This window comes from Phaeobacter gallaeciensis, from assembly GCF_001678945.1.
Taxonomy (GTDB): domain Bacteria; phylum Pseudomonadota; class Alphaproteobacteria; order Rhodobacterales; family Rhodobacteraceae; genus Phycobacter; species Phycobacter gallaeciensis_A.
Map to the genome: position 1 here is coordinate 56591 of NZ_CP015124.1, position 56590 is coordinate 113180.

The following is a 56590-nucleotide window of genomic DNA, read 5'->3' on the forward strand; positions in this document are numbered from 1 at the left end:
TGCGGATTCTGCAGCATCGCGGAGCGCGCTAGTCCAACCGATGGTCTGGTTCAGCGAGAACAGCCGCGAGTTCGCCTCGTCCGGCGGGTGCGCTGCGGGTGTCACCGTGCCAAGGTCCGTCACCTGATGGCCCAGATCGGTCAAGGCCTTGGACAATCCGACGGTACGGTAGGCATCGGGTCCCATCAGGCAGCCGGCGCGACGTTTTCCACTGTCTACCGGCGCGCCGATCAGAATGCAGTTCTGTGTGCTCACGGGGGAAGGATCTCCATCACGATTGTGTCGAGCCTTCAAAGGAACTCCAATTCGGGGTGGATTGAAGTCAATATTTTGACCATAATGCGCAGCAAGTTCACGTAATGGAGGTAGGTTTGGACAAAACGGATGAACGGCTGATCGCGGCACTGCGCCACAATGCACGGGCGTCCCTGTCCGACCTGGCGCTGGAGCTGAACCTGTCACGCACTACGGTGCGGGCGCGCATCGAACGGCTCCAGGCGCGGGGTGACATCCTGGGATTTACGGTGGTCCTGAAGGAGGACGTTCTCCGGGATCCTGTGCGCGGCTTGATGATGATCGGGATCGAGGGACGCGGTGCCAGCCGGATCACGCGGCAACTGCACGGGCTACCGGAAGTGCGGGCGATTCACACCACAAACGGCCGCTGGGACCTGATCGTGGAACTCGGCACGGAAACGCTGGAGACGCTCGATTCTGCGCTTGCGAAGATCCGTAACTTTGATGGGGTGTCGACCAGCGAAACCAATCTGTTGCTGGCCACCAAGAAAGAGACCTGAGCGGGGCAGGGCGGGGGCGCCACCCGTTGCCGTTTCGTCCTGCTCAGCGACGCTGCCGCGCGGCCGCAATCCAGATCAGCATCAGCCCGGCAGAAATCACCGCGTTCCAGCCCGCCATCGACAGGCCAAACATCTCCCACGGGATTTCATCGCAGCGTACCATCGGCGCGGCCATGATCTGCTCCATCAACTGATCAGGTGTCAGCCCGGTAATCGATCCCGAGGTGCAGGCGCTCGGTCCTTCCCACCAGCCCTGTTCGACACCGGCGTGATAGGCCCCGATGGTTGAGGTCGCCAGCGCTGCCAACGCGCCGAGGTAGGGGAAGAATGCACCCGGGATCAGGATTGCCAGCGCCCCGATGCCAACGGCGGCGGCATGCGGATAACGCTGCCAGTAGCACATTTTGCACGGCGGCATTTCACCGATGTACTGAAAGCCAAAGGCCCCCAGCAAAAGGGCAGCGGATCCGCCTGCTGCAATCAGGATCAGGAAGGTTCTGAACGTCATAGGTATCTCACCACAAGAAAGCCGCCGAAAAGAAGCACGACAAAGGCCGTGAAAACAAGACCGAGCCGCCGCTCGATAAAGGCGCGTACCGGCGCGCCGAACAGGCGCAGCAGCGCCGCAACCGCGAAAAACCGCAGCGATCGCGCGAGGATAGAGGTTGCAACGAAGGTCACCAGCGGCATGCCGGTCCAGCCGGACATGATGGTGATCACCTTGAACGGGAATGGCGTGATGCCCGCGCCCAGAACCGCCCAGAAGCCAAAGTCGTTGAACCGGGTGTTAAAGGCCTCCATGGCATCCGCCTTACCCATCATCTCAAGGATGGGCTGACCGATGCCTTCGTAGAAGAAGGCACCGATGGCATAGCCCAGAAGCCCGCCCAGAACCGAAGAGACCAGCGCCACCAGGGCAATCAACCAGGCCCGCGAGGGGCGCGCCAGAATCATCGGGATCATCAGCACATCTGGCGGGATCGGAAAGACCGAACTTTCGGCAAAAGAAACGATGGCCAGCCACCACAGCGCCCGCGGATGATCCGCCAGCGCCATCGTGCGATCATATAGCCTGCGTAACATTGACCATCCGCCCTTAACCCCAGTGGCGCCGAGGTTGCACGCAGGCGCGGCAAGGTCAACATGCGGGTGGGGACTGAGAGGCGTTTGCACAGAATTATGCCATGTGGCAGCGTTTGGCTCTGGACCTCATCTGCCGCCTTGGGTAACAACAGCCCCGAGGCCCAAGTGGCGGAATGGTAGACGCAGGGGATTCAAAATCCCCCGCCTTAACGGGCGTGCCGGTTCGAGTCCGGCCTTGGGTACCAGCCTCAACCCCATCTAAATTCATGAATTCACAAGTGTTGCCACATCGGGGCCATCCGGTGCTTTCGATATTATGACGTGGCCTCAAGAGCTTGACGTCTGTTCTTGCTTCACACTTCACGGGTCGGAAATGAAATGAGGCGCCCGGTTGGGGCGCCTCTGGTCTCATTGATAGGATGGTCCGTAGATCACCCAAGCAGCTCTTTTGCCTTTGCAACGGTGGCCTCTGCGGTGATACCGAATTTCTCGAAAAGCTCATCTGCCGGTGCGGAGGCTCCGAAGCGGTCCATGCCCACGAATGCGGCTTTCTTCTCCTGGCCACGCTCGCCCAACAGCCAGCGGTCCCAGCCACCGGCGCGCACGGCGGCCTCGATACCAACACGCACGGGGCCTGCGGGCAGGACCTTGCGGCGGTAGGCTTCGTCTTGCTGAGCGAAGAGCTCCATGCAGGGCATGGAGACGACGCGGGTGCCGATACCTTCGGCTTCCAGCTTGGCCTTGGCTTCCATCGCCAGCGAAACCTCAGAACCGGTGGCGATCAGGATCACCTGACGCTTGCCTTCAGCCTCGGACAGGACATAGGCGCCCTTTTCGGTGAGGTTGCTCAGCTTGTGCTCGGTGCGCACGGTGGGCAGGTTCTGACGAGTCAGCACCATGACCGAGGGCGTTTCCTTGGCGGTAACCGCGATTTCCCATGCTTCTGCAGCCTCCACCGTATCGGCGGGGCGGAACACATAGGTGTTCGGGGTTGCGCGGCAGATCGCCAGATGTTCGACCGGCTGGTGGGTCGGGCCATCTTCGCCAACACCGATGGAATCATGGGTCATGACAAAGACGGTCGGGGTCTTCATCAGCGCCGCCAGACGCATCGACGGACGCGCGTAATCGGTGAAGCAGAAGAAGGTGCCGCCATAGGGGCGCATACCGCCGTGCAGGGTCATGCCGTTCATCGCAGCGGCCATGCCGTGCTCACGGATGCCCCAATAGACGTAGCGGCCCTTGCGGTTGTCGGTGTCAAAGACACCGAGGTCGCCGGTCTTGGTGTTGTTGGAGCCGGTGAGGTCGGCCGAGCCGCCCACGGTTTCCGGCATCAAGGGGTTGATCACCGCCAGCGCCATTTCGCTGGATTTGCGGGTGGCGACCTTAGGCTGCTCTTCGCTGATCTGCTTTTTCAGGGCCTTGATGGCGGCAGAGAGCTTTTTCGGCGCTTCCAGTGCGTAGGCGCGGTTGAACCGCTCCTGTTTCTGCTTGGACAGCTCGGCAAAGCGCGCCTCCCAGGCCGCGCGGTCAGCTGCGCCACGGGTGCCGATGGCTTCCCACTGGGCTTTGACGTCGGCGGGGACCTCAAAGGCGCCGAGCGGTGCGCCATAGGCTTCTTTGGCGGCTTTCAGCTGCTCGGCATCGGTCAGCGCGCCGTGACCCTTGGAGGTGTCCTGCGCGGCGTGGCCAAGGGCGATATGCGTCTTGCAGGCGATCATCGAGGGTTTCTGCGCCTTCTTCGCGGCGGTGATGGCCGCGTCGATGGCTTCGGGATCGTGACCATCGATTTCCTGCACGTGCCAGCCGGAGGCCTTGAAGCGCTGGATCTGGTTGGTGCGGTCAGAGAGTTCAACCGAGCCGTCGATGGTGATGTTGTTGTTGTCCCACAGCACGATCAGCTTGCCCAGTTTCTGACGACCGGCAATGCCGATGGCCTCCTGGCTGATGCCCTCCATCAGGCAGCCGTCGCCTGCGATTACATAGGTGTTGTGATCGACGACCTTCTTGCCGTAATGGGCGCGCTGCATTTCTTCGGCCATGGCAAAGCCGACGGCGTTGGCGATGCCCTGACCCAGCGGACCAGTGGTGGTTTCCACCGCATCGATCAGGAAGTTTTCCGGATGGCCCGCGGTCAGCGCGCCCATCTGACGGAAGTTCTTGATCTGATCCAGCGTTACCTGCTCATCGCCCATGAGATAGAGAAGCGAATAGATCAGCATGGAGCCGTGGCCTGCCGACAGGATGAACCGGTCACGGTCGGCCCATTTTGGGGCCTTTACGTCGAATTTTAAGTGCTTTTCAAACAGGACGGTGGCCACATCGGCCATGCCGATCGGCATGCCGGAGTGGCCGGAGTTTGCGGCAGCGACGGCATCAAGGGTCAGGGCGCGAATGGCGGCGGCCTTGTTCCAATGCTCGGGATTTGCGGTGCGCAGGGCTGTCAGATCCACTGAACTGTTCCTTTAGGTTGGCAGGCTGATGAGCCGCTGAATACCAGTGATGGGGCAAAGATCAAGCGTTGGCAGGCGTTTCTGTGTTTCGAACGCGAAGGACCGCTTGCAAGTGCTTGAAAGCAAAGAGGCGGTGTTTTACTCCTGCAAGGGTTAAGCTGCGCGTATGATCGGCAGGCATGTGCGATTCGCACAGCAGTGCAAAGCAGAGGTGCAAACCGGCACGGCAGGAGGCAGCGCGAAGATCGCGCCAGCGAGATGGACGGGTGAGGGACAGGCATGAAGCAGATTGAAGACTTGCAGGGCCGGATCCTGGCCGCAATGGACCGGATCGGGACGGGTGTCGGCGCACTTGAACAAGCGCGCAGCTCAGCCGAGGCCAAGGCCGTTGCGGCGGCCGATACCAGCGCGCTGGAACAGGCGCTGGACGAAGAACGGGTCGCCAATGCCCAGTTGACCGAACGGGTCAAGGTCCTGCGCGGGCGGTTGAAAGAGCTGGAAGAGCAGGCACCGGCGGCGTCTACGGCAGATGCCTCGGGTGATATCGCTGCAATGCAGGCCGAGCTTGAGCTTTTGCGGAATGAGGCTGCAAATGCCCCGCAGGCCGAAGCCTTGAAACAGGAAGTGGCGCGGCTGAAGGCGCAAATGGAAGGCGCAGCCAATTCGGCGGCCACCGAGAAAGAAAGCCTTGAGGACCGGATTGAACAGCTCGAGGCCGCCAATGCGGAACTCACGGCTCAGCTGGCTGAAGCCGGATCCGTTCAGGAAACGTCCGCTTCCGAAACTGCGCATGGTGAAAACGGCGGCACTGACGAGGAGGTGCTGCAGCGACTGGACACGGAATTGCAGCAATTGCGCCTGGCCAACGAACAGCTCCGTACATCTAACGCTGCCCTGCGCGAAGCCAATGCCGAAGGGCTGGGCGATGCCGGGCTGATCAATGCGGCGATGGCAGCAGAGATCGACGGTCTGCGCGCGGCGCAGGCGAGTGACAAGGCGCAGGTGAACGCGGTTCTGGCCCGGCTTGAACCGCTGCTGGCGGCAGCGCCCAACCTGCCCGAAGGAGAGGAAATTTGATGCCCGAAGTGACCATTCATATTGGCGGCCGCGGTTTCGAGGTCTCCTGCCAGGAAGGCGAGGAGAGTTATCTGCATTCTGCGGCCAAGATGCTGGATGATGAGGCGCAGGTGCTGTCGGACCAGATTGGCCGTATGCCCGAAGCGCGCATGCTGCTGATGGCGGGGCTGATGCTGGCGGACAAGACCGCAGCGGTCGAGGACCGGATCAAAGAGGTCGAGGCGGTCCTGGCTGAGCGCGAGGCGGAACTGGCCGCGCTGAAGGCACAGCCCGCGCCGGAGCCGGAGCGGATTGAAGTGCCTGTTGTGCCCCCTCAGGTGGCTGAAACCCTGGCCGAACTGGCCGCCCGCGCCGAAGCCATGGCGCAGGAGATCGAAGAAAAAGCCTCTGCCGCGCAATAGGCGGCGGGGCGCTGCGCTGACGGGGTCGATCGGTTTTCGATGTCGCTCGCCGAATGTCCGAATCCGAAACGCAAAAAAGGCCTGTCACGCGTGCTGCGGACAGGCCTTTTTCATGTTGTCTGGTCGTGCGGCTTAACCGTTGGCTTCGCGGATCTTATCCGCCGCGGCCTTGTCAAAGCTGACGCCGTTCTCTTCGAACATGCCGTCGAGTTCACCGGAGAGGGTCATTTCGGTGATGATGTCGCAGCCGCCGACGAATTCGCCTTTGACATAAAGCTGTGGAATGGTCGGCCAGTCCGAGTAATCCTTGATCCCGGCGCGGATCTCTTCGTCGGCCAGCACGTTGACGTCGGTGTAGTCAACGCCGATGTAGTTCAGAACACCGGCCACGCGGGAAGAGAAGCCGCACTGCGGCATGTCCTTGGTGCCTTTCATGTAAAGCACCACGTCGTTGGATTTGACGGTTTCGTCGATGCGGGTTTTTGCGTCGCTCATGTTGCGTTTCCTTCTGGCGGATGTGCCGTTGTCCTGCTGCCCGAGATATAGGGAATAATGTGGAGAATTCCAATCCGGGCCGGGGAACGGATGTGTGAGGCTCTGCGCGCTCAGCTCTTGTCTTTGGGAACAAAAAGGCGGGCATATTCCTGCGGGTCCTTGGGGACCTTCCAGGTCCTGACAGACCCGCCGCCCATGCCGGACTGATAGTCCGAGCGCAGCGTGTGATAGTCCGGGTCGCTGTCGTCTTCTTCCGTTGGTGCGCGTCGTTGACCGATGACGGCAACAACTGCCGTCATCACAATAACGCCGACCACCAGAAAGGACATGAACAGCGACATGTGTGCTACTCGGGCGCTTTGGTGGTCAGGGCGAGGGCGTGCAACTCACCATTGGCGCCGTCCATTTTGCCTTTGAGGGCCGCGTAAACGGCGCGCTGCTGCTGCACACGGTTCTTGCCGCGAAAGCTTTCATCGACGACCATCGCGGACATATGCACGCCGTCGGTGCCACCGACCTGGATTTGGGCATCGGGAAAGGATGCGCGCAGAAGCTCTTCGATTTCATGGGCCTGCATGGGCATTGCGTGGGATCCTCGTGGTTCTGTTCGCTAAAAATGTAGGCCTGACGGAGAGGCAGTTCAAGCAGGGAGATGCTCCCGCCGCGCAAGACCTGATTGAAAATCAGACCGTGCGAGTTGGGCCCGGCAGCGCGCGATGCACGCTGCCGGGCCCAAGGCCGTAAAGGGGGGCTTGCCATAGGCAAGGGCACCTGCGGGCGCGGGAGGGCGCCCGTTTGTGTTTGATATCAGGCGACGGCCTCGGCAAAGCTGCTGCGGAAAATCTGCGACAGCTCTTCCAGCGGCGCTTCGCTGCCACCGATTTTTACCGTGTCACCGGTGAAACGGCCCACGGTGGTGACGCTGACACCGGCCTGACCGGCTGCCAGCATCAGACCTTCGGCTTGATCAAAGTTGCAGGCGACCAGATAACGGGCCTGATCTTCGCCAAACAGGGTCGGGGTGTCACCGGCATCGATCTGGACGCCAACGCCAGCGCCCTCGGCCAGTTCAAAGGCCGCCAGCGCCAGACCGCCATCCGCCAGATCGGTGCAGGCCTTGATCAGCTCGCGGTTGGCCCGGATGAATTCGCCGTTACGCTTTTCCGCTTCCAGATCCACCGTCGGCGCATCCCCGTCCTCGCGGTTGAAGACTTCCGCCAGAAGGGCCGACTGGCCCAGGTGGCCAGTGGTTTCACCGATCAGCAGGGCGATATGGCCTTCGCGCACTTCACCGGTGATCGCCTCTTCGCCCTCGGCGATCAGACCCACGGCACCGATGGTTGGGGTGGGCAAGATTCCCTGTCCGTCGGTCTCGTTATAAAGCGAGACGTTGCCCGAAACGATCGGCATGTTGAGCGCAGCAACAGCTTCGCCGATGCCTTTGATGGCGCCGACGAATTGGCCCATGATCTCGGGCTTTTCCGGGTTGCCGAAGTTGAGGTTGTCAGTCGTCGCCAGAGGCAGGGCGCCCACGGCAGAGAGGTTTCGGTAAGCCTCGGCTACCGCCTGTTTGCCACCCTCAAAGGGGTTCGCTTTGACGTAGCGCGGCGTCACATCGCTGGTAAAGGCCAACTGTTTGCCGGTGCCATGCACCCGGACGATGCCGGAGCCCCCGCCGGGGCGGCGGGCGGTGTCGCCCATCACGGTGGTGTCGTACTGTTCATAGACCCACTGTTTTCCGGCGTAGTTCGGTGAGGCGATCAGCGCCTTCAGGCCGTCGATCGGATCGATAGTGGGCACATCCGCATCAGTCAGCGGTTCTGCGGTGGGCGTTTCGACCCAGGGCCGGTCGTATTCCGGCGCAGAGGACGCCAGTTTCGACAGCGGTAGGTCGGCCATCACCACGTTGTTGTGCTGGATCAGGAAACGGTCCTCGGCGATTGTTTCGCCGACGATGGCAAAATCGAGGTCCCATTTTTCGAACACTGCCTTGGCTTCGGCCTCTTTCTCGGGCTTCAGCACCATCAGCATCCGCTCCTGGGATTCCGACAGCATCATTTCATAGGCGGTCATGCCTTCTTCGCGTTGGGGGACGTCTTCGAGGTTCAGCTTGATGCCAAGCTCACCCTTGTCGCCCATTTCCACCGCCGAACAAGTGAGACCAGCTGCGCCCATGTCCTGGATCGAGATCACCGCGCCGGTCTGCATCAGCTCCAGCGTCGCTTCCATAAGGCGTTTTTCGGTGAAGGGGTCGCCAACCTGAACGGTGGGGCGTTTTTCCTCGATGGTGTCGTCGAATTCGGCCGAGGCCATGGTGGCGCCGCCGACGCCGTCACGTCCGGTCTTGGCGCCCAGATACACCACCGGCATGCCGACACCGGATGCGGCGGAGTAGAAGATGCTGTCGGTCTTTGCGAGACCCGCCGCGAATGCATTCACTAGGCAGTTGCCGTTGTAGGCAGAGTGGAAGCGGACCTCGCCGCCTGCGCAGGGCACACCGAAACAGTTGCCGTAGCCGCCGATGCCTTCGACCACACCGTTGACCAGCTGCCGGGTCTTGGGGTGGGACGGCTCACCAAAGGACAGCGAGTTCATCGAGGCGATTGGCCGCGCGCCCATGGTAAAGACGTCCCGCAGGATGCCGCCAACCCCGGTTGCCGCACCCTGATAGGGTTCGATGTAAGAGGGATGGTTGTGGCTTTCCATCTTGAAGACCACCGCATCGCCATCGCCGATATCGACGATACCGGCATTTTCACCCGGGCCGCAGATGACCTGGGGCCCCTCGGTGGGCAGGGTGCGGAGCCATTTCTTGGACGACTTGTAAGAGCAGTGCTCGTTCCACATCGCCGAGAAGATGCCCAGCTCGGTAAAGGTGGGTTCCCGTCCGATGATTTCGAGGATCAGTTGATATTCCTCGGAGTTCAGTCCGTGGTTTTCAATCAGTTCGGGCGTGATTGCTGGTTCCTGCATCCGTGTCGTATCCCCAGTGGCTGCGGTTGCGCGCCTTTTAGGGCAAGGAAGCGCACGGGGGAAGGGCAAAGCGTATGTATCATCGAAGGCAGGGCGTTTCGTCGCTGTGAGAAGGTCAGGCTTGGGGGGGGGGGGGGGCATGCTCGAATTGCCTGAAAAATGTGCAGACCGTCATTGGGGGCCGGAAAATGCCGTCATTATCCGTGCATGTGAGAAAACTGGGCAATGATCACCGGCGAAAGGGTTGCAGGCGCCGGTGTGGATGCGAGACGTTGAATGTGTCAGGCGCTTCCGAGTGGCGTGAGACCTGATCGAAAGCCTCAGGAGCTGACCAAATGGCCAAAAAAAAGGCCGAGCACTAAGCTCGGCCGAAGTCCAACAGGGAGGTATGAAGTGCGCCTTGGCGCCGTCTTCATGAGGGTCATTTAGGGATAGAGCTTCTCTGCTTCAAGAATTTTCCGTCTCAAATTGCGTCATTTCTGGTATGCATGTTATGCATAGCTTAACGCCTGCTGACCTAAGGTCAGAGTTTCCCCATCTCTTTCATATGTTTGCGGTGCGCCATGATCTCGGTTTGCACGAAATCGCGGAAAGCTGACACCCGCTGCGAGTGACGCAATTCTTCCGGATAGGCCAGGTAGACAGGCACACCACTGGTGTCCTCGTGCGGCAATACCTGTACCAGATCGGGGAAATCTTCGGTGACATAGTCAGGCAGGATGCCGATTCCCAGATCGTGCAGCACGCCCTGCAGGACCCCGAAGTAGTTGTTGACCGACAGCATCGAGCCGGGACCGTGGGTGATCAGTTTCTGGACCAGCACAGCTGCAGAACCCACCTGAGCCGAATTCTGGTTCTGGCAGATCAGACGGTGGTTCTTGATATCTTCGGCGGTCTGCGGCGTGCCGTTGCGGTCCAGATATGCGCGAGACGCATAAAGTCGCATCTGAACCGTCATCAGTCGCTTGCGCACCAGGTCCGCCTGGCTCGGCTCTTTCATCCGGATCGCAACGTCGGCTTCGCGCATGGGCAAGTCTAGAACCCGCTCTTCCAGCATCAGGTCGATTTTCAGATTGGGATATTGTTCAAAGAGCTTCGTCAGCCTGGGTGCCAGCCACAGTGTGCCAAAGCCGAATGTCGTGGTGACGCGCAATTCGCCGAACACTTCGTCCTCGCTGTCGCGGATCCGGGCCGAAGCCGCTTCGAGCCGTTTGGACATGGATTTGGTCGCGTCGAACAGCAGCTCGCCCTGTTCGGTCAGGATCAGCCCGCGCGCGTGACGGTGAAATAACGTCGCGTTCAGGCTTTCCTCAAGCGCACGAATCTGGCGGCTGACCGCGGATTGCGACAGGTTAAGCTTGTCCCCGGCGTGGGTCAGGCTGCCGACATCTGCCACGGCGTGAAAAATTCTAAGCTTGTCCCAGTCCATATCCGTTACTTTCGTTGTGCCCATATCAGCCTATATGAAACCTGACACTTGGATCAATTTCCGAATGCAGAAGCGCGCTTCCGGAGGGGGATATTGACAACAGTGGGTATACAGGTCAGTATTTGTGACCTAATATCGATGGAAATTATTGCAAGCCAGTTGTGGTTGGGAGGACCGGATGAGCACGCAAAAGATCTCGTTGAATGACAAATATGATCTGAGCAAATCGCCTGTCATGCTGAACGGCACGCAGGCGCTTGTGCGCCTGATGCTGATGCAGAAGGCGCGGGACACGGCTGCCGGTCTCAACACTGCTGGGCTTGTTACCGGCTATCGCGGATCGCCGCTTGGCGCTGTCGACATGCAGATGAGCCGGGCCGAAAAGCAGCTGAAAGAGGCCGATGTCACCTTTCAGTACGGTTTGAACGAGGATCTGGCCGTCACCGCCCTATGGGGTGCGCAACAGGCCGAAATCCGTGGTGAAGGCAAATTCGACGGCGTATTCGGTCTTTGGTATGGCAAGGGGCCGGGCGTTGATCGCGCCGGCGATGCCTTCCGCCACGCCAATATGGCCGGCAGCTCCAAGAACGGCGGTGTGCTGGTGGCGATGGGCGACGACCACACCGGCGAAAGCTCCACCGTGCTGCACCAGTCCGAATGGGCGCTGATGGATGCCTACCTCCCGATCCTCAGCCCCGCTGGTGTGCAAGAAATCCTGGATTTCGGGCTTTATGGCTACGCGCTCAGCCGGTTTTCCGGTCTCTGGGTCGGCCTCAAGACGATGAAGGACACCATCGAGGTGACCTCGGTCGTGGATGCAAGCCCGGACCGGGTGAAACTGGTTACCCCCGATTTCGCCATGCCGCAGGATGGGTTGAATATCCGCCTGGTGGATGACCGCTTCCAGCAGGAAGACCGGATCATCGACCAGAAACGCTTTGCTGCCGAGGCATTCAGCCACGCCAACAAGATGGACAAACGTATCTGGGGCAAACCCGGTGCCAAGATCGGTTTCGTGGCCGCGGGCAAGAACTGGCTGGATCTGGTCCACGCCATGTCTCTGTTGAATATCGACGAGGCCATGGCCGAACGTCTGGGCATCACCACATACAAGGTCGGTCAGGTCTGGCCGCTGGACATGAAGGGCTTCCACGATTGGGCCGAAGGTCTGGATCTGATCGTCGTGGTCGAGGAGAAGCGCAAGCTGATCGAGGTGCAGATCAAGGAGGCGATCTTTGACGACCGCCGTGGTCGCCGGGTCTACGGCTGGCACAAGGGCGGCGGCGCGGGCTCCATGCACGGGCCGGAACTCTTCCCGACGCGCTATGCGCTTGATCCTATCATGATCGCCGAGAAGCTGGGCGAGATTCTGATCGAAGAGGGCCGCGACACCGAGGCGATCCGCGCCGGGCTGGCCAGCCTGGACGAGGCGCGCCGCGCCGACAACGCCGAAGAGATCGCCGCGCGCCTGCCGTATTTCTGCTCGGGCTGTCCGCACAACTCCTCGACCAAGATCCCCGAGGGCAGCCGGGCCTATGCCGGGATTGGCTGCCACTTCATGGTGCAGTGGATGGACCGCGAGACCATGGGCTTTACCCATATGGGCGGCGAAGGCGCCAACTGGATCGGCGAAGCGCCGTTTTCAAAGCGCAAGCATGTGTTCCAGAACCTTGGCGATGGCACCTATAACCACTCCGGCGTGCAGGCGATCCGCGCGGCGCTCGCCGAAGGCACCAATATCACCTACAAGATCCTCTATAACGATGCGGTGGCCATGACCGGCGGTCAGGGCAACGAGGGCGGCCTTAGTGCCTATCGCATCGCGCATGAACTGAAGGCGATGGGGGTGGAGCATCTCGCCATCGTTTATGACGAGAAAGAAGAGATCGATTTCAAGCAGTTCCCGGCCGGAGTTCCCACCCATGAGCGGGCCGAGCTGATGAACGTGCAAAAGCAGATGGAAGAGGTCGAAGGCGTTTCTGCCATCATTTATGTCCAGACCTGCGCCGCCGAAAAACGCCGCCGCCGCAAGCGGGGCCTGTTCCCCGATCCCGATCAGCGCGTCTTTATCAACTCGGACGTCTGCGAAGGCTGCGGCGATTGCGGGGTGCAGTCCAACTGCGTCTCTATCGTACCCAAGGAAACCGAACTGGGCCGAAAACGGGCGATTGATCAGTCCTCCTGTAACAAGGATTTCTCCTGTCTCAACGGTTTCTGCCCCTCCTTCCTGACCATCGAAGGCGCCAAGATCCGCAAGGAAGCCACGGCCGAGCTGAAGCTGCCCGATCTGCCGATGCCCGACCTGCCCAAGATCGACGGCACCCATAACGTGGTGATCACCGGCGTCGGCGGCACCGGTGTTGTGACCATCGGCGCGGTGCTGGCGCAAGCTGCCCAAATCGACGGCAAAGGTGCCGGCATGATGGAGATGGCAGGCCTCGCACAAAAGGGCGGCGCAGTGCATATCCACTGCCGCATTGCCGAAACGCCTGATGACATCAGCGCCATCCGCGTCGCCACTGGCGAGGCGCACGCGCTGATCGGTGGCGATCTGGTGGTGAGTGCGGGCGCCAAGACCATCGGGTTGATGCGCACCGGCCAGACCGGCGGCGTGGTGAACAGCCACGAGATCATCACTGGCGATTTTACCCGCGACACCAATTTCCAGCTGCCCACCGACCGGCTAGAGGTGGCGCTGGAGGCACGCCTGCGCGAGCGGCTCGACATGTTCGATGCCTCGCAGCTGGCGCAGGCCACCATGGGGGATTCGATCTTCTCCAACATGATGGTCTTTGGTGGTGCCTTCCAACGCGGTCTGATCCCGGTCAGCCTTGAGGCAATCACCCAGGCGATCGAGCTGAACGGCGCTGCGGTGGAAAAGAACCTGCGTGCTTTTGAAATCGGTCGCTGGGCGGTGCTGCACCCCGAAGAGGTCGCCAAGCTGATCAAGCCCGCCAATGTGGTGGAACTGCCCAAGACGCTGGATGAAAAGATTGCTTACCGACAGGACCATCTGACTGCCTATCAGGGCAAGGGGCTGGTCAAACGCTATATGAAACTGCTGGATGGCATCGACGATGCGCGCCTGAAGGAAGCCGTTGCCAAGGGCTATCACAAGCTGCTGGCCTATAAGGACGAATACGAGGTGGCGCGGCTATTGCTGAGCAGCCGCGAAAAGGCCGAGGCGCAGTTTGAGGGCGATCTGAAGATCTCTTACAACCTGGCGCCGCCGATCCTGGGCGGGGTCGACGCCAACGGACGCCCGAAAAAGCGCCGTTTCGGCCCAAGCATGGAGCGCGGTCTGAAGCTGCTGGCGAAGTTCAAAGGTCTGCGCGGCACGCCGCTCGATATCTTTGGCTACACCGCCGAGCGCAAGATGGAACGGGCGCTGATCAAGCAATACGAGCGCGACATGAAGGAATGGCTGGCAAAAGCCTCGCCTGAGATCATGGACCCGCTGGTGGCTCTGGCCGAACTGCCGCTGCAGATCCGGGGCTTTGGCCCGGTGAAGATGGAGAGCGAGCAGAAGGCGGCGAAACGACGCGAAGAACTGCTGGCGGTTCTGCGTCAGGGCGGTGCTCCGATGAAGAAAGCGGCCGAATAAGCCGCAGGGGTGTTCTCCCGCCCGGCACGAGACAGCCGGGCAGTTGTCCTATGCCCGTTGGGTCCGGCGCCGCGCAGATGCGCGGCGCTGCTGCGTTTCGGGGCAGGGCGCAGGATCCTGCCGCAGGACGGGTCATGAGTCTGTTACGGGGATCTGAGATGCTGTTATGCCTAACCGGTCACCTTGGTGATTCCGTCCAGAAAGACCCAGCCCATGTCCGAGATGCAGCAACTGTCCGGCAATACCCAATCAAGAAAATCCCGGCCTGGAAAAATCCGGTCCAGCGCGCGCCAGATCGCGCGGGAGATCTCTTATGCGCATTCGGCGCAGACCCGTTCGGGGCGTCTGGTGATCCGAATGATGGAGAATACCACGGGCCGTCTGAAGCTGATCCGACGCGCACGGGGGTATGAACAGGAGGTCGCGGGTGGGCGCAGTTTCTGGAGCGTCATCGCTGAACGCTATGGTCTGTCGCTGGAGATCATCGGCGGCGCGCTGTCCAATATTCCGCGCGACAAGCCGGTCGTTCTGATCGCCAATCATCCCTATGGGATCCTTGATGGGCTGATGATGGGGCACATCCTGGCCGAAACGCGCGGGGATTTTCGTATTCTGGCGCATCAGGTGTTCGGCAAGGCGGAAGACCTGAACCGTATCATCCTGCCGATCGATTTTGCCGAAACCAAGGATGCGCTGCGCACCAATCTTGAGACCCGAAAAACGGCGCTCAGCTATCTGGGGCAGGGCGGCGCCATCGGGATCTTTCCTGGCGGCACGGTTTCCACGGGAGCAACGCCCTTTGCCCGGCCGATGGATCCGGGCTGGCGCAGCTTTACCGCACGGATGATTGCCAAATCCGATGCGGTTGTGGTGCCGGTCTATTTTGACGGCCACACTTCGCGCTTGTTTCAGATCGCCAGCCATCTGCACGCTACGTTGCGCATGGGGCTCTTGATCAAGGAGTTTCACAAGCGGGTCGATACACCGGTGCGGGTGGTGATCGGGGAGGCGATCGGGCGCGACAAACTTGACCCTTTGACCGGGGATGCCAAAGGAATGATGGATTTCCTGCGCAAAGCGACGTATGAGCTGTCTCCGACTCCTCTCGATCCGGGCTTGCGCGGGTTCGAGTTTGAAGAGAAACATCGCGCCTGAACGTGGCATCCGCGAAAGAAGAACATGGCAGTAGGCATTTTTGATTCTGGTCTGGGCGGTCTGACCGTGCTCGACGCTGTGCAGCGGCGTCTGCCGGAGGTTGACCTTATCTATTACGGCGACAGTGCTCACGCCCCCTATGGCGTGCGCGATGCCGAGGATGTCTATCAGCTGACCAAGGCCGCTGTGGAAGACATGTGGGACAAGGGCTGCGATCTGGTGATCCTGGCCTGTAACACCGCTTCGGCGGCGGCGCTGCGGCGCATGCAGGAGGGGGGGCTGCCCAAGGGCAAGCGCGTGCTTGGCGTCTTTGTGCCGCTGATCGAAGCACTGACCGAGCGCCAGTGGGGCGATAATTCGCCGCCGCGCGAGGTTGCGGTGAAGCATGTGGCGCTGTTCGCAACGCCCGCGACCGTATCCAGCCGGGCGTTTCAGCGGGAACTGGCCTTTCGCGCCATCGGTGTCGATGTGGAAGCGCAGGCCTGTGGCGGTGTTGTCGACGCCATCGAAGAAGGCGACATGATCCTGGCTGAGGCGCTGGTGCGCAGCCATGTGGATGCGCTCTTGCGCAAGATGCCGCATCCCGAGGCTGCCATTTTGGGCTGCACCCATTATCCGTTGATGGAAAAGACCTTTCAGGAGGCGCTTGGCCCACAGGTCAAAGTGTTCAGCCAGGGCGATCTGGTGGCAGACAGTCTTACCGATTACCTTGAGCGGCACCCGGATATGTACGGCACCGGCAAGGCAGGGTTCTACACCACTGGCGATCCGGCGCGGGTCAGCACCCATGCGACCCAGTTCTTGCGACGACAAATCACCTTTGAAGCGGCCTGATCCGGCGCTTCCACGGGGACGGCTTTCTGTCGTCCCTCGGGCGGATCGCCTGTCAGCTGCGGCAGTTTTCCCTATTCTCACCGCCTGTTGCTGCGGTACAAATCACGTAAATTCAAAAGACGAGGTCTGACATGACCCACAAAGTGGCTATCCTTGGCGCCAGCGGTTACACCGGCGCGGAACTGGTGCGGCTGATTTCCCAGCACCCGAGCATTGAAATCGCGGCGCTTGCCGCCGAGCGTAAGGCGGGCCTGACCATGGCCGAGGTGTTTCCGCACCTGCGCCATCTGGATCTGCCGACCCTGTGCAAGATCAGCGAGATCGACTTTTCACAGATCGACCTGTGCTTCTGCGCCCTGCCGCATAAGACCAGCCAGGAAGTGATCGCGGCCCTGCCGAAGGATCTGAAGATCGTCGATCTGTCGGCGGATTTCCGGCTGCGCGACCCGGCGGAATACGAGAAATGGTACGGCAACCCCCATGCTGCGCTGGAGCAGCAGGAAGAGGCGGTTTACGGCCTCACCGAATTCTACCGGGATGAGATCCGGGGCGCGCGGCTGGTGGCGGGTACCGGCTGCAACGCGGCAACCGGGCAGTTTGCGCTGCGGCCGCTGATCACCTCGGGCTTGATTGATCTAGATGAAATCATCCTCGATCTGAAATGCGCCGTCTCTGGTGCGGGTCGGGCCCTGAAGGAAAACCTGCTGCATGCGGAGCTGAGCGAGGGTTACAATGCCTATGCCATCGGTGGCACGCACCGGCATTTGGGTGAATTCGATCAGGAATTCTCGAAACTGGCCGGGCGTCCGGTCAAGGTGCAGTTCACCCCGCATCTGGTTCCCGCCAACCGGGGTATTCTGGCGACGACCTATGTCAAAGGCGACGCCGAGGCGATCCACGCGGCATTCGTTTCTGCCTATGCCGATGAACCCTTTATCGAGGTTCTGCCCTTTGGCACCGCGCCAAGCACCCACCACGTGCGCGGCTCCAACTTCTGTCATATCGGCGTGACCGCTGACCGGATCGAAGGGCGGGCCATTGTCATTGCGGCGCTGGATAACCTGACAAAAGGTAGCAGCGGACAGGCCTTGCAGAATGCCAATCTGATGTTAGGTGAAGACGAAACTGCGGGTCTGATGATGGCGCCGCTGTTCCCCTAGGGCGCCAGACCCGGACGAGCACAGGACGGTAACGATATGAAAAACCTCAAAAAGCAGCGTCGCATTCAGGTGATCGCATTGGCGACCGTTGCCCTGATCGTGTCGACGGCTTTGATCGGTTACGCGATGCGGGACGGGATCAACTACTTCCGTTCGCCTAGTCAGGTGATGGCCGAGCCGCCGGTGCCGACAGAGGTTTTCCGTATTGGCGGTCTGGTCGAAGATGGCAGTCTGGTGCGCGGTCAGGGCGAAACCGTGCGGTTCTCTGTGACCGATGGCGGCGCGACCGTGCCAGTGACTTACGCGGGTGTGCTGCCGGACCTGTTCGAGGAAAATCAAGGCATGGTCGGCACAGGCCGTTACGTCAACGGTGTGTTCGAAGCCTCTGAAATTCTGGCGAAACATGACGAGACCTACATGCCCAAGGAAGTCGTGGACGCGCTGAAAGAGCAGGGCGTCTATCAGGAGCCGGACGCCTGAGGTTCGGAACATTCCCAAACAGCACTAATTGAAAACGGGGGCCTTGGCCCCCGTTTTGTTTCAGCAGATCCTGCGCACGGCGCAGGTCTTATGGGAAGAGTTTCTTCACATAGCCGGGCAGGGCGAAAGCCGCCTTGTGCACCTCGGGCGTGTAGTAATCGGTTTCAATCCCGGCAGCGGCAAAGCGTTTTTCCAGATCGGCCAGCGACACGGTGCGCGCGGATTTGGAGTGGCTGCCCCAGCCAAAGGCCATCGGACCACCCGCATAGGTCGGGATTGTCGCCAGATAGCAGCTGTGATCGGCAAACAGCGTCTTGAAGGCGCGCATGGTGCCGGTCAGCTCGTCCCCTTGCATGAAGGGCACGCCGTTCTGGGTGACGATGATACCGTCATCGGTCAGCGCGCGGGCGGCGTGGCCGTAGAAGGTATTGGTGAACAGCACCTCGCCCGGGCCGATCGGATCGGTGGAATCGACCACGATCACGTCGAATTTCTGATCTGTTTCACGCATGAAGGCCGCGCCATCGTTGATCACCAGATTGAGCCGTGGATCGTCAAAGGCGCCCTGGCTCAGCATCGGCAGGTATTCCTTGGAGAAATCCACCACACCGGCGTCGATCTCGACCATGGTGACATGCTCCACAGAGGCGTGGCGCAGGGCCTCGCGGGCCATGCCACCGTCGCCACCGCCGATGATCAGCACACGTTTGGCGGCCCCATGCGCCAGGATCGGCACGTGGGTCAGCATCTCGTGGTAGATGAAATTGTCGCCCTCGGTGGTCTGCACCACGTCGTCCAGCGTCAGGATGCGGCCGAATGTGCCGTTCTGAAACACCTTCAGGCGCTGATGCTCGGTCTTGCTGTCATAGAGCATCTCGTCCACGCGCAGGGATTGCGCGTAGTGATCGTGCAGGCGTTCGGTGATCCAGGTCTCGCTCATGCCGCGACCTCCTTGGCGATCAGCTCCTCCCCGCGCAGAAGTTCCCGGACCTCCACGTGGTCGGTGGAGAAGGCCTCTTTGAGCACGCCGACAGCGCGCCAGGGTTCGGCATCGCCGCACATGAAGACGTCAAAGGCGCCATAGCCGATTTCCGGCCAGGTGTGCACCGAGATGTGGCTTTCGGCCAGCACGGCCACGCCCGACACGCCTTGCGGCGAGAATTTATGGGTGTGGATGTGCAGCAGCGTGGCGCCGCAAACCTCGACGCATTTGCGGAAGGCGTTTTGAATGCGGGTCTCGCAATCAAGGCCCGTGCCGTTCATGACTTCGATGATCAGATGGGTTCCGGCGAACACTTTTCCATCGCGGCGGATGAAATGGTCTTCGCGGTCGCTGTCCACAACGGTTTCGATGATCGCAGCGGGTACACTGCGGGCGGTATCTTCCTCTTGGGCGCCTGTCTCCAGACCGATCCCCAGTTGGAAGAGGTTGGCGTCTTTCATGACACTCCCCTTCGTTCCAGTAGATGACAATCCAGCCGGCCCTTAGCGCCCCCCCGGATAAGGGTCCGGGGTTGGGATCGGTGCCGAAAGTGAGGCGCATCTAGGCCCCATGGCAGATTCGATCAAGGAAAAATTTACCGGGGGCTTTGAAATGATTGAAAAGAAAAAAGGCCGGGGAACTGGCCCCGGCCGTCAGGTGGTTCCGGTACCCGGGGATCAGGGGCGCCAGAACGGAAGAGTGGCTTCATAATGGGCGTCCTCGCGGGAGAGCCCGATGTCTTGCAATTGTTCCGGGGTCAGGTGGCGGAGCTGTTTACGGCTGCGCTGTCGGACGGACCATTTCGTCATCAGAACCGCGAACGTCACCGCGACCTGAGCCAGCACCGGCAGGGTGGGCTGATTGGTCAGAAAGGTGATGCTGGTATGTGCAGGGGTCGCGTGCTGTGTCATGGTCAGATCCTTTATTGTATTGATACAATCCTGTGTTGTTGGTACGATCACTTGATACAAAGTTCCGACTCAGCTGTCTAAGGAAGCATTGTAATGGGTACAATTTGGGCGCCGAGCCTTGGTGATAAGCCTGGACCGAAGTATCAGCGGGTGGCCGATACAATCCGCGCAGCGGTGGAAAACGATACATTGCGTGTTGGTACAAAGTTGCCGCCGGTGCGCGATCTGGCCTATCAGCTGGGCATCACCCCCGGCACGGTGGCACGGGCCTATTCCACCCTCACGGACGAAGGACTTCTGCAGGCCGAGGTCGGGCGCGGTACATTTGTCGCTGAGCGGCAGACCAAGGTCATGGATGATGTCTGGTCCCGCGAATTGCACCTACGGGAGGAAAGCGATCCCAACCATGTCAGCCTGTTCAGCCCGCGCCTTGCCGATGTGGGGCAGGTGGCTGCGATCCGGGAGGCGATGAAGAAGGTCGCCGCTGCCGATCCGCTGATGTTCCTGAACTACCCGACCCGTGACGCCTACCGCCCGGTGCGCGAAGCGGTGGTGGAGTGGCTGTCAGATCAGCCGCTGGGGCCGCTTGATGAAAGCCAGGTGGTCCTGACCCATGGCGGTCAGAACGGCATCCTAACAGTGCTGCAGGCGGTCCTGAAGGACGCGCAGCCCACGCTGTTGGTCGAGGATCTTTCTTATGCCGGCTTTCGTCGTGCGTCTGAACTGCTCCGGGCCAAGGTTGTCGGGGTGGGGATGGACGAACACGGGATTCGTCCGGATTCGCTGGAGCTTGCCATCCGCAAGACGGGCGCGACGGTTCTATGTACCAGCCCCGAGGTGCACAATCCGACCGGTCTTTTTACGCCGCAAAAACGGCGCGAGGAGATCATCAAGGTCGCGCGGCGGCATGAGTTGCAGATCGTCGAGGATGATTGCTATCGCATGGGAGAGGCCGGCGCGCCCAGCTATCGCGCTCTGGCGCCGGATATCACCTGGCACGTCTGTTCGATTTCCAAGGTTTTGACGCCGGCGCTGCGCGTCGGTTTTGCCCTCGCGCCCAAAGGACATGAACAGGATCTGCGCCGGTCAGCGGAATACAGCTTTTTTGGCCTGTCGCAGCCGCTGGCTGAACTGATCCGCGTCTTGCTTTCGGACCCGCGCAGCAAGGAGCTGGCCAAAGAAGTGCGCAAGGAAATGGCCAAATATGTGCGTGTGGCGGTGAATGCCCTTGGTGCATTTGAGTTGACATGGAAAGACGAGGTCCCGTTCCTCTGGCTGAAACTGCCTGCAGGCTGGCGCTCCGCTGCCTTTACTCGCGCGGCAGAAGCTGCAGGTGTGCAGATCAGGTCAGCCGATGAATTCGCCCTGAGGGATGGCCGCGCGCCCAATGCCGTGCGCATCACCATCAATGGGCAGGTTTCTTTGGCTAAGTTCGAAGACGCGATGCTGCGTTTGCGCAGCCTTTTGGACAACCCGCCCGAGCAAATCAGCGTCTAGGAGTGGGGTATTTTGATACCTATTTTTTAACACACTGATTTTACGTGATAAATTGTTGTTTTGCTGTGTTGACGCAGTGCGGAGATCCCCGTAAACCCCGTCCATCGAATTCAGGTGAGTTGTATTCCGGCTCATCTTCACGACAAACAGGATAGACCTGCCATGAAAACCTTCTCTGCTACTCCGGCAGATATCGAGAAGAACTGGATCCTGATCGACGCCGAAGGCGTTGTTCTGGGCCGTCTTGCCTCGATCGTTGCCATGCGCCTGCGCGGTAAGCACAAAGCGTCGTTCACGCCGAACATGGACATGGGCGACAACGTCATCATCATCAACGCCGACAAGGTACAGATGACCGGCAAGAAGCGCGACGAGCACTTCTACTGGCACACCGGCCACCCGGGCGGCATCAAGTCCCGCACCAAGCAACAGATCCTGGAAGGCGCGCACCCCGAGCGTGTTGTCTATCAGGCTGTGAAGCGCATGCTGCCGGGCAACCGTCTGGCGCGCCAGCAGATGAGCAACCTGCGTATCTATGCTGGTGCCGCGCACCCGCATGAGGCCCAGGCCCCCGAGGTTCTGGATGTCAAATCCATGAACAAGAAAAACACGCGGAGCTGAGACCGATGGCTGATCAGATCAACACTCTCGAAGAGCTGGGCGCCGTTGCAGGCGTTGAAGCTGTCGCTGAAGAAACCATTTCCCGTGAGCCCGTCCGTGACGAGCTGGGTCGTGCCTATGCAACCGGTAAGCGGAAAGACGCAGTCGCACGCGTCTGGATCAAGCCGGGTTCCGGCAAGGTCGAAGTGAACGGCAAAGAGCTGAACAAATACTTCGCCCGTCCGGTGCTGCAGATGATCCTGCGCCAGCCGTTCACCGTTGCCGGTGTCGAAGACCAGTTCGACGTCTACGCAACCGTCAAAGGCGGTGGCCTTTCCGGTCAGGCCGGTGCGGTCAAGCACGGCATCTCCAAAGCTCTGCAGCTTTATGATCCCGCCCTGCGCGGCGCTCTGAAAGCTGCTGGCTTCCTGACCCGTGACAGCCGTGTTGTTGAACGTAAGAAATTCGGCCGCCGCAAAGCGCGTCGTTCGTTCCAGTTCTCCAAGCGTTAATCGCTGGACAGCAGAACAGAGAAAGGCCGCAGAGAAATCTGCGGCCTTTTTTCGTGGTTTGTCTGTGTGGCTGAAACGGGGGATTGGACCGCCCTGGAACCTACGTACAAAGGCGCAGCCGCGGTGCCTATTTGTCGGGTTCAATCAGGCCCAGACCGCGCAGATAGATCATGATCCCGCTTTCAAGCAGATCCTCGGGCGAGAAGGGCGAGGTGGCACCGGGCGTGTTGCGGGCATAAAGCTCCACAACCCCGTGGCTCAGCGCCATGATATGGGCGGAAAACATCGCTGCGGGCGGGCGTTTTTCGGCCGGGATGTGCTGGCTCAGATCCGCAGCAGCCTTTTCCAGGATGCCCCGTGCGCGGGCAGCGGCATCCGCCAGTTCGGGCGTGCGGTTGACGGAAATACCGCTTTCGAACATCGCGATGTAATGGCCGGGATGTTTGCGGGCAAAGGCGAGATAGGCCCGTCCCGTTGCCTCAAACGCCGCGAGGGCCGAGGGCTGATATTTTTCATAGGCGTGCTGCATCAGATCGGCGAACATCGCAAAGCCCTGTTTCGCGGCCTCTGCGATCAGATCTTCACGGCCTTCGAAATGGCGATAGACTGCCGCCGGGGTAACGCCCGCCTGTTTTGCCGCCTCGGACAGGGTAAAGCCGGTCGGGCCTTTTGCCTCGATCAGACCCAGTGCGGATTCCACAAGGGCCTGACGCAGGTTGCCGTGATGATAGCCGCGTTTACGCATTCCAGATGTCCGGTCCGCCACAGATGAGGGGATCTACGTCCCCAAGCGCCTCGGCGTTTTTGTTGTCATAATCCAGTCCATGTAGGACCGAACGGATGGCAGCCAGCCGCGCGCGACGCTTGTCGTCCGAGCGGACGACTGTCCAGGGGGCCACCTTGGTGTGGCTGCGGCGGAAGGTTTCGCCGATGGCATCGGTATAGGCGTCCCAGCGTTCCAGCCCTCTTACGTCGATGGTGCTTAGCTTCCAATGCTTCAGCGGATCGGATTCGCGGGCCAGAAACCGATCGAGCTGCTCGGCGCGGCCAACATTCAGCCAGATCTTGAACAGGTGAATGCCGTCCTCGACCAGAGCCTCCTCGAACCCTGTAACCTGATGGAAGAAGCGCTCGCGCTGCGTGTCGGTGCAAAAGCCAAAGACCTTTTCGACGACGCCGCGATTGTACCAGCTGCGGTCGAAAAACACGATTTCACCGCCCGAGGGCAGATGGCCGATATAGCGCTGGAAATACCATTGGGTCTGTTCAGCCTCGGATGGTTTCTGCAGCGCCACAACCCGCGCGCCGCGGGGGTTAAGGTTTTCGCGGAAGCGTTTGATTGTGCCACCTTTTCCTGCGGCATCTCGACCTTCGAACACCACGGCGACACGGGCGCCAGAGGCTTTGACCCAGGATTGCAGTTTCACCAGCTCGATCTGCAACGCGTCCATGGATTGCTCATAGGACTTTTTCTTCATCCGCGCGGCATGCGGATAGTCCGAATCCAATATCGCCTTCTTTCCCGCATCGGCGATAGCCTTGCGGATGTCAGAAGGCGCGCCGGTCTCGAAATAGCGGCTGATGGCGCCGTCAAATGGCAATGTCATGGGCAAAACCTTCCTGTCCTCAACTCTTTATAGGGCATTGCGCAGTGCAATGTGACTCCGATTTACCTAAAGCCCGGCGCGGGCGGCGGCGCGGTCCACGGCGTCTGTCACATCCCCGGTGGCCACATGGTGTGGCATGTGGCCAATCCCGTCGAGTAGGGTCAGCCGGGCTTGCGGCACGTCGTTGACCAGTCTTGCGGCGTGCAGATGAACCCCAACGGTGGTGTCGGCGTCGCCATGCACAAGCTCGACCGGTACCTTGATGCGGTCATACTGCGGTGCCTGCGCTTTGATATCGCGCAGAAGGTTGGCCCGGTGCAGGGCATTGGCCCGGAGCGATCCGCGCCTGAGGGTCAGTCCGGGACCAAAATGCTCGGCGTATCCTTCTGGCACTGGTTGGGGGGCAAAGACATCCTCCAGCGCGCGGGTCACGGTGCGTTCCGGCACATAGGAAGTGATCAGCGGCACCACCAGACGGCTACCCAGCGGCGAGGCTGTCACTTTGTAGAATGGATCGAGCGAGCCATCCCAAGGGTGCGACACGCCAGAGACCGAGATCAGCGCCGAGAGATTATCCGGATGGTAGACAGCCCAGGCGAGCGCCACGGCCCCTCCATAGCTTTGCCCCAGCACGATGGGACGTTCGGCGCCAAGGCTGGCCGCGGCCTGTTGCAGCAGGGCCGCCTGATCCTCCAGCGTTGCATTGCCAGCCTTGGGCGCCGCGGTATAGCCGAGACCGGGGCGATCGAACATCAGCACGCGGAAACGGTCGGCCAACGCAGGGGCGAGGCGAAAGCTCATATCGCGGGTGCTGCCGTTGGAGCCGTGGATCAGCACCAGATCTGGCGCCGAGCCCTGCGGCTGGCCCATCTCGACCGCGTGCACACGGGCATCACCCACCTCAATAAACCGGCCTTCAGGCGGGTGGCTGGCCCTGGCGCGGGCCTCCCGCCGGGATCCTTGCAGGGCGGTGATGCCGACGCCTGCAGCCATGGCAAAGGCAAGCGATAACAATGCGCTATTGACCGATGTTGTTCAGATCGAAGGGCGTGCTTTGGTAGATTTGGTTGATCCAGTTGCCATAAAGCAGATGCGCATGGCTGCGCCAGCGGTTCTGCGGCGTGCGGCTGGGATCATCATCCGGGTAGTAGTTGATCGGCACGTTGATCTCTGTGCCATTGGCAACGTCGCGATCATATTCCTGTTTCAGCGTATCACTGTCGTATTCGAAGTGATTGAAGATATAGAGCGCGCGATGGTTCGGATCCTCGACCAGACAGGGGCCAACCTCATCACTTCCCAGAAGGGTGATGAGCTCTGGATGGCTGTCGATTTCATCCTGTTTCATCTCGGTCCAGCGCGAGACGGGAATGACGCAATCGTCTGAAAACCCGCGTAGGTAGGGCGAGGCAGGCGCGAGGTTCTTATGTCGGAAGCAGCCGAAGGCCTTGTGATCCAGCATGTGTTTCTTGACGCCGTGGAAATAGTTTATCATCGCCATGCCGCCCCAACAGACGCCAAAGGTGGAGTGCACATTGGTCTGCGTCCATTCAAACACCTCGCGCAGCTCATCCCAATAGGTGACGTTGTCGAAATTCAGATGTTCGATTGGGGCGCCGGTGATGATCAACCCGTCAAAGCGCTCGTCCTTCACCTCCTGAAAAGGGCGATAGAATTCGGCCATATGCTCGGCCGCGGTGTTGCGGGTCTGGTGCTCGGTCATCCGGATCAGAGACAGTTCGATCTGGAGCGGCGTCGCGCCGATCAGCCTGGCGAACTGGTTCTCCGTCTGAATCTTCTTTGGCATCAGATTGAGCAGGCCGATGCGCAGCGGGCGGATATCCTGACGCGCCGCCTGATCCGGCGACATGACCATCACGCCTTCGTTCGTCAGAACGTCATAGGCGGGCAGGTCAGAAGGGATCTTGATAGGCATGTCAGGTCCTTGCGGTTCATGTGTTAGGCTGAGGGCAAGAGATAAGCTGCCTAGGCGGCACTCTCAAGTGCGCTGGCGATCAAGTCCTCGAAACCAGCCTCGTCGCGCACGGCGCTGATCTGGTCGGCGGTGACGGTCACGCCCCAGTTCTGTGCCATCGCCTCATAGCGCGGCTGACGGTGCGCCAGCGCCTGCGCATAGGTCCAGCGAATGAAGGCATCGGGGTCAACATCCGCCTCTGATACATTGTTTTTTCTAAGATAGTCTTCCCAGACCCTGCTCAGGAACTCCGGCTGATAGGACATCGGTTTGGGCGCACGATCAAAGCGGCGAATCAACTCTTCGGTATGGGCCTCGTCACCTTTGATCCAGACCATCAGCGTGTGTTTGGACAGTTCGGTCAGGACCGGATCGTTCGGATCCTCGGCATCCACCCATTCACAGATCGACCCACCAGTGTCGCAGATGAAATGCGGATAGCCATAAAGCCTCTCGGCCCGGTCGATGAAATATTCGGTATCCAGCAGGGCGTGGATTTCGGCCAGGCGAAACTGTTCCTGACGGCGACGGTATTCGCTCATCGGGAGGCCCCCCATGGCCGGGCTGCCGGGTTTGCCGAGGTAGGAGGAGACCGGTGTCAGGTTGTCGAAGGTAATATTCGATCCGATGTAGATCGAATCCGACAGCAGCAGATCACGCAGGAAGGGGACCTTCATCGCCTCGGCCTTGGCGTTGTCGGCGATGTATTCGCCCATGTAGCGAGTGCCGATGCGGTAATCGATCGAGTAGTGGAACCAGCCCCCCGCGCCGCGCAGGATGTTGCTGATGTAGGTCTTGCCGAGTCCCGACATGCCAAAGAACAGCACGCGTTTGCTGGGGGCGTCGCGCCACGCCTGAGCGGAAGAATAAAGCATTGGCATTCCAGATCCTTGATCACCTGGCGCCTTGCTAGCCAGTGTCTGCGGCCGGGTCAATTCCGCCGAAGGCGTCGGGGCAGGGGAATGCGCCCCTGAATGATCAGCAGGCCAAGCGCCAGAAGCGCAAATCCGGGGTAGGCATGGGGCGGCAGGGCCTCGCCCAGCACCACGGCGCCCAGAAGGATGGCAACGGGCGGGATCATCAGCGTCACCAGCATCAGGTTGCCGCTGCCCGCCATCGCCAGCACCCGGTAGTACAGAAGATATGCCCCCGCCGTAGCAAAGACCGCATAGTAGAAAATCGCGAGCCAGGTGACTGGCATCAGATCAAGGCGCGGCACCCCATCCACAACCAGCGTGAGGGGCAGCAGGATCAGGGCGGAACCCGTCAGCATTCCCGCAGCGGCCACTTGCGGTTTCAGCCCAGCAAGGTGCTGTTTCGCCCAGACCGCTGCCAATGCGTAGGAGAGCGTGCCGGTAAGAACCGCCAGTTGCGCCGCGCTGCGCGGATCGAAATCCGCAAAGCTGCTGAGGCCGATTGCCGTCGATACGCCCAGAAACCCCAAGGCAACGCCGATGGCTCGCCGCGCTGTGATCCTTTCATCGGCAAAGAACAGCGCGGCCACCAGAACTCCGAATATTGCCGTTGTGGCATTCAGTATCGAGGTCAGCCCGGTTTCGATATGGAGCTGTCCCCAGGCCATCAGCACGAAGGGGATCACGTTGTTGAGCAGCCCCATCACCAGAAAACTCCCCCAGACTTGGGGCGCGCGCGGCAGCGGCAGACGCAGGAGGAGTACCGCAACCCAAAGGACCACGGCGCCGCCGGCGCAACGGTAGAATACCGAGGTCAGTACCGGCACTTCGTTGAGTGTGATGCGGATCGACAGAAAGGAGGCGCCCCAGAGGCAGGCCAATAGGCTCAGCTCGACCCAAGCGCGGGGGGATATGGAATGCTGTGTTGTCATGCCGCTTTTCTGCGCCGAAAGGGATGCTGCCGCGACCCGTTTCCTGCGGCTTCATCTGCCGTTTGGGCAGAAAGCCCTAGCCGATGCGCGCACCGCGCGGGCGCAGCCTGCCGGACGCATCCAGAATGTTGATGTAGTTCGCAGCGAAAATCACCACAGCGCCGAGCAGGGTCCAGATCACCACCTCTTCGCCGTAAAGGATCATCGCCAGAATCGCGATGGCGGGCAGACGGGTGAAATCGATCGGCATCACCACGGTGGCCGGGGCCAGCGACAGGGCGTTGGTCAGGCAGAAATGCGCGGTAAGGCCAGCAAGGCCAATCAGTACCAGCCAGGGCAGGGTGGTGGCATCCGGAATGGCGACGTCACCGTCCCAGCCTGCCATGGCAAAGCCGAACACCAGTTGCATGGAGGTGAGCCAGAACAGGATCGAGGCAATGCTTTCGTGGCGGGTCAGGCGCTTGGTGAAAATTGCCGTCAGGGCAAAGAAAATCGCGCAGCCAGCCGCCGCCAGAACACCGGCGTTTATCGTTTCCGGCGAGGGGCGCGCGACGATCAGAATGCCGATGAAGCCCAGCATTGCCGCGCCCGCCCGGACCCGCGTCATACGCTCGCCTAGCATCAGGGGCGACAGGATGATTACCCAGATGGGGGAGGTGAATTCAAGAGAGAAGACCTGAGCCAGCGGAATGACCGTTACGGCGAAGAACCATAGGTTCTGGCCGGTAAAATGCGCCAGATTGCGCACCAGGTGCAGCCCCATGCGCTTGCGGCTGACCTGATGCCATTTGCCGGTCAATGTCAGGATCGCCACCACCACGATCACGCCCACCACGCTGCGGTAGGCCATGATCTCAAAGGTATCGAGCGTCAGCCCCGCCTCGCGCCCGGCGATGGCCATGGAGGAGAACGAGACGATCGAGCCGGTCATCCACAGCGCTGCCTTGGCGATCTGTATTGGCTGCTCTTGCATTGTGTCGTCCCCCGCATGGCTTGGGCAGCAAGAAGGCCCAATTGCATGGAAGGGTCAAGAGGAGGCAGCGACCTGTGGCTGTTTCTTGTGTGACTGATCCAGGCTAAACCCCGCATCCAGGTACTGGGCCACCAGCGCTTGGGCGTCGAAACCGGTTTTCGTCAGAAAAGTGTCGATCTCATCGATCAGCCCAACGTCAGGAGGCGCCACATTCGCATTGGCCTTTGGAGGAAGCGTTGCGGCTTGGTCTCGGCCAAGATCTGCAAGCAGCTTGCGGGCGCCCTCAGGCGTGATGACGTCTTCCAGCTGAGCATGCACAAATCTGACGCGGTCGCCGTAAACTTGTTCATAATAATGCTGACGGCATTCCATTTCGAGCGTGTACCAAAGCGCGGTCCCGACGACGCCCATTTTCAGGAAGGACTCGGGTTTCAGGATGACATTGCGATAATTGGGGGCCAGGTACCATTGCCACAATAGCGTCATGTTCCCGCAATCATTGCGCTGGATGTAGCTGGCGCATTGTTTGGCTAGGTTCCGACGCAGGATGATGACTGTCGTATCGTCGCAGCGCGGATGATCGATCAGAGTTTCGATCAGACCACATTTGCCGAGCGTGTGGTTGGTTTCCGCATAGGGCTTATCTTTTGGCAGGCTGGCCATCTTTCGGCCCCAGAACCCGCGGACCACGTCATCCATCCCGCGCATATTGAAGGAGCGCATGGTGCGAATATCCGGCATGGTATTGCCAAAATCGTCAATGCCGAACGGTTCGTGCACGGTTGGAAAGCCTAGGTTCGCTTCCAAAAACTTGGCAAGCCAGGCGCTGCCAGACCGGCCTGCTGCGAGGGAGAATATGAGCTCAGACATGGATTTTGTCCTTTGTTTGTGCTGCTTGGGGAGGCGAATGTGACAATGGATTCTGATAGCCAAAAAAGGCGATTTCTTCCTTGCACTCTTCTGCGATGATCTCTGCCGCGGCAGGGAACATGGAATATGTTTCCGTGACAGATGTGCCCCATTTGGGGCGGATATTGCTCTTTGCGTTCAACGCCTGGAACAGCTCTTTCAGGCCGGGCACCTGAAGCGACTCCATGTCATCCGCAAGGCATTCATACCGCAGATAGCTGTCGAGAGCGGCTTCTCCTGTAAGCGGTGCGATCCGGGCATTGTCGTGCAGGAAGCTCCGGTGACGGTCGACAAACTCGTCAAAATGCATCCCGGTTGCGGTGCCGCCCACCCAGAAATAGCGCGAAATGGCCACATCGAAGGGATTACGCCAGATGGTAATCTTACGATATCCGTCCCAGACGTCGGGTGGAATAAGGGCCTTAGCCCTTGGGGCCGGGATGTGGTTGACGAAATCTCCTGAACTTCTCCAGTATTCTTCGCCATCAGCGTTGCGCCAGATCGGAGCTATATAATTCTGCGGGCCGGGAATCCCCAGCCTGCGGCGCAAAGCCTCATCATCCAGAGCAATGGGGGTGATGACGCTGTCGCCATCGCACAGACTCGACAGGGCGATCTCGAACGACGTTCCCCCGACCTTCATCGTCTTGATGAAAATGAGCCTGAGAGGGTGGCAAATGATCACGGGTCAGCCTTTGCGTACTGGAGCAACGCCAAGCAAACTAGGAAGGATGTGTTAAAAATATGTATGCTTAAGTTGAAAAAAAGAGGTTCGGACCCGTTCGGAAATCTTCGTAAGCCGCAGGCCGAAATCATCCGGTCGTTAAAGTGCTCAAGGCGGACCGGATAGCTATCGAAAATCGGCAACACCATATTACTAGATTGTATTGCCTCAGCGCATCACTGTTGCGTACAGGAGTGAAGTTAAAATGTATTCTGTCGCCGCTTGTTAAATGAATAATGCGGTGTGGAATGGATGCATAAGGAGCCGTTTGAAGTATTTTCAGAGCATTCAGCAACGCTCCGTTTTCAACCATATTTTGATCCAATAAGGTCTCAGGTCGAATAATCCTTTGAGTGCATCAAAGAACTTCGTTCGACCCCGGAAGCGCTGCGTCTTTTTCGCTGATAACGATGTTTTGTACCGGCCATTGAAATCCGAATGAATCAAAATTAATTCCGGTTTCAGAAGCCGCGTCAAAATGATTTGTCTGATGATAAACAACTACGGCCTCTTCGCTAAGAACCTGAAAGCCGTGCGCGTATCCGTCCGAAATAAATTGACTTTTCCGGTTTTGTCGGATAGGTTAACGGAGAAAATTTGCCTTTGTTTCGTTCGTTTGACGCTCCGCCCACTCCAACAATAACGTCAATGATCTCGCCTTTGACAACGCTTACAATTTTTGCGCAGCCATACGGGGCGGTCTGGTAATGCATTCCGCGTATAACGTTCTTTTTCGAAATACTGCATAGAGATTCTCGGATTTCAATGGATTCCCCTAGGTTTAACTCATCGAACATCTTGTAATTATATGTTTTGGTAAATATTCCGCGTTCGTCGGCGTGTGTGAAACGCTTTAGGACAAAAACATCATCCAGCGTAGTGGGGATTCTTCGAGCTGATCAGCCAATGTTTTTGTCTCGTTTCGAATTTTCATAATGCCATAGATTTTGTCGTCGGGGGGGGCGTAGTCAAGATTTGGTGCGGTGTTTGCGCGGAACTCTCTCTTTCCTGGGAAATAATCGAGTGCCGGTGTGTGCAGGAAATGTACGAGGTTTTAGTCACCGAAATTGGTGACGTTATTCCCGTGCAGAAGAGACAGTCCGTAGGTGCGCCTGCTGGGGCAGGGCCTATTTGTTTCTACGGGAGAGCGCAGACCACAGCATGGTTTGGCGCGGTCAGGGCTTCGTTGCCGAGATGGTGAGGGGGCGTTGATTGGCCAGTTGTTACGGCAGAGTTGCACGCCATCCGTACCAGTCGAGGCACGTGTTTCAAAAAGACGTCGCAAGACAATGGGATGCGGGACGTCATCACTCGAAATCCGCGCCGCACTCGCCACTCTCTGGGGCGGAGGTATGAACCTCGGAAAATCAATGTTTGGTCTGAGCGCCTAAGGAAAATGTGTAAGTCGCCAATCTATAGTATCAACGACTTACACGCGAGGGATCACTCCCACTCGATCGTGCCCGGAGGCTTCGAGGTGATGTCATAGGTACAGCGGTTGATGCCCTTGACCTCGTTGATGATCCGGGTCGCCGTCTCGCCGAGGAACTCGTGGCTGAAGGGGTAGTAATCCGCAGTCATACCATCGACCGAAGTCACGGCCCGCAGGGCGCAGGCGTAGTCATAGGTGCGGCCATCGCCCATTACGCCGACGGTACGCACCGGCAGAATCGCGACAAATGCCTGCCAGATCTCGTCATAGAGACCGTGTTTGCGGATCTGGTCGATATAGACCGCGTCGGCCTCGCGCAGGATGTCCAGCTTTTCGCGGGTGATTTCGCCGGGACAACGGATGGCAAGACCCGGTCCGGGGAAGGGGTGACGACCGATAAAGCTCTGCGGCAGGCCCAGCTCGCGGCCCAGCGCTCGGACCTCGTCCTTGAACAGCTCGCGCAGGGGTTCGACCAGTTTCAGACCCATCTTTTCAGGCAGGCCGCCCACGTTGTGGTGGGATTTGATCGTGACCGAAGGCCCGCCCGAGAAGGACACAGACTCAATTACATCAGGGTAGAGCGTACCCTGAGCGAGGAATTCGGCGCCTTCGATGGTGTCGGCGTGTTTCTGGAACACGTCGATGAACAGCTTGCCAATGATTTTGCGCTTGGTTTCCGGGTCGGACTGGCCTTCCAGTTCCCCCAGAAACAGGTCCTGCTCATCCGCGTGGATCAGGCGCATATTGTAATTGTCGCGGAACATGGTGACGACCTCTTCGGCCTCACCCTTGCGCAATAGACCGTGGTCAACAAAGACGCAGGTCAGCTGATCGCCTATCGCCTCGTGGATCAGCACGGCCGCAACCGAGCTGTCGACGCCGCCGGACAGACCACAGATCACCTGCTTGTCGCCGACCTGATCGCGGATCGCCTGGATGGCCTGTTCGCGGTAGGCGCCCATGGTCCAGTCGCCGCTGAACCCGGCCAGCTTGACGAAGTTCTCATAGAGTTTGGCGCCGTTCGGCGTGTGATGCACCTCGGGGTGGAATTGCACCGCGTAGAAATTGCGCGAGACATCTGCGGTGATTGCAAAGGGGGCGTTGGGCGATGTGCCGTAGACCTTGAAACCCGGTGCGATTTCACTGACGTGGTCTCCATGCGACATCCAGACCTGTTCGCGGTCGCTGTCGTCCTGGAACCACCCGTTTAGTAGAGGCAGGGAGTCGACGGTCGGGGTCACATAGGCTCGGCCGAATTCGGCGGTGCCGTGGCCCGACAGCACCTTGCCGCCCAACTGGTGCATCATCACCTGCTGACCGTAGCAGATGCCAAGGATCGGCACGCCATAGTCAAAAATCTCTTGCGGCACGCGGGGGGATCCCTCGCGGGTCACACTGTCCGGACCCCCGGAGAAGATCACGGCCTTGGGCGCCATTTCGCGCACAAAGTCCATCGTGACATTCTGATAGGGGTGGATTTCGCAATAGACGTTCAGCTCGCGCAGGCGACGCGCAATAAGCTGCGTGACCTGGCTGCCAAAGTCGATAATCAGGAGGCGGTCATGGGATGTCTGGCTCATGTCTGGCTCATAGGGGCAGACAGGGCGGCTGGCAAGAGGGCAGATGGCCTGAAACCTGTCTCTGCAAGGATTTGCGCCCCTAAGGTGCGGCTTTGATGGCTAATCAGAGATGCAAGGCCCAGCTGAACGACATCGTCATCGCAGGTGGCGCAATACTGTACAGAAGTGCCCAGAAATTTTGCCGCGAATATGTCGGTTTTCAACCTGATTGGCCGTTATCCTTCGGCGCCGCGCCGGGGCAAGGGCGTAGACACGAGGTCAATGACACGGCTTTGGTGAGGAAAAACAATGACTGAAGCAGCACCGCGCCGGCGCAGCCGGGGGGGCGGAGGCGCCGCCCGTCGCGCCGAACGTTCGAGCATCAAGATCGAAACCGCCAAGTACATTGAGCGGAACATTCCGAACTTTGAAGTTCTGACTGAGGAAGCCATAGAGATTATCGAGACCAACGCCGAGACCATTCTCGAAGAGGTCGGCGTCAACTTCGTCGATAATCCTGCAGCACTGGAGCGCTGGAAGGCCGCTGGTGCGGATGTTCAGGGCGAGCGGGTCCGTATTCCCCGTGGTCTGGCCCGCAAACTGTGTGAAACGGCGCCGAGCACCTTCACCCAGCACGCGCGCAATCCAGAGAAAAGCGTCGAGATCGGTGGCAAAAATCTGGTGCTGGCCCCGATCTATGGCCCGCCCTTCGTGCGCGATGCCAAAGGCGGCCGTCGCTATGCGACGCTGGAGGATTTCCAGAAGTTCGTGAAGCTTGGCTATATGTCCAAATGGCTGCACCATTCCGGTGGCACCGTGTGTGAGCCCACCGACGTGCCTGTCAACAAGCGGCACCTCGACATGCTGCTGGCGCATATGACGCTTAGCGACAAACCCTTCATGGGATCGGTCACCGAGCCGAGCCGCGCGCAGGATTCGGTTGATATGTGCGGCGTCTTGTTCGGCAAGGAGTTCGTACAGGACAACACCGTGATGACCTCGCTCATCAACATCAACTCGCCGATGACGTTCGACGATGTGATGATGGGCGCGCTGGAAGTCTATGCCAAGAACAACCAGGCCTGCATCATTTCGCCCTTTATCGTTGGTGGCGCCATGGCGCCGGTGTCGGTGGCGGGCACGCTGACGCAGGTTCTGGCCGAGGTTCTGGCCGGTGTGGCCTATAGCCAGCTGATCCGTCCTGGCGCTCCGGTCATTTTCGGCGCCTTCGTTTCTTCCATCGATATGAACTCCGGCGCACCGACCTTTGGCACGCCCGAAGCCTCGCTGGTGACCTATGGTGCCGGCCAGCTGGCGCGGCGCCTGGGGCTGCCGTTCCGTTCGGCCGGGTCGTTCTGCGGCTCGAAACTGCCCGATGCGCAAGCCGCCTATGAAACGGCAAACTCGCTCAACATGGGGCTGATGTCTGGCGTCAACTTCATGCTGCACTCCTGTGGCTGGCTCGAAGGCGGACTGGTGGCTGATTTCGAAAAATTCGTGATGGATGCAGATCAGCTGGGCGTGCTGCATGGGTTGGCCAAGGGCGTCACCGTCAGCGAAGACGATCAGGCGATGGATGCCATCCGCGAAGTAGGTCCCGGCGGCCATTATCTGGGCTGCGCCCATACGCAGGCGAACTTCAAAACAGCGTTCTGGAAATCCGATCTGCTGGATTACAAGCCCTTTGAAACCTGGGAAGAGGAAGGCGCACGCGACACCTATGCGCTGGCCTCTGCGCGGGTTGATCACCTGCTGGCGACCTATCAGCCGCCTGCGCTGGACCCGGCGATCAAGGATGCATTGGAAGCCTACGTGGCCGAGAAAAAGGCATCCATGCCGGATTCCTTCCTGTAAGCCTCGGAAAGCTGGGGGCTGTCCGGCATGGGCGGTCCTTTAAGGCGGTGGCCATGCGGCTGCCGCCTTTTTCTGTTCTGTCGAATGAGTAACGCCCCGAGAGGATCATGTTTCCTTACTGCTCCGCAGGAGATTTGCCTCTCCCATCAGCGCGATCAGCACCTCGATATGGCGGCGCAGGTCATACCCCGCATCGCGCAGCAGGCGGCATGCGTTGAGCTCATACTCCATGTCCAACAGTTTCAGGATCGCTGCCGACGGGCTGGGCCGGGCGCCATATCCCAGCAATCGGTTCAGGCTCTTCTCCCGCAGGTAGCTGCTGGCGCCAATTCTGGCGGTGCGGACAAGAAGGCGGGGTCGGTGCAACGCCGCTAGGCGGCTAAGAGCATCTTGCATCGCGCGGGTCCTTTCTGTGACGACGGGCGGCGATGTCGTAACACAACTAAAGCGGGTGTTGCGGCGCAGGGCATACTAGCGCGCGCTGTATTGTCGGTTGATTGATATAAATTTGAAATGAATGATGGTCGGACGCGAAGTTTTGTTTAAAAACAGGTGAGTAGGACGCGATCCCCTTGTGGGTAACCATGGGGGTGCCCCGTGGATTATTCCCTGAACAACAGTCGGGGATCTGATATCATGGGTACACTATCTGTTTCGAAGCTGCCGGACTGGCTTCCAGAGGATGCGCAAAGGTATCTGCAGCATACGGAAACAGGGCAATCGATCCGGCAACTGGCCCGTCAGGCGGGCTGTCATCCGTCTACGGTGCTGCGGCAGGTGCGCCGGATTGAGATCCGGCGCGACGACCCGTTGATCGATAGCATTCTGACTGCGCTGGCGTGTTGGCATTCTGGGGCTGGGGAAAGCGGGGCGCTGCCGCCTTCGAAAACTGCCCTACTTGAGTCCCGTTCTGTTGAAATCCTCACGCGTCTTGCGCAACCCGGCGCTGTTCTGGCGGTGGCCGAGGGTATGGAAACCGCTGTGGTGGTCCGGCAGGGCGATCCGGTCGAGGCGAAGCTGTCGGTGAGCCGCGGGCTGGCCGGGGCGATGGCGCTGTTGACCTGGATTGATTGCACCCGGTCCGGACGGCTCAGCCGCTACCAGATCACCAGTAGCGGTCGTAACCTTCTGACCCGGCTGGTCGCCGAGCGTGAGAACAAGGCACGCAACCGTGCCGAAAACGGAATCGCGGCCCTTGCCGGGGGCCCCAGCAGCCACAAAGGACAATCGCCACGCCCCAGGCGCACGCGTTATGGCGGCGGGGAGACACCGATGGATATGTTGGCGCGGCTTATCGACAAGAACGGTGAGCCCTTCCTGCCGCCCGACCTGGTTCAGGTCGGCAAACGTCTGCGCGAGGATTTCGAAGTGGCCCAGATCGGCAATCACCTGATGCAGGAGGCGGCTTATTTCGGCGGTGAGTCCTGTGCCAGACCTGAACCAACCCCGATGCCAAGCGCAACAGCCCGGGCGGCCCGGGACCGGGCGCGGCGGGCACTGGCGGCCCTTGGCGCCGGGCTCAGCGATATCGCCCTGCGCTGTTGTTGCTACCTTGAAGGGCTTGAGGCGGCAGAGCGGCAGCTTGGCTGGTCGGCGCGATCTGGAAAGATTGTGCTGCGCATCGCCCTGCAGCAGCTGCAATCCCACTACGAATCCTGCGGGCAGGAGGGAGAGAAGGAAAGACTGATCGGATGATAACTATGGCTTGTGGTTTTGTTTGGCTGGGATAAATAGAAGCTATGAACTTCACTCTGCGACAACTGACCTATTTTCAGGCGCTATGCGCCCACAGGAACTTTGGCCGTGCGGCCGAGGCCTGTCATGTCTCCCAACCGGCGCTGTCGGTTCAGATCCGCGCGCTTGAGGACGTGATGGGTGGCCCGTTGGTGGAACGCCGGGCCCGCGATGTGGTGCTAACCCCGCTGGGGCGGCAGGTGCTGGCGCAGGCCGACGCGGTGCTTCAGGCGGCCGAGACCCTGGCGCGCACGGCCCGGGATCAAAGCAGCGGACGACGTAGTCTTGTCCTTGGGGTGATTCCCACCGTTGCGCCCTATCTACTACCCGGAACGCTGGCGCAGCTGCGCGCGGTTGATCTACAGTTGGCGATTCAAGTGCGGGAGGCCACGACAGAGCGTTTACTGGCCTTGTTGCAGGCCGGGGAGCTGGATGCAGCGGTGCTGGCCTTGCCCAGTGGCGGTAATGGTCTGGTCGAGGTTGAATTGTTTCGCGACCGGTTCCTGCTGGCGGGCTCCTGCAACCGTCTGGAGCAGATCAATGCCCATGGTCCCGGCATTCGCCCGCAGGATCTGCGATCAGAGCAGCTGATGCTGCTGGAGGATGGGCACTGCCTGACCGATCAGGCGCTTGATATCTGCGGGATGCAACGTACCGCGCCGGAAATCAATATGGGGGCGGGATCGCTGGCCACCCTGTCACGACTGGTTGCGGCAGGATTCGGCCTGACCCTGATGCCGGAAATTGCCGCGCAGGCAGAATGCGGCGGTGCAGAAGGATTGCGAGTACAGAGGTTCCCCGAGCCGCAGCCATATAGGCGTATCGGGCTGGTGCGACGCGATTCAACCGATGGCGAAGGCCGGTTCGAACAACTGGCCGAGGTCGTCAGATCAGTGGGGGAAGGGATTGTCAGCCAGTGCAGGCAGGACAGCGGGCACGCGCCGGGCGCGCCCGCTGAAGATCAGGAGGCCTGAAGATCAGGCTGCAACTTCCGCCTTGGCGGTTTTCAGGTAGTTCAGCACGGTTTCGGGCGAGGAGACGCCATAGGGATCTTCGGCGTGGTTGTCCGACAGGCCGGGCTCTTCGAACCAGGCTTCGACGACACCGTCCTTGACGATGGCGGCATAACGCCAGCTGCGCGCGCCAAAGCCGAGGTTGTCCTTGGCCACCAGCATGCCCATCTTGCGGGTGAACTCGCCGGAACCGTCCGGGATAACCTGAACGTTTTCAAGGTTCTGCGATTCCGCCCATTTGTTCATCACAAAGCTGTCGTTGACCGACATGCAGTAGATCGCATCGATACCTTCGGCTTTGAAATCGGCAAAGCCGTTTTCGAAACCGGGCAGCTGGTAGGTGGAGCATGTCGGGGTGAAGGCGCCCGGCAGCGAGAACAGCACAACGCGCTTGCCCGCGAAATAGTCGGCGGTGGTTTTGTCTTCCCAGCGGAACGGGTTCGGGCCTTCGATCGCTTCGTCGCGAACGCGGGTGTGGAAGGTTACCTCGGGCAGTTTGACGCCAGCTTTCATGTCGGTCTCCATATGGTGAAAATCGGTTCTGGGCGCTGGCTTAATAAACTTGCGCAAACGCTGCAATGGGGAATGCTGCACAAGCAATGTTCAGCGCCGCATTGCAGAGATGGATGATCACAAGACTGGCACGATGCCGCTGAAGGCGCGGTTCGGCGGCGGTTGCGAAAGGGTGAAACCAGGGTTGCAGAAATGGCCGTGTCATTGCTCTGCGGCTGTGATACATCAGCGGATGAACAGTTGCCGCAAGGGAAAAACCCGTGAGAGACCTGAAAATCCCCGCGCAGCGCCACCCGGAAAAGGCGCACCGCCCCGATAACGAACAGCCGAAGAAACCCAGCTGGATTCGCGTGAAGGCGCCGGGTGGAAAAGGCTATGCCGACACCCACAAGATCATGCGGGAAAACAATCTTGTGACCGTCTGTGAAGAGGCCGGCTGCCCCAATGTGGGCGAATGCTGGAGCCAGGGCCACGCCACCATGATGATCATGGGTGAAGTTTGCACCCGGGCCTGCACCTTCTGCAACATTGCCACCGGCAAGCCGCCCGAGGAACTGGACGCCTTTGAGCCGGGCCGGGTCGCCCATGCGGTGGAAAAACTGGGGCTCAACCACGTTGTGATCACATCCGTTGACCGCGACGATATTGATGACGGCGGCGCCGAGCATTTCGCTCAAACGATCCGGGCCGTCCGCCACCGGAGCCCGAAGACCACGATCGAGATCCTGACCCCGGATTTCATCAAATGTGCGCCGGAAGTGCTGGAAACCGTGGTCGAGGCTCGTCCGGATGTGTTCAACCACAATCTGGAAACGGTGCCGGGTCTGTACCCCGAGGTACGTCCGGGCGCGCGGTATTTCCATTCGCTGCGCCTTTTGCAGCGGGTGAAGGAGCTGGATCCGTCGATGTTCACCAAATCGGGCATCATGGTGGGGCTGGGCGAGGACGCGCAGGCGGTGAAGCAGGTGATGGACGACATGCGCGCTGCGGATATCGATTTCCTGACCATCGGCCAGTATCTGCAGCCGACCCCGAAACACCACGCAGTGGATCGTTTTGTGACACCCGAGGAATTCGCCTCTTACGAAAAGGCGGCCTACGGCAAGGGCTTCCTGATGGTCTCGGCCACGCCGTTGACCCGGTCGTCCTATCACGCAGGGGATGACTTTGCCCGGCTGCGCGAGGCGCGGAATGCAAGGCTGGGGCGGGCATGACGCCTGAGCGTCTGGCGCAGCTGACCGCGCTGCGCCACAGGCTTCACACAATCCCGGAAGTCTCTGGCTGTGAAGAAAAAACCGCCGATGTGGTCGCGGAGTATTTGCGCCAACACGCTCCGGATGAGATTTTGACCGGGCTGGGCGGACACGGCGTTGCGGCCGTCTATCGTGGCGCTGTTGAGGGGCCGACGGTGCTGATCCGTTGTGAGCTGGATGGGTTGCCGATCGAGGAAGTGTCGAGCGCCGACTATCGCTCGACCCATGCGGGGCGCGGGCATCTGTGCGGTCATGACGGCCATATGGTGATGGTTTCCGCCCTGGCGGAGGATCTGGCGCGCACCCGTCCGCAAATGGGCCGGGTGGTGCTGCTGTTCCAACCCGCCGAGGAAACCGGCAAGGGCGCTGCGGCTGTTATTGCAGATCCGCAATTTGAACGCATCAAACCCGACTATGCCTTTGCACTTCACAACTATCCGGGTCTCGCTGCCGGTGCGGTGGCCCTGTGTCAAGGACCCGCAAATTGCGCGTCGCGCGGCATGCGGATCCGGCTGATGGGCAAGACCTCCCATGCAGCGGCGCCGCAGGACGGGGTATCCCCAGCCGGGGCACTGACCAAACTGATGCCGGGACTGGTGGCACTGGGGCCGGGCGGAGAGATGTCCGCCGATTTCGCCCGCGTAACCCTGACCCACGCCTGGCTGGGGGAGCCGACATTCGGCATCGCGCCGGGAGAGGCGGAAATCTGGGTCACCCTGCGCACCGTCACCGATGTCCGGATGGAGCAGTTGACGGAGGAGGCCAACGCGGTTCTTGCAGAGGTCTGCGCGGCAGAGGGGCTGGAATACACCGTTTCCTATGACGATGTCTTTGATGCGTGCACCAACCACCCTGAGGCAACCGAGATCTTGTCTTTTGGCGCAGAAACAGCGGGTTACCCAGCGCAGTTGTGGCAGGTTCCACAGCCGTGGTCAGAGGATTTTGGTCAATTCTCCAAAGTAGCCAAATCCGCTATGTTCTGGCTCGGCGCAGGCGAGACCATGCCGCAGCTTCACAATCCGGATTATGATTTCCCGGATGAGCTTATCCCCGTTGGGTCTGCGATCTTTGCCGCTGCAATCGACGCTGTTCTGAACCAGGCGCCAGGTGGCAACCACTGAACGAGGTTGCCGCCGATGCCAGACTATGTCGCGGGATCAGGCGCCGTCGTCAGTAAAGCGGACTTTGCCGATATGGGGTAGGTTACGGTTGCGCTGCGCAAAATCGATGCCGTAGCCGACGACGAATTCATCGGGGATTTCAAAGCCGATCCAGTCGGCGCGGAAATCCACCTCGCGGCGCGAGGGTTTGTCGAGCAGCGCAATGGATTTGAGCCGTGCGGGCTTGCGGCTGTTCAAAAGGCCGATCACGTGGTTCAGCGTGTGACCGGTGTCAACGATATCCTCCACGACCAGCACGTCGCGACCTTCAATGGCGCCGCGCAAGTCCTTGAGAATGCGCACTTCCCGGCTGCTCTCCATGCCGTCGCCATAGGAGGACGCCTCAAGGAAATCGACCTCGATCGGCAGGTCCAGTTCCCGCACCAGATCGGCGATAAAGACGAAACTGCCGCGCAACAGGCCGACGACAACCAGCTTGTCGGTGTCTCCGAATTCGGCGTGGATATCGCCGCAAAGCTCTTCGATCCGTGCGGCGATGGCCTTGGCTGAAATCATCACATCGATGACATATGGACGCTGTGACATGGCTGACCCCTTGAAATTCCCGCGCGTTCATAGGACATGACGCGGCACGATCATAGCAGGAAATTCGACGAAACCATGCCCACCCATTCGGAAACCCGCCAGCTGCCTTATTCAGCACAGCAGATGTACGATCTGGTGGCGGATGTGGCGCAATATCCCAAATTCCTGCCTTGGTGCGCCGCAGCCCGGATCCGCAGCGTGACGCCACAGGGCGATGCTGAGGTTATGGAGGCCGATCTGGTGATCTCCTTCAAAGTGTTCCGCGAACGCTTTGGCAGCCGGGTGACCCTGTTTCCTGTTACGCGCAAGATCGATACCGAATACCTCGACGGTCCGTTCCGCTACATGAAATCCAACTGGTCTTTCGAAGATCGTCCCGATGGCGGTTGCAATGTCGATTTCTTTGTCGATTTCGAGTTCAAGAACGCGGTGCTTCAGGGCATCATTGGCGTGGTGTTTAACGAGGCAATGCAGCGCATCGTGCGCGCATTCGAACGGCGGGCGGCGGAACTTTACGGCTAGTCTCCTGCCTTGGTGGCCGGGGCAACCTTGACACTCGCCGCGCAGTGACACCGGCTGACACAAAACAGGCCCCTTCAAAAAAAGGGGCCTGCCTCAGGAATTTCAATTCTCTAAGTTGTTGTCTTAACTGGACAGATCGTAGGCCCGTTCACCATGGGCCGAGATATCCAGACCGTTGGTTTCGGCTTCGGCATCGACGCGCAGGGCGGTGACAGCAGCGACCACTTTGACCAGAACCACAGTGACAACCGTTGTGAAGATCCCGACGACCGCCAGACCGCCCAGTTGCGCGGCCCAGCTGCCTGCACCAAAGACGGCAATCATGATGGTACCGAAGATGCCGCCAACGCCGTGCACGGCAAAGACATCCAGCGTGTCGTCGATCTTCAGCACATTGCGCACCAGATTGACCGCTTCCTGGCACAGGATACCCGCGATGGCGCCGATGATCAGCGCTTCAACCGGGCCGACAAAACCGCTGGCCGGGGTGATCGAGGCAAGGCCTGCGATGGTGCCGGTGACGATGCCGACAACCGAGGCTTTGCCGTATTTGATCTTTTCCCATAGCGCCCAGGTCAGCGATGCGGTGGCGGCGGAAATATGCGTCACGGTCAGCGCCATGGCTGCGCCGCCGTCTGCTGCCAGTTGCGAGCCGCCGTTGAAGCCGAACCAACCAACCCAGAGCATGGCTGCACCGATGACCACGAAGCCGGGATTGTGTGGCGGGGTCGTACTGTTTTTGCGCGGCCCAAGGAAGACGGCAATGATGATCGCGGCAAGGCCTGCGGTTTCATGCACCACGATCCCGCCGGCAAAATCACGCACGCCGATGTCGCCAAAGATGCCGCCATCTGACAGCATGCCGCCGCCCCAGATCCAATGCACCACAGGCGCATAGCAGAGGAGCATCCACAGCCCGGAGAAGGTCAGCACAAAGCCAAACCCAACCCGCTCCACGTAGGCGCCGACGATCAGCGCTGGTGTGATGATGGCAAATGTCATCTGGAAGGCAAAGAACAGCACCTCGGGCAGGGTGCCTGCCAGGCTGTCTGCATCAACGCCGCTCAGGAACAGCTTGTCCAGCCCGCCCCAGTAACCGCTGGTGCCGCCGCCGAATGCGATGGAGTATCCCGCGACCAGCCACAGAACGCTCATCAAACAGGCAATTGCATAGCAGTGCATGAAAACGCTGAGCACATTTCGGGCACGTACCAGCCCGCCGTAAAACAACGCGAGACCGGGGAGCGTCATGAAGAGCACCAAAGCCGTCGCCACAATGATCCAGGCTGTATCAGCTCCGTTCATTTTGGGTTCCTTCCATCAAGATTGAGTGGTTGGAGGCCGACAAAACGCAAGAGAGATGCCAAAAGAAGCATCATGCGGTGCTGAAGTGCTGTTTTTTGCAGCTTTTAGCGAAGCGATTAATATTTGAGCGGGAAATGCGGCCTTTTGCCCGCTTTATGGACTTAATGTGAAATGACCCGTTCCAGCAGGGAAAGGGCATGATCCCGGCTGGCGGCGCGAACCTGCGGGCGGCCTAGGGCGCCAAATTCGATGGTCTCCACATGAGTTTCCCGCCCTTCGGCAGAGAGGCCAAAACAGACCCGGCCTTCGGGCTTGAACTCAGAACCGCCCGGTCCGGCAATCCCGGTGATCGACACGGCCAGGGTGGTTCCGGCGCGGGCGCGGGCACCTTCGGCCATTTCCCGCGCGACTTCCTCGCTCACCGCGCCGAATGCGTCCAACGTTTCCGGGCGCACGCCGATCATCTGGGTCTTGGCATCGTTGGAATAGGTGACATAGCCACGATCCAGCACCGCCGATGAGCCCGGAATATCGGTCAGGGCCGCTGCGACCATACCGCCGGTGCAGCTTTCGGCGGTGGCGATGGTCACGCCTGCCTTGGCGGCGCGGGCGATCAGATCGGCGACATCAACACTCACAGCCCCAGCACCCCATGCGACAGGCCAGCCAGCAAGGCAACGCCAATGGCGGCAAAGATCCCAGCGATCACATCGTCCATCATCACCCCGACCGCGCCTTTCTTGCGGTCGGCCCAGCCGACGGGGCCGGGTTTCAGGATATCGAACAGGCGGAACAGCACAAAGGCCGTGACCCAGCCCGGCCATAGGGCGGTGATGTCGATGCCATGCGCCCAGGATGGATAGGAAATCGCCCAGAGCGCCAGGAACTGACCGGCCAGTTCATCCATAACGAATTCAGACGGGTCGAGGTCTTCCTTGCCGCGCGTCATCTCGGCTGCAGCCCAGAGACCCGCGGCGGTGCAGATGAGGGTCATCGCAGCAAGCAGGGGAAAGCCGCCGACCAGATGCAAGCCATAGGCCAGCGGTAGCGCCACCAAGGATCCCCAGGTGCCGGGGGCCGGGCGCAGATAACCGACGCCCAGAACGGTTCCGATTGCTGTTGCGATATTCATGATTTCACCAATGCCGCGGTTGCCAGCGCCGCGATCCCTTCGCTGCGCCCGGTAAAGCCGAGCCGTTCGGATGTTGTCGCCTTGACCGAGACCCGATCTGCATCAATGCCAAGGATCGATGCCATTTGTGCCTGCATCTTTGCGGAATGCGGGGTGATCTTGGGGTATTCACAAACCAGCGTGCAGTCGACGTTGGAAATCTGGAAGCCTTTGTTGCGCGCCAGCTCGACGGCGTGACGCAGGAAGATGTCGCTCGCCGCGCCTTTCCACTGTGGATCGGAGGGCGGGAAGTGGCGGCCGATATCGCCTTCGGCCAGCGCGCCATAGATCGCGTCAGTGACCGCATGCATGCCGACGTCGGCATCAGAATGGCCTTGCAAACCCTTGTCGTGGGGTATTTTTACGCCGCAGAGTACAACATGGTTGCCCGCACCAAATCTGTGAACGTCGTAGCCATTTCCCAGCCTGATATCCATCCTGTCCTCTTCTGACCTGTCGTTATCTGCTCTATCCAAGATCACCTCGGCCCGGGCAAAATCCGCAGGGCCGGTGATTTTGATATTGTCTGGATTTCCCGGAACGATGGCAACGTCAAGTCCGGCAGCGCGGGCCACGGCCACATCGTCTGCTGCCTCGCCCGGATGGGCGCGATGCGCGGCAAGGATCTCGGCATAGCGAAAGCCCTGCGGTGTCTGCGCGGCAAACAGCCCGTCGCGGTCGCGGGTGCCGGTGACTTTGCCTTCGTGCCCGGTCCACAGCGCATCGGTGACCGCCAGCGCCGGAGCCGCTGCCGACCCCGCGGCAAGCGCGTCCTCTACCGCATGAATCAAATCCGGGGCGATGCAGGGCCGGGCAGCGTCGTGGATCAGCACCCGGGTGATGTTCTGCGCTTCGATCGCCTCCAGCCCGTTCAGAACGGAGCGGGAGCGCGTATCGCCCCCTGGGGCTAGAACAATCCCCGGCTGCCCCTGAAATTCGGCCCATGCTTCGCTGTCGTCGGGCGAAAGGACCAGCACGATCTTCTCGATCCCCGCCTGCCGAAAAGCGGCAAGGGTCCAGTCGATAACGCGGCGCCCTTTCAGGGGGCGCCATTGCTTGGGAAGACCGCCGCCAGCGCGGGTTCCGCGACCGGCGGCAACGATAAGTACGGCAGTGGTCAAAAGGCAGCCTCCGGCTTTTGCTTGGCTGTTTAGGACCTGCCGGTTACAGAGGCAATCACCCATGGGGTTGCGCTTAAAAAATAGGCAGGCAATCTGGAATATTGGATCATTCGGGGCCATTTCATTGTCTCTCCCCGGCGCCCCCGGTTAGAAAAGTCTCAGTTGCACAAGGATTAGGCAGTTGCCCTTCAGCCTCGGAACCACCTCTATGACACCGCCGATCGCACTCGCGCCGATGGCCGGAATCACGGACCGCCCGTTTCGGGATCTGGTCCGCTCCTTTGGCGTTGGGCTGACCGTGAGCGAGATGGTGGCCAGTCAGGAAATGGTGCAGGCCAAGCCCGGTGTGCGTGAGCGGGCCGAGCTGAGCGCGGATGTGGAGAATACGGCGGTTCAGCTGGCCGGACGCGAAGCCCATTGGATGGCGGAGGCCGCCCGGCAGGTTGCGGACCGGGGCGCGCGGGTTATCGATATCAACATGGGCTGCCCGGCCAAGAAGGTGACCAATGGCTATTCCGGCTCGGCGCTGTTGAAGACGCCCGATCACGCCTTGTCGCTGATCGAGGCGGTTGTGGCGGCGGTCGATATTCCGGTGACGCTGAAAACCCGCCTTGGCTGGGACGAGGACAGCCTCAACGCCGCTTCCGTGGCGCGGCGGGCCGAGGAGGCGGGTATCAAGATGGTGACTATCCACGGCCGCACCCGTTGCCAGTTCTACAAAGGATCTGCCGATTGGGCTGCGATCCGAGCCATCAAAGACGCGGTGGATATACCGGTTCTGGCCAATGGCGACATTACTGGCACGGGCGCGGCCCATCAGGCGCTGGACCAATCCGGCGCTGATGGCGTGATGATTGGCCGCGGCGCCCAGGGCAAGCCGTGGCTGCTGGCCGAGATCGCGCATGATCTTTGGCAGACGCCCAAGCCGGATGTCCCCGAAGGGAAACAGCTTTTGGAGATGGTTTCAGAGCATTATCAGGCAATGCTTTCTTTCTACGGCATCGATCTGGGCACCCGCGTCGCACGCAAACATCTGGGTTGGTACATGGACGCCGCAGGCACTGGCCACGTTCTGCGCCGTGCGGTTCTGACGGAGCGCGACCCAGATCAGGTTCTGGTTCTTCTTGAGGCAGCTTTGAGTGAGCAAACAGACGAGGTAGCAGCGTGATTGACGATGGTGCGCTATGGGCTTCGCTTCCGGTCCCGGCTTTTCTGATTGATGCGGAAGACTTGATCGCGGATGCAAATTCTGCGGCGGAGGGGTTCCTCAACACCTCGCGCAAGGCGTTGATGGGGGAAACCGGTCTGGAGCCAGATCTATATCGATGCGCCGATCACGGATGCCTTTGCGCGCAGCCGCAGTTCGGGCACGCCCCTGTTCGTGAATGACATTGACGTCGGCGCCAGCAGCCGTGCGCCACTGCAATGCGGGGTGCAGATTTCCCCGGTGAGCGGTCACGAGGGGATGATGCTGCTGATGCTGTCCCCGCGTGAACTCGCCGGGCGGATGACGCAGAACCATTCCGCCAAATCGGCGGCGCAATCCGCCATCGGGATGGCGGAAATGCTGGCCCATGAGATCAAGAACCCGCTGGCCGGGATCACCGGCGCGGCGCAACTGCTGAGCATGAACCTGTCGGCCGAAGATCTGGAGCTGACCGATCTGATCGTCAGCGAAAGCCGCCGGATCGTGAAACTGCTGGAGCAGGTGGAACAATTCGGCAATCTTTCGGAGCCGGATTTCAAACCGGTGAACCTGCACGATGTTCTGGACCGGGCCCGGCGCTCTGCGCTGTTGGGGTTCGGCGCCAATATGACGATCACCGAAGAATACGATCCGTCCTTGCCCTCGGCCTGGGGCGATGCAGATCAGCTGCTCCAGGTGATCCTAAACCTGTTGAAGAACGCCTCCGAAGCCGCTGGCAAAAAAGGCGGAAAAATTCGGATCCGTACCTTTTACGAGCATTCCTTCCGGCTGCGCCGCAGCGATGGAACCGGGAAACTGTTACCGCTTCAGATCGAGATTATCGACGATGGACCGGGGCTGCCGGACACCATCAGGGAGGACATTTTTGATCCCTTTGTCTCGGGGCGTGAAAACGGCACCGGGTTGGGGCTCGCATTGGTCAGCAAGATCATTGCCGACCATGACGGCTGGATTTCTGTCAGCTCCGAACCGGGGCACACAGTTTTCAGGCTTTCTTTGTCGCGTGTTCCGCGCGACGTCCAATCGCAGGAGAGTTGATCGATGGATGGCACCGTTCTGGTCGCAGATGACGACCGCACCATTCGCACGGTTCTGACACAAGCGCTGACGCGGGCCGGATGCAAGGTTCATGCGACCTCATCCCTGACCACGCTGATGCGCTGGGTGGCCGAGGGTAAGGGTGATGTGGTGATTTCCGACGTGATGATGCCGGACGGAAACGGGTTGGAAATGCTGCCCAAGATTGCCGAGGACCGTCCCGGACTGCCGGTGATCGTCATTTCGGCCCAAAACACCATCATGACCGCGATCAAGGCGGCCGAGGCGGATGCCTATGACTACTTGCCGAAACCCTTTGACCTGCCGGAGCTGATGAAGCGCACGGCCAAGGCGTTGTCGGAAAAACGGACCACCGCGACCACGGCTCGTTCAGAAGAAGAAGGCGACCGCCCCGAGGAACTGCCTCTCGTTGGTCGCACCGAGGTGATGCAGGGGTTGTACCGCCTGATTGCGCGGGTGATGAACACCGATATGCCCCTATTGGTGACGGGCGAAAGTGGTACGGGCAAGTCCTTGATTGCGCGGGCAATTCATGATTTTTCCGACCGCCGGACCTTGCCCTATGTGACCGCCACCGCGGCCGAGCTGATCGAGCTGGAAGGCCCGGCGCGGCTGCTGTCGCAGGTCAAGGGCGGCACGCTGTTGATAGACGAATTGCTCGACCTGCCGGATGAGGCGCAGGCCCGTCTGGTACGGATGATGGATGCGACCAGCGATCACTCGCCGCGTTTCATGGCGACGAGCCAGAAAGACCTGGCTCCGGCGATGGAGGCCGGGGAGCTGCGCGCCGATCTGTATTACCGGCTCTGCGGGACGGAATTGCACGTGCCCGCGCTACGCGAACGGGTCGAGGATATCGCGCTCCTGGCCGAGCACTTTCTGATCCGGGCAGAGAACGAAGGCGCGCCGCACCGTACGCTGAGCGAGGAAGGACGCGAGCTGTTGCGCCATTTCGCCTGGCCTGGGAACGTGCGCCAGCTGGAAAACGTGGTTCGCCGACTGGCGCTGACGGCGCGGAGCGAGGAAATCGGTAAATCCGATGTTGCGGCGGCGCTGGGGCCGCAGACCGGGGCCGAACCCATGGTCAGTGGCGCAGTCAACGAAAAGCTATCCGAATCCGTGGCGCGCCACCTGCAACGCTATTTTGATCTGCATGGCGACATGTTGCCGCCGCCGGGGCTTTACGGACGGCTGCTGCGCGAAGTAGAGACGCCCCTGATCGAGATTGCGCTGGCTGCAACCGGCGGAAATCAGGCGAAATGCGCCGAATTGCTGGGCATCAACCGCAATACCCTGAGAAAGAAAATTACGGACCTTGATATTGAGGTGACACGGCGGCGCAAACTGATGTAATATCGCCACAGAAACGTGGCCGACCGGCACAGCCGTCGGTGAGGTCGCGATATGTGGCGGTTGGCCTAGAAGGCCATACATCAGAATGAGGGCAGCCAGTGGCGCAGAAGTCACATCTTCGTGGGGGATTCAGAACGCTCGCGGCGTTTGACCGGTGGCGGAAAACCCGGAAGGCGCGCAATATTGGCACCCTTGGCCTTGTCCTGCTGGGGCCGATTCTGGCTCTGGTGACGTTTCTGATCTTTGGTCCTTTGGGGCACGGCGCATCCTCTATGTCGTTGCGCCTGATTCTGCTGGCGGACATGGTCTACATCATGGCGATTGCCGCCTTGGTGCTGACCCAGATTGTGCGTCTGTTCGCGGCGCGCCGTTCCAAATCGGCTGGCTCCAGACTGCACCTGAGGCTAATCGGAGCCTTTGGGTTTTTGGCGCTGGTGCCCACGGTTATCGTCGCGATCTTTGCAGTATTGACGGTGAATGTTGGGCTTGAGGGCTGGTTTTCCCAGCGTGTTCGGCAGGTCATCGGCTCGTCGCTTGCGGCTGCGGAGGCCTATCAGGTGGAACAACGGCGTGACCTTTCCGAAGATGGCGAGGCGCTGGCGCGTTACCTAGATACCAGCCGCTCGCGTAGTTTTTTCATGAACGATGCAGAGCTGCGGCAGGTTCTGTCGCAGGGGCAGCTGCAGATCCAGCGTGGCCTACGCGAGGCCTATGTCATCGATGGCGTTGGCGATATCCGGGCGCGGGGCGAACGGTCCTACGAATTTGATTTCGAACATCCCGATCCCGAGCAGATCACCGAGGCGGCCGAGCAAGGAATGAGCATCATCCAGGACTGGGACAATAACGAGTTCAGGGCCATTGTGCGCCTGAACGCCTTTGTCGACCGGTTCCTGTACATCAGCCGCGATGTGGATGGTGAATTGCTGAACCTTCTGGATGAAACCCAGCAGACCGCGAACCTCTATCAACAGCTCGAGAAAGAGCGCGGTCGGGTGCTGTTCGAATTCGGCCTTTTGTACATCGGGTTTGCATTGATCCTGATCCTGGCGGCCATGTGGTTGGGCATGTGGTTTGCGGAACGTTTGTCCGGTCCTGTCGGTCGCTTGACCGTGGCCGCGCGCCGGGTCGGTGGCGGTGATCTGGACGTGCAGGTGCCGGAAGAGAACGGCGGTGACGAGATTTCCCAACTTGGCCAGTATTTCAACAGGATGACGCGGGAACTGAAACAACAGCGCAAGACCTTGCTGGAAAACACCGACCAGATTGAGCGCCGTCGCAGGCTGTTCGATTCGGTTCTCTCCTCAGTCACCTCCGGTGTCGTGGGGCTGGATGCCGATGGCCGGGTCGCCTTTGTGAATCGGTCCGGGGAACGTCTGCTGGATTGGCACGGGGACCGGCAATCGCTGGCGCTCGCCGTGGCCGTGCCGGAATTCGGCCCGCTGTTCGAAACCCTGACTAAGGATGGCGCGGAAACCGCGCAGGATGAGATCAAGGTGACGCGGCATGGCCGGTTGGAAAACCTGCTGGTGCGGATGTCGCAGCGCCGGTCCGATGATGGCAACCTAGAAGGCTATGTGGTGGCTTTTGACGACGTTACCGATCTTGTCAGCGCCCAGAGGATGGCCGCCTGGGGCGATGTGGCCCGGCGGATTGCCCATGAGATCAAGAACCCGCTGACCCCGATCCAGCTGAGTGCGGAGCGGATCAAGCGTAAGTTCGCGCCCAAGCTGGGCGAGGAAAACAGCGATCAACTGCAAGCCATGACCGATGTGATCGTGCGCCAGACCAACGATCTGCGCCGGATTGTCGATGAGTTTTCAAAATTCGCGCGCATGCCGGAACCAGAACGCCATGAAGAAGATCTGGTCAAGCTGGTGCAGGACGCGGTGGTGCTGCAGCGCACCGGCCAGCCGGATGTGACGATTGCGGCGGATCTGCCGAATACCGTGTGCTGTGCAGATCTGGATGCGACGATGATCGGGCAGGCGTTGACCAACCTGATCAAAAATGCCGGTGAAGCGATTGAAAGCCTGAAGAAAAAAGGCGCGCCCGAGGATCTGGATCCGCAAATTCGTGTGGCGCTGCGCCGGGCCGATAAAGGGGGATATGAGGTGACGATTGCCGATAATGGCATCGGCTTGCCAGAGGACCGCGCGCGGTTGTTTGAACCCTATGTAACCACCCGGAACGAAGGCACCGGGCTGGGATTGCCGATTGTGAAGAAGATTATCGAAGAACACGGCGGCACCCTGACGCTTGAGGATGCGCCGGTGTTCGAAGGACAGAACCATTTTGGAGCCATGGCGGTGATCCGCCTGCCAGACGCCGTACGTACGGCTGAGGCTAACAGAAATACAGTGAAGGTAGGTCTGACATGAGTGACATTCTGATCGTTGACGATGAGCGCGACATTCGCGAATTGATTTCCGATATCCTGGAAGATGAGGGGTTTGCCACGCGCAAGGCGGCGAACTCCGAGGAATGCATGGCCGAGATCGGGCAGGAGCCTCCGGCGCTGCTGATCCTAGATATCTGGCTCAAGGACAGCCAGATGGACGGCATCGACATCCTGAAAACCGTGAAGCGGGACAATCCCGAGGTACCGGTGGTGATCATCTCAGGCCACGGGAATATCGAGATTGCGGTCGCGGCGATCAAACAGGGTGCTTATGATTTCATCGAAAAGCCCTTCAATATCGATCAGCTGATGGTGGTGATCCGGCGGGCGATGGAGACTTCGCGCTTGCGCCGTGAGAACACCGATCTGCGCCGCAAGGAAACCGGAGCTGCCGAGATGATCGGCAATTCCGCAGCCTTCCGGGCGCTGGTGGCGCAGCTCGACAAGGTCACCAAATCCAATGGCCGTGTGATGCTGACGGGACCTGCAGGCGTGGGCAAGGATATCGCCGCGCGCTATATCCATTCCAATTCCGCCCGTGCCTCGGCTCCCTTCGTGACGGTGAACTGCGCCAGCATCGAGCCGGAGCGGATGGAAGAGGTTCTGTTTGGACGTGAAACCGCGGACCGCGGGGTTGAGCCGGGATTGCTGGAACAGGCGCATGGCGGCGTGGTGTTCTTTGACGAGGTCGCGGACATGCCGCTTGGCACTCAGTCAAAGATCCTGCGGGTGCTGGTTGATCAGCAGTTCCAGCGGGTTGGTGGATCCGAGAACGTGCGGGTCGATCTGCGGGTGATTTCTTCTACAAACAAGGCCTTGGAGGCAGAAATTGAAGCGGACCGTTTCCGGCAGGAGCTCTATCATCGGCTGAACGTGGTGCCGATTGCGGTGCCGACGCTCGCAGATCGGCGCGAGGATATTCCTGTTCTGGCCGAACACTTTATCCGCAGCTTTAATGAGGCGCAGGGCCTGCCACTGCGTGAACTGACGGATGAGGCGGTTGCACTGATGCAGACCATGATGTGGCCCGGCAACGTCCGCCAGCTGAAAAACCTGGTGGAGCGGATCCTGATCCTTGGCGATGGCAATGGCCCGATCGAGGCGCGCGACCTGCCGCGTGAAGAGGAAAAGGTCGAAGACGAGGGCCGCGTCGTCCTGTCCGGGGCCTTGGCGACGCTGCCGCTCCGCGAGGCTCGCGAGGCCTTTGAACGCGAATACCTGCTGACCCAGATCAACCGGTTCGGTGGCAATATCAGCCGCACGGCTTCGTTTGTGGGCATGGAACGCTCTGCCTTGCACCGCAAGCTGAAATCCCTTGGCGTTGTCACCTCGAACAAGGCTGGCGCGCGCGTCGCCCATGTGGAGCAGGAAGAAGATATGGTCTGACCGCCGCGGACGCGGAGAACGGGGCGCGTAGGCACGGTCTGCGCGCCTGCTGCCATTGTGTTTGCGAAACCTGAAGAAACCGGGTGTCCGGGGCGGCAGCGTAGCCGATTAGGGCGTCAGAACATGTAGGGTGTTGTCAGGGCCTTTCCAGACGCAGGCATCCCCAGTCAGCGGCGGCAGGCGGCTCGATTGTCCGGCCAGACGCTGCCCGACTTCGGCGGTGGTGCAGCGCCTCAGGGGTACCTCTTGATACCCTTTCTTGGCCATACAGCTTTGCTCTAACCGCCTGCGCAAACCTTGGTTCACATCAACCGTATAGATGCCACCATCAACCCAGTATCCGGGGCGGCTCCAGCAGTTGCCGTCCCTGCAATATTGCCCGCCGGGATAATAAACGGGTGGGCGCTGACGAATTTCGTTGGCCACGGGCGCCTTTTCCAGCGCGCTGACCTGACAGGAAAGCGTATCGGCCTTGAGCCGCTGCACATCAGCGCCTTCGCGGTAATAGACCGGCACTGGGCCACATCCGGCAAGGACGGCGGCCAAAACGGGCACGGCGAACAGGGATCGGAAGCGGCGGTAAGCACGGGTCATGCTGTCAGAATGCCCCGCGATGACGGCCAGTACAATTGATTTGACCCCTCTGGCGGCTTCTGTCATTCAAAACTGGCAAGATCGCGCCCAAGGGAAAAGATCATGAAGGTTATCATCTGTGGCGCCGGCCAGGTTGGCTGGCAGATCGCGCGGCACCTGTCCGGCGAGCACAACGATGTGACAGTTGTCGACAACAACCCGGATCTGGTGCGCCGCGCGACAGATACGCTGGATGTTCAGGGGATTGCGGGCTTTGCCTCATACCCGGATGTTCTGGAGCGGGCAGGGGCGCGGGATGCGGATATGATCATCGCCGCAACCCACTCGGATGAGGTCAACATGGTGACCTGTCAGGTTGCCCATTCGGTATTCTCGATCCAGCGCAAGATTGCCCGGCTGCGGGCGCGCAGCTACCTCAATGCGATCTATTCCGACCTGTACCGGCGGGACCATCTGCCCATCGATGTGGTGATCAGCCCCGAACGCGAGGTCGCCGCCGCCGCCATTCAGCGGCTTCTGGCACCGGCCGCGTTTGACACGGAAACCTTTATGGGCGGCAAGGCGCAGCTCCTCGGCATTCAGATCGACGAGGATTGCCCGGTGGTCAACACGCCGCTGCGGCAGCTGACGGATCTGTTTTCCACCCTGCGGGCTATCGTTGTGGGTGTGCGGCGTGATGGCAGCCTGTTTGCACCGGAACCGGGCGATCAGCTGTTCGTCGGCGACAGCGCCTATGTGTTTTGCCACACGGACGACGTGAGCAGAACCATCGAAGTCTTTGGCAAGAAAGAAAAACGCCAGGATCGGGTGGTGATCGTGGGCGGCGGTAATGTGGGCCTTGAAGTGGCAAAGGCGCTTGAGAACCGTACCGGACGGATCCGCGCTAAGATCATTGAGAAAAGCCGCAAATGCGCCGAGCGGGCGGCCGAAACACTCGAGAGGACCATCGTTCTGAACGGTGACGGGCTGGACCGGTCTCTGATGATTGAAGGCGGTATTGATCGCGCCGATGCCATGCTTGCTGTCACCGACGATGATAAGACCAACATGCTGGCGGCCGTGCGCGCCAAATCCGAAGGCTGCCCTTTCGTGGTGGCCCTGATCAATGATCCGACCTTGCTGCCGCTGATGGCGCCCCTCGGGATCGACGCCTTTATCAACCCGCGCTCCACCACGGTGAGTTCGATCCTGCAGCACATCCGCTATGGCCGCGTTCGACAGGTCTATTCCATTGGCGATGCCGAAGCCGAGGTGATCGAGGCTGAGGTTCTGGGAACCTCTCCGATGGCGGGGCAAGCAGTCCGCGATATTCCTTTCCCCGAAGGCGTGCTGATCGGCGCCGTGCGCAAGGGAGGCGAGGTCCTGCGTCCCAGCGGCGAAATGCGCATCGAAGAGGGTGATGTCATCGCGATCTTTGCGATGGCCGCCGATGTGCCAGAGGTCGAGCGCCTGATGCAGGTTTCGATCGACTACTTCTAGCATGGCGCCACGCAATCATACCGCGGGCGGGCTGTTGCGTCTGCCCTTGTTCCTGCTGATCTGGGGTGTGGCTTGCATTGCCATGTGGGTGCCGGCCACCCATGCGGTGATCCTGAACGACCACCCGACGTCGCAAAGTTTCTTTTTCTCCGGCCTCTTGGGGCTTTTTGTGATCGCTGTGATTGCCTTGTCGCTGGGCAATAAGGTGCCCCGCTATGGCATGCCGGGGCAGCTGCTGTCGCTGCTGGCAACCTTTGCAGTATTGCCGCTGTTCCTCGCGCTTCCCGTGCAGGATGCGTTGAAAAACACAAGCTTCCTCAACGCATATTTCGACATGGTCAGCGCCGTCACCACAACGGGCGCCGATATCTTTGCCGATCCGGGGCGGCTGCCGCCCAGCGTGCATCTGTGGCGGGCGATTGTTGGCTGGCTTGGCGGCCTTTTGATGTGGATCGCCGCATCGGCTGTTCTGGCGCCGATGTTCCTGGGCGGCTTCGAAGTCACCGCCAAGGGGGAGCCGGGCGGCGGTGGCGCGACACCTGTTCTGATGCAAAAGGCGGATCCACGGCGCCAATTGATCACGGTCGCACGCACCCTGACGCCGGTCTATTTCGCGCTGACGCTGGTTCTCTGGACGCTTTTGATGATGACTGGCAGCAAATCGCTGGCCGGGCTGACCCATGCGATGTCGGTGATGGCGACCTCGGGGATTTCATCGGTCGGGGGCACCGAGGCGGCAAACAGCGGCATGGCCGGGGAAATGGTCATGTTCCTGTTCATGTTCTTTGCCCTGTCGCGGCTGACATTTTCCTCCGATACGGTCAGCACCGGCGATGGGCGGCTGGATCGTGACCCGGAGTTCCGTTCCGGCCTGCTGATTGTGCTGGGGGTTCCGACGCTTTTGTTCCTGCGCCACTGGCTGGCAACGTTTGAGGTCAACAGCGCCGAGGATGGCATGCAGGCGCTGCGCGCCTTCTGGGGGGCGCTGTTCACGGTGATGTCCTTCCTGTCCACGACCGGATTTGAAAGCGCCGACTGGGAGGCCGCCGGGCAATGGTCGGGGTTGGAAACCCCGGGTATGATTCTTCTGGGCCTGTCGCTGATTGGCGGCGGGGTGGCCACCACAGCGGGCGGTGTCAAATTGCTGCGGGTCTATGCGCTTTATCTCAACGGGCTTGGCGAAATGGAACGGCTGGTGCATCCGTCATCGGTCAGCGGTGAGGGGGCTGGCAACCGGCGGCTGCAAAAGAACGGTGCCTTTGTGGCCTGGATCTTTTTCATGCTCTTTGCCTTGTCTCTGGCGCTGATCAGCACGGTGCTTGCCGCCCTTGGTACGGATTTTGAAACTTCGCTGATCCTGGCGGTATCGGCTCTGTCGACCACTGGCCCGTTGACCGAAGTCGCGGCGAGCGAGCCGATCATGCTGTGGCAGCTGGTGCCCTCGGCCAAAC

General features: G+C 60.2%; 55 protein-coding genes, 1 tRNA gene and 1 pseudogene (2 of these 57 cut by a window edge). 25 read left to right on the plus strand and 32 right to left on the minus strand.

Annotated features, from left to right (window positions below; all coding sequences use genetic code 11):
• Window positions 1-255, minus strand: partial view of an arginase gene (rocF, locus tag JL2886_RS00255; RefSeq protein ID WP_065270182.1) — the beginning only. The gene continues 672 nt to the left of window position 1, outside the view; the window shows 255 of its 927 coding nt (coding positions 1-255); its start codon is at window positions 253-255; the stop codon falls past the left edge of the window.
• 116 nt (window positions 256-371) lie between these two features.
• Between rocF and JL2886_RS00260 the strand changes: the two genes are divergently transcribed.
• Complete coding sequence (locus JL2886_RS00260) at window positions 372-797, plus strand: Lrp/AsnC family transcriptional regulator (RefSeq protein ID WP_065273447.1); 426 nt, start codon at window positions 372-374, stop codon at window positions 795-797.
• A gap of 43 nt (window positions 798-840) precedes the next feature.
• Here the strand turns inward: JL2886_RS00260 and JL2886_RS00265 are convergent, their stop codons facing one another.
• Window positions 841-1305 (minus strand): disulfide bond formation protein B, encoded by a 465-nt coding sequence (locus tag JL2886_RS00265; RefSeq protein WP_065270183.1) that lies wholly within the window; start codon window positions 1303-1305, stop codon window positions 841-843.
• Window positions 1302-1880 carry a YqaA family protein gene (locus JL2886_RS00270; RefSeq protein ID WP_065270184.1) on the minus strand — a complete coding sequence of 193 codons (579 nt, stop codon included), beginning with the start codon at window positions 1878-1880 and terminating at the stop codon, window positions 1302-1304. The genes JL2886_RS00265 and JL2886_RS00270 overlap by 4 nt, the downstream gene beginning before the upstream one ends.
• 159 nt (window positions 1881-2039) lie before the next feature.
• Here JL2886_RS00270 and JL2886_RS00275 point away from each other — a divergent pair.
• Window positions 2040-2125, plus strand: a tRNA-Leu gene (locus JL2886_RS00275).
• A gap of 186 nt (window positions 2126-2311) precedes the next feature.
• Here the strand turns inward: JL2886_RS00275 and tkt are convergent.
• Window positions 2312-4333 carry a transketolase gene (tkt, locus tag JL2886_RS00280; RefSeq protein ID WP_065270185.1) on the minus strand — a complete coding sequence of 674 codons (2022 nt, stop codon included), beginning with the start codon at window positions 4331-4333 and terminating at the stop codon, window positions 2312-2314.
• 279 nt (window positions 4334-4612) lie between these two features.
• Here tkt and JL2886_RS00285 point away from each other — a divergent pair, with 279 nt between their 5' ends.
• Together JL2886_RS00285 and JL2886_RS00290 are read left to right on the plus strand one after the other, a co-directional pair.
• Entirely contained in the window at window positions 4613-5410 is a 798-nt protein-coding gene (locus tag JL2886_RS00285) for a colicin transporter (RefSeq protein ID WP_065270186.1), read from the plus strand.
• The gene (locus JL2886_RS00290) at window positions 5410-5811 is read left to right on the plus strand and encodes a cell division protein ZapA (protein WP_065270187.1); all 402 of its coding nucleotides are present in this window, start codon (window positions 5410-5412) and stop codon (window positions 5809-5811) included. The genes JL2886_RS00285 and JL2886_RS00290 overlap by 1 nt, the downstream gene beginning before the upstream one ends.
• Window positions 5812-5943: 132 nt before the next feature.
• On the opposite strand, the gene grxD is transcribed toward JL2886_RS00290, so the two are convergent.
• The 5 genes from grxD to JL2886_RS00315 form a co-directional block, all read right to left on the minus strand.
• Window positions 5944-6306 (minus strand): Grx4 family monothiol glutaredoxin, encoded by a 363-nt coding sequence (grxD, locus tag JL2886_RS00295; protein ID WP_065270188.1) that lies wholly within the window; start codon window positions 6304-6306, stop codon window positions 5944-5946.
• A gap of 110 nt (window positions 6307-6416) precedes the next feature.
• Window positions 6417-6647 carry a hypothetical protein gene (locus JL2886_RS00300; RefSeq protein WP_065270189.1) on the minus strand — a complete coding sequence of 77 codons (231 nt, stop codon included), beginning with the start codon at window positions 6645-6647 and terminating at the stop codon, window positions 6417-6419.
• A 5-nt stretch (window positions 6648-6652) separates the two neighbouring features.
• Complete coding sequence (locus tag JL2886_RS00305) at window positions 6653-6889, minus strand: BolA/IbaG family iron-sulfur metabolism protein (RefSeq protein ID WP_065270190.1); 237 nt, start codon at window positions 6887-6889, stop codon at window positions 6653-6655.
• 224 nt (window positions 6890-7113) lie between these two features.
• Window positions 7114-9279, minus strand: coding sequence for a phosphoribosylformylglycinamidine synthase subunit PurL (purL, locus tag JL2886_RS00310; protein ID WP_065270191.1), 2166 nt, complete (start codon window positions 9277-9279; stop codon window positions 7114-7116).
• Window positions 9280-9802: 523 nt separating this feature from the next.
• Window positions 9803-10708, minus strand: a complete 906-nt coding sequence (locus tag JL2886_RS00315) for a LysR family transcriptional regulator (protein WP_065273448.1) — start codon at window positions 10706-10708, stop codon at window positions 9803-9805.
• Between the two features lie 178 nt (window positions 10709-10886).
• Here JL2886_RS00315 and JL2886_RS00320 point away from each other — a divergent pair, with 178 nt between their 5' ends.
• From JL2886_RS00320 to ccmE, 5 genes are all read left to right on the plus strand, one after another.
• Window positions 10887-14312 (plus strand): indolepyruvate ferredoxin oxidoreductase family protein, encoded by a 3426-nt coding sequence (locus JL2886_RS00320; protein WP_065270192.1) that lies wholly within the window; start codon window positions 10887-10889, stop codon window positions 14310-14312.
• A gap of 222 nt (window positions 14313-14534) precedes the next feature.
• Window positions 14535-15467: a lysophospholipid acyltransferase family protein gene (locus JL2886_RS00325; protein ID WP_065273449.1), complete on the plus strand. Its 933-nt coding sequence runs from the start codon at window positions 14535-14537 to the stop codon at window positions 15465-15467.
• 24 nt (window positions 15468-15491) lie between these two features.
• On the plus strand, window positions 15492-16301 hold the full coding sequence (gene murI, locus JL2886_RS00330) for a glutamate racemase (RefSeq protein ID WP_065270193.1): 810 nt from the start codon (window positions 15492-15494) through the stop codon (window positions 16299-16301).
• A gap of 131 nt (window positions 16302-16432) precedes the next feature.
• The gene (gene argC / locus JL2886_RS00335; RefSeq protein ID WP_065270194.1) at window positions 16433-17461 is read left to right on the plus strand and encodes an N-acetyl-gamma-glutamyl-phosphate reductase; all 1029 of its coding nucleotides are present in this window, start codon (window positions 16433-16435) and stop codon (window positions 17459-17461) included.
• A gap of 36 nt (window positions 17462-17497) precedes the next feature.
• Complete coding sequence (ccmE, locus tag JL2886_RS00340) at window positions 17498-17941, plus strand: cytochrome c maturation protein CcmE (RefSeq protein WP_065270195.1); 444 nt, start codon at window positions 17498-17500, stop codon at window positions 17939-17941.
• A gap of 88 nt (window positions 17942-18029) precedes the next feature.
• Here the strand turns inward: ccmE and speE are convergent, their stop codons facing one another.
• The 3 genes from speE to JL2886_RS00355 form a co-directional block, all read right to left on the minus strand.
• Window positions 18030-18881: a polyamine aminopropyltransferase gene (gene speE, locus JL2886_RS00345; RefSeq protein ID WP_065270196.1), complete on the minus strand. Its 852-nt coding sequence runs from the start codon at window positions 18879-18881 to the stop codon at window positions 18030-18032.
• Window positions 18878-19384: an adenosylmethionine decarboxylase gene (gene speD / locus JL2886_RS00350; protein WP_065270197.1), complete on the minus strand. Its 507-nt coding sequence runs from the start codon at window positions 19382-19384 to the stop codon at window positions 18878-18880. The genes speE and speD overlap by 4 nt, the downstream gene beginning before the upstream one ends.
• Before the next feature lie 216 nt (window positions 19385-19600).
• Window positions 19601-19834, minus strand: a complete 234-nt coding sequence (locus JL2886_RS00355; RefSeq protein ID WP_065270198.1) for a DUF1127 domain-containing protein — start codon at window positions 19832-19834, stop codon at window positions 19601-19603.
• 93 nt (window positions 19835-19927) lie between these two features.
• Between JL2886_RS00355 and JL2886_RS00360 the strand changes: the two genes are divergently transcribed.
• The 3 genes from JL2886_RS00360 (at window position 19928) to rpsI (ending at window position 22443) form a co-directional block, all read left to right on the plus strand.
• Window positions 19928-21331 (plus strand): PLP-dependent aminotransferase family protein, encoded by a 1404-nt coding sequence (locus JL2886_RS00360; RefSeq protein WP_065270199.1) that lies wholly within the window; start codon window positions 19928-19930, stop codon window positions 21329-21331.
• A 162-nt stretch (window positions 21332-21493) separates the two neighbouring features.
• Window positions 21494-21952, plus strand: coding sequence for a 50S ribosomal protein L13 (gene rplM, locus JL2886_RS00365; protein ID WP_065270200.1), 459 nt, complete (start codon window positions 21494-21496; stop codon window positions 21950-21952).
• A gap of 5 nt (window positions 21953-21957) precedes the next feature.
• Window positions 21958-22443 carry a 30S ribosomal protein S9 gene (gene rpsI, locus JL2886_RS00370; protein WP_065270201.1) on the plus strand — a complete coding sequence of 162 codons (486 nt, stop codon included), beginning with the start codon at window positions 21958-21960 and terminating at the stop codon, window positions 22441-22443.
• Between the two features lie 127 nt (window positions 22444-22570).
• Here rpsI and JL2886_RS00375 read toward each other — a convergent pair whose 3' ends face one another.
• The 12 genes from JL2886_RS00375 to guaA form a co-directional block, all read right to left on the minus strand.
• The gene (locus tag JL2886_RS00375) at window positions 22571-23188 is read right to left on the minus strand and encodes a TetR/AcrR family transcriptional regulator (protein ID WP_065270202.1); all 618 of its coding nucleotides are present in this window, start codon (window positions 23186-23188) and stop codon (window positions 22571-22573) included.
• Entirely contained in the window at window positions 23181-24050 is an 870-nt protein-coding gene (ppk2, locus tag JL2886_RS00380; RefSeq protein WP_065270203.1) for a polyphosphate kinase 2, read from the minus strand. Before ppk2 ends, JL2886_RS00375 begins: the two co-directional genes overlap by 8 nt.
• Window positions 24051-24116: 66 nt before the next feature.
• Window positions 24117-25064, minus strand: a complete 948-nt coding sequence (locus tag JL2886_RS00385) for an alpha/beta fold hydrolase (protein WP_237028402.1) — start codon at window positions 25062-25064, stop codon at window positions 24117-24119.
• Window positions 25065-25068: 4 nt separating this feature from the next.
• On the minus strand, window positions 25069-25986 hold the full coding sequence (gene metA / locus JL2886_RS00390; RefSeq protein ID WP_065270205.1) for a homoserine O-acetyltransferase MetA: 918 nt from the start codon (window positions 25984-25986) through the stop codon (window positions 25069-25071).
• A 50-nt stretch (window positions 25987-26036) separates the two neighbouring features.
• The gene (locus JL2886_RS00395; RefSeq protein WP_065270206.1) at window positions 26037-26900 is read right to left on the minus strand and encodes an ATPase; all 864 of its coding nucleotides are present in this window, start codon (window positions 26898-26900) and stop codon (window positions 26037-26039) included.
• Window positions 26901-26956: 56 nt separating this feature from the next.
• Window positions 26957-27871, minus strand: a complete 915-nt coding sequence (locus JL2886_RS00400) for a DMT family transporter (protein WP_065270207.1) — start codon at window positions 27869-27871, stop codon at window positions 26957-26959.
• 76 nt (window positions 27872-27947) lie between these two features.
• Window positions 27948-28844, minus strand: a complete 897-nt coding sequence (locus JL2886_RS00405; protein WP_065270208.1) for a DMT family transporter — start codon at window positions 28842-28844, stop codon at window positions 27948-27950.
• Between the two features lie 54 nt (window positions 28845-28898).
• Window positions 28899-29714, minus strand: coding sequence for a hypothetical protein (locus tag JL2886_RS00410; RefSeq protein WP_237028403.1), 816 nt, complete (start codon window positions 29712-29714; stop codon window positions 28899-28901).
• Complete coding sequence (locus tag JL2886_RS00415) at window positions 29707-30438, minus strand: hypothetical protein (RefSeq protein WP_133245343.1); 732 nt, start codon at window positions 30436-30438, stop codon at window positions 29707-29709. Before JL2886_RS00415 ends, JL2886_RS00410 begins: the two co-directional genes overlap by 8 nt.
• A 397-nt stretch (window positions 30439-30835) precedes the next feature.
• Window positions 30836-31057 (minus strand): dTDP-4-dehydrorhamnose 3,5-epimerase family protein, encoded by a 222-nt coding sequence (locus JL2886_RS19835; protein WP_082996136.1) that lies wholly within the window; start codon window positions 31055-31057, stop codon window positions 30836-30838.
• Window positions 30993-31364 carry a dTDP-4-dehydrorhamnose 3,5-epimerase family protein gene (locus tag JL2886_RS19840; protein WP_082995956.1) on the minus strand — a complete coding sequence of 124 codons (372 nt, stop codon included), beginning with the start codon at window positions 31362-31364 and terminating at the stop codon, window positions 30993-30995. Before JL2886_RS19840 ends, JL2886_RS19835 begins: the two co-directional genes overlap by 65 nt.
• 556 nt (window positions 31365-31920) lie before the next feature.
• Window positions 31921-33489, minus strand: a complete 1569-nt coding sequence (gene guaA, locus JL2886_RS00420) for a glutamine-hydrolyzing GMP synthase (protein WP_065270210.1) — start codon at window positions 33487-33489, stop codon at window positions 31921-31923.
• A 288-nt stretch (window positions 33490-33777) separates the two neighbouring features.
• Here guaA and JL2886_RS00430 point away from each other — a divergent pair, with 288 nt between their 5' ends.
• The gene (locus JL2886_RS00430; RefSeq protein WP_065270212.1) at window positions 33778-35322 is read left to right on the plus strand and encodes a trimethylamine methyltransferase family protein; all 1545 of its coding nucleotides are present in this window, start codon (window positions 33778-33780) and stop codon (window positions 35320-35322) included.
• Between the two features lie 105 nt (window positions 35323-35427).
• Here JL2886_RS00430 and JL2886_RS00435 read toward each other — a convergent pair whose 3' ends face one another.
• Window positions 35428-35718, minus strand: a complete 291-nt coding sequence (locus JL2886_RS00435) for a DUF6477 family protein (RefSeq protein ID WP_065270213.1) — start codon at window positions 35716-35718, stop codon at window positions 35428-35430.
• A 240-nt stretch (window positions 35719-35958) separates the two neighbouring features.
• On the opposite strand from JL2886_RS00435, the gene JL2886_RS00440 reads away from it, so the two are divergent.
• Together JL2886_RS00440 and JL2886_RS00445 are read left to right on the plus strand one after the other, a co-directional pair.
• The gene (locus tag JL2886_RS00440) at window positions 35959-37017 is read left to right on the plus strand and encodes a DUF6456 domain-containing protein (RefSeq protein ID WP_065270214.1); all 1059 of its coding nucleotides are present in this window, start codon (window positions 35959-35961) and stop codon (window positions 37015-37017) included.
• 44 nt (window positions 37018-37061) lie between these two features.
• Window positions 37062-38030: a LysR substrate-binding domain-containing protein gene (locus JL2886_RS00445; RefSeq protein WP_065270215.1), complete on the plus strand. Its 969-nt coding sequence runs from the start codon at window positions 37062-37064 to the stop codon at window positions 38028-38030.
• A 3-nt stretch (window positions 38031-38033) separates the two neighbouring features.
• Here JL2886_RS00445 and JL2886_RS00450 read toward each other — a convergent pair whose 3' ends face one another.
• Entirely contained in the window at window positions 38034-38582 is a 549-nt protein-coding gene (locus JL2886_RS00450; protein WP_065273451.1) for a peroxiredoxin, read from the minus strand.
• A 260-nt stretch (window positions 38583-38842) separates the two neighbouring features.
• Between JL2886_RS00450 and lipA the strand changes: the two genes are divergently transcribed.
• Both lipA and JL2886_RS00460 read left to right on the plus strand, forming a co-directional pair.
• Complete coding sequence (gene lipA / locus JL2886_RS00455; protein WP_065270216.1) at window positions 38843-39796, plus strand: lipoyl synthase; 954 nt, start codon at window positions 38843-38845, stop codon at window positions 39794-39796.
• A complete protein-coding gene (locus JL2886_RS00460; RefSeq protein ID WP_065270217.1) occupies window positions 39793-40956 on the plus strand; it encodes an amidohydrolase in 1164 nt (387 codons plus the stop codon). Before lipA ends, JL2886_RS00460 begins: the two co-directional genes overlap by 4 nt.
• A gap of 36 nt (window positions 40957-40992) precedes the next feature.
• On the opposite strand, the gene hpt is transcribed toward JL2886_RS00460, so the two are convergent.
• Window positions 40993-41541, minus strand: coding sequence for a hypoxanthine phosphoribosyltransferase (gene hpt, locus JL2886_RS00465; protein WP_065270218.1), 549 nt, complete (start codon window positions 41539-41541; stop codon window positions 40993-40995).
• A gap of 75 nt (window positions 41542-41616) precedes the next feature.
• On the opposite strand from hpt, the gene JL2886_RS00470 reads away from it, so the two are divergent.
• Window positions 41617-42063: a type II toxin-antitoxin system RatA family toxin gene (locus JL2886_RS00470; RefSeq protein WP_065273452.1), complete on the plus strand. Its 447-nt coding sequence runs from the start codon at window positions 41617-41619 to the stop codon at window positions 42061-42063.
• Window positions 42064-42186: 123 nt separating this feature from the next.
• On the opposite strand, the gene JL2886_RS00475 is transcribed toward JL2886_RS00470, so the two are convergent.
• The 4 genes from JL2886_RS00475 to JL2886_RS00490 all read right to left on the minus strand — a co-directional run bounded on the left by JL2886_RS00475 (window position 42187) and on the right by JL2886_RS00490 (window position 45660).
• Entirely contained in the window at window positions 42187-43368 is a 1182-nt protein-coding gene (locus JL2886_RS00475; RefSeq protein ID WP_065270219.1) for an ammonium transporter, read from the minus strand.
• 161 nt (window positions 43369-43529) lie between these two features.
• Window positions 43530-44006, minus strand: coding sequence for a CinA family protein (locus JL2886_RS00480; protein WP_065270220.1), 477 nt, complete (start codon window positions 44004-44006; stop codon window positions 43530-43532).
• A complete protein-coding gene (locus JL2886_RS00485) occupies window positions 44003-44500 on the minus strand; it encodes a phosphatidylglycerophosphatase A (RefSeq protein WP_065270221.1) in 498 nt (165 codons plus the stop codon). Before JL2886_RS00485 ends, JL2886_RS00480 begins: the two co-directional genes overlap by 4 nt.
• On the minus strand, window positions 44497-45660 hold the full coding sequence (locus JL2886_RS00490) for a bifunctional 2-C-methyl-D-erythritol 4-phosphate cytidylyltransferase/2-C-methyl-D-erythritol 2,4-cyclodiphosphate synthase (RefSeq protein ID WP_065273453.1): 1164 nt from the start codon (window positions 45658-45660) through the stop codon (window positions 44497-44499). Before JL2886_RS00490 ends, JL2886_RS00485 begins: the two co-directional genes overlap by 4 nt.
• 181 nt (window positions 45661-45841) lie before the next feature.
• Here JL2886_RS00490 and dusB point away from each other — a divergent pair, with 181 nt between their 5' ends.
• From dusB to JL2886_RS00515, 5 genes and pseudogenes are all read left to right on the plus strand, one after another.
• The gene (dusB, locus tag JL2886_RS00495; protein WP_065270222.1) at window positions 45842-46828 is read left to right on the plus strand and encodes a tRNA dihydrouridine synthase DusB; all 987 of its coding nucleotides are present in this window, start codon (window positions 45842-45844) and stop codon (window positions 46826-46828) included.
• A pseudogene (locus JL2886_RS00500) lies at window positions 46825-47905 on the plus strand (two-component system sensor histidine kinase NtrB). Before dusB ends, JL2886_RS00500 begins: the two are co-directional and overlap by 4 nt.
• Window positions 47906-47908: 3 nt before the next feature.
• Complete coding sequence (locus JL2886_RS00505) at window positions 47909-49279, plus strand: response regulator (protein WP_065270223.1); 1371 nt, start codon at window positions 47909-47911, stop codon at window positions 49277-49279.
• Window positions 49280-49377: 98 nt separating this feature from the next.
• Window positions 49378-51660 carry a sensor histidine kinase NtrY-like gene (locus JL2886_RS00510; RefSeq protein WP_065270224.1) on the plus strand — a complete coding sequence of 761 codons (2283 nt, stop codon included), beginning with the start codon at window positions 49378-49380 and terminating at the stop codon, window positions 51658-51660.
• A complete protein-coding gene (locus JL2886_RS00515) occupies window positions 51657-53066 on the plus strand; it encodes a sigma-54-dependent transcriptional regulator (RefSeq protein WP_065270225.1) in 1410 nt (469 codons plus the stop codon). Before JL2886_RS00510 ends, JL2886_RS00515 begins: the two co-directional genes overlap by 4 nt.
• Window positions 53067-53174: 108 nt before the next feature.
• On the opposite strand, the gene JL2886_RS00520 is transcribed toward JL2886_RS00515, so the two are convergent.
• Window positions 53175-53660, minus strand: coding sequence for a hypothetical protein (locus JL2886_RS00520; RefSeq protein ID WP_237028404.1), 486 nt, complete (start codon window positions 53658-53660; stop codon window positions 53175-53177).
• A gap of 102 nt (window positions 53661-53762) precedes the next feature.
• Between JL2886_RS00520 and trkA the strand changes: the two genes are divergently transcribed.
• Window positions 53763-55139, plus strand: a complete 1377-nt coding sequence (gene trkA, locus JL2886_RS00525; protein ID WP_065270227.1) for a Trk system potassium transporter TrkA — start codon at window positions 53763-53765, stop codon at window positions 55137-55139.
• A gap of 1 nt (window position 55140) precedes the next feature.
• Window positions 55141-56590 carry the 5' portion of a TrkH family potassium uptake protein gene (locus JL2886_RS00530; protein WP_065270228.1) on the plus strand. 86 nt of this gene lie beyond the right edge of the window, so 1450 of the gene's 1536 nt are visible here — the first part of the coding sequence; its start codon is at window positions 55141-55143; its stop codon lies off the right edge, out of view.

Coding starts and splice junctions, on each gene's coding strand:
- speD (WP_065270197.1), bottom strand. CDS start 19,384: ATGAAAGACGCCAACCTCTTCCAACTGGGGATCGGTCTGGAGACAGGC.
- JL2886_RS00320 (WP_065270192.1), top strand. CDS start 10,887: ATGAGCACGCAAAAGATCTCGTTGAATGACAAATATGATCTGAGCAAA.
- JL2886_RS00325 (WP_065273449.1), top strand. CDS start 14,535: ATGCAGCAACTGTCCGGCAATACCCAATCAAGAAAATCCCGGCCTGGA.
- JL2886_RS00505 (WP_065270223.1), top strand. CDS start 47,909: ATGGATGGCACCGTTCTGGTCGCAGATGACGACCGCACCATTCGCACG.
- JL2886_RS00360 (WP_065270199.1), top strand. CDS start 19,928: ATGGGTACAATTTGGGCGCCGAGCCTTGGTGATAAGCCTGGACCGAAG.
- JL2886_RS00520 (WP_237028404.1), bottom strand. CDS start 53,660: ATGACCCGTGCTTACCGCCGCTTCCGATCCCTGTTCGCCGTGCCCGTT.
- ppk2 (WP_065270203.1), bottom strand. CDS start 24,050: ATGACATTGCCATTTGACGGCGCCATCAGCCGCTATTTCGAGACCGGC.
- JL2886_RS00285 (WP_065270186.1), top strand. CDS start 4,613: ATGAAGCAGATTGAAGACTTGCAGGGCCGGATCCTGGCCGCAATGGAC.
- JL2886_RS00460 (WP_065270217.1), top strand. CDS start 39,793: ATGACGCCTGAGCGTCTGGCGCAGCTGACCGCGCTGCGCCACAGGCTT.
- JL2886_RS00470 (WP_065273452.1), top strand. CDS start 41,617: ATGCCCACCCATTCGGAAACCCGCCAGCTGCCTTATTCAGCACAGCAG.
- guaA (WP_065270210.1), bottom strand. CDS start 33,489: ATGAGCCAGACATCCCATGACCGCCTCCTGATTATCGACTTTGGCAGC.
- JL2886_RS00485 (WP_065270221.1), bottom strand. CDS start 44,500: ATGAATATCGCAACAGCAATCGGAACCGTTCTGGGCGTCGGTTATCTG.
- JL2886_RS00395 (WP_065270206.1), bottom strand. CDS start 26,900: ATGCTTTATTCTTCCGCTCAGGCGTGGCGCGACGCCCCCAGCAAACGC.
- ccmE (WP_065270195.1), top strand. CDS start 17,498: ATGAAAAACCTCAAAAAGCAGCGTCGCATTCAGGTGATCGCATTGGCG.
- JL2886_RS00265 (WP_065270183.1), bottom strand. CDS start 1,305: ATGACGTTCAGAACCTTCCTGATCCTGATTGCAGCAGGCGGATCCGCT.
- metA (WP_065270205.1), bottom strand. CDS start 25,986: ATGCCTATCAAGATCCCTTCTGACCTGCCCGCCTATGACGTTCTGACG.
- JL2886_RS00435 (WP_065270213.1), bottom strand. CDS start 35,718: ATGCAAGATGCTCTTAGCCGCCTAGCGGCGTTGCACCGACCCCGCCTT.
- murI (WP_065270193.1), top strand. CDS start 15,492: ATGGCAGTAGGCATTTTTGATTCTGGTCTGGGCGGTCTGACCGTGCTC.
- JL2886_RS00445 (WP_065270215.1), top strand. CDS start 37,062: ATGAACTTCACTCTGCGACAACTGACCTATTTTCAGGCGCTATGCGCC.
- JL2886_RS00405 (WP_065270208.1), bottom strand. CDS start 28,844: ATGCAAGAGCAGCCAATACAGATCGCCAAGGCAGCGCTGTGGATGACC.
- JL2886_RS00305 (WP_065270190.1), bottom strand. CDS start 6,889: ATGCCCATGCAGGCCCATGAAATCGAAGAGCTTCTGCGCGCATCCTTT.
- JL2886_RS00450 (WP_065273451.1), bottom strand. CDS start 38,582: ATGAAAGCTGGCGTCAAACTGCCCGAGGTAACCTTCCACACCCGCGTT.
- JL2886_RS00400 (WP_065270207.1), bottom strand. CDS start 27,871: ATGACAACACAGCATTCCATATCCCCCCGCGCTTGGGTCGAGCTGAGC.
- JL2886_RS00355 (WP_065270198.1), bottom strand. CDS start 19,834: ATGACACAGCACGCGACCCCTGCACATACCAGCATCACCTTTCTGACC.
- JL2886_RS00410 (WP_237028403.1), bottom strand. CDS start 29,714: ATGTCTGAGCTCATATTCTCCCTCGCAGCAGGCCGGTCTGGCAGCGCC.
- JL2886_RS00430 (WP_065270212.1), top strand. CDS start 33,778: ATGACTGAAGCAGCACCGCGCCGGCGCAGCCGGGGGGGCGGAGGCGCC.
- trkA (WP_065270227.1), top strand. CDS start 53,763: ATGAAGGTTATCATCTGTGGCGCCGGCCAGGTTGGCTGGCAGATCGCG.
- JL2886_RS00270 (WP_065270184.1), bottom strand. CDS start 1,880: ATGTTACGCAGGCTATATGATCGCACGATGGCGCTGGCGGATCATCCG.
- argC (WP_065270194.1), top strand. CDS start 16,433: ATGACCCACAAAGTGGCTATCCTTGGCGCCAGCGGTTACACCGGCGCG.
- JL2886_RS00440 (WP_065270214.1), top strand. CDS start 35,959: ATGGGTACACTATCTGTTTCGAAGCTGCCGGACTGGCTTCCAGAGGAT.
- JL2886_RS00515 (WP_065270225.1), top strand. CDS start 51,657: ATGAGTGACATTCTGATCGTTGACGATGAGCGCGACATTCGCGAATTG.
- grxD (WP_065270188.1), bottom strand. CDS start 6,306: ATGAGCGACGCAAAAACCCGCATCGACGAAACCGTCAAATCCAACGAC.
- speE (WP_065270196.1), bottom strand. CDS start 18,881: ATGAGCGAGACCTGGATCACCGAACGCCTGCACGATCACTACGCGCAA.
- JL2886_RS00375 (WP_065270202.1), bottom strand. CDS start 23,188: ATGCGTAAACGCGGCTATCATCACGGCAACCTGCGTCAGGCCCTTGTG.
- rpsI (WP_065270201.1), top strand. CDS start 21,958: ATGGCTGATCAGATCAACACTCTCGAAGAGCTGGGCGCCGTTGCAGGC.
- JL2886_RS00290 (WP_065270187.1), top strand. CDS start 5,410: ATGCCCGAAGTGACCATTCATATTGGCGGCCGCGGTTTCGAGGTCTCC.
- JL2886_RS00475 (WP_065270219.1), bottom strand. CDS start 43,368: ATGAACGGAGCTGATACAGCCTGGATCATTGTGGCGACGGCTTTGGTG.
- JL2886_RS00315 (WP_065273448.1), bottom strand. CDS start 10,708: ATGGACTGGGACAAGCTTAGAATTTTTCACGCCGTGGCAGATGTCGGC.
- JL2886_RS00300 (WP_065270189.1), bottom strand. CDS start 6,647: ATGTCGCTGTTCATGTCCTTTCTGGTGGTCGGCGTTATTGTGATGACG.
- hpt (WP_065270218.1), bottom strand. CDS start 41,541: ATGTCACAGCGTCCATATGTCATCGATGTGATGATTTCAGCCAAGGCC.
- purL (WP_065270191.1), bottom strand. CDS start 9,279: ATGCAGGAACCAGCAATCACGCCCGAACTGATTGAAAACCACGGACTG.
- rplM (WP_065270200.1), top strand. CDS start 21,494: ATGAAAACCTTCTCTGCTACTCCGGCAGATATCGAGAAGAACTGGATC.